General features: G+C 71.6%; 53 protein-coding genes and 1 pseudogene (2 of these 54 running past the window's edge). 31 read left to right on the top strand and 23 right to left on the bottom strand.

Annotated features, from left to right (window positions below; genetic code table 11):
• A protein-coding gene (locus AB0J97_RS08065) for a citrate/2-methylcitrate synthase (protein WP_364086063.1) crosses the window boundary here: on the bottom strand, positions 1-321 show its 5' end (the start). It extends 801 nt beyond the left edge of the window; 321 of the gene's 1,122 nt are visible here — the first part of the coding sequence; it begins with the start codon at positions 319-321; the stop codon falls past the left edge of the window.
• A gap of 181 nt (positions 322-502) precedes the next feature.
• Here AB0J97_RS08065 and AB0J97_RS08060 point away from each other — a divergent pair, with 181 nt between their 5' ends.
• Complete coding sequence (locus AB0J97_RS08060; RefSeq protein WP_125644444.1) at positions 503-1,150, top strand: FHA domain-containing protein; 648 nt, start codon at positions 503-505, stop codon at positions 1,148-1,150.
• Between the two features lie 237 nt (positions 1,151-1,387).
• Here AB0J97_RS08060 and AB0J97_RS08055 read toward each other — a convergent pair whose 3' ends face one another.
• On the bottom strand, positions 1,388-2,917 hold the full coding sequence (locus AB0J97_RS08055; RefSeq protein WP_364086061.1) for a family 10 glycosylhydrolase: 1,530 nt from the start codon (positions 2,915-2,917) through the stop codon (positions 1,388-1,390).
• Between the two features lie 88 nt (positions 2,918-3,005).
• On the opposite strand from AB0J97_RS08055, the gene AB0J97_RS08050 reads away from it, so the two are divergent.
• The gene (locus AB0J97_RS08050) at positions 3,006-4,436 is read left to right on the top strand and encodes a glycoside hydrolase family 3 N-terminal domain-containing protein (protein ID WP_364086057.1); all 1,431 of its coding nucleotides are present in this window, start codon (positions 3,006-3,008) and stop codon (positions 4,434-4,436) included.
• Positions 4,421-5,293 carry a MurR/RpiR family transcriptional regulator gene (locus AB0J97_RS08045; RefSeq protein WP_357707767.1) on the top strand — a complete coding sequence of 291 codons (873 nt, stop codon included), beginning with the start codon at positions 4,421-4,423 and terminating at the stop codon, positions 5,291-5,293. Before AB0J97_RS08050 ends, AB0J97_RS08045 begins: the two co-directional genes overlap by 16 nt.
• 14 nt (positions 5,294-5,307) lie before the next feature.
• Here the strand turns inward: AB0J97_RS08045 and AB0J97_RS08040 are convergent, their stop codons facing one another.
• Positions 5,308-6,078: an IclR family transcriptional regulator C-terminal domain-containing protein gene (locus AB0J97_RS08040; RefSeq protein ID WP_364086053.1), complete on the bottom strand. Its 771-nt coding sequence runs from the start codon at positions 6,076-6,078 to the stop codon at positions 5,308-5,310.
• A gap of 100 nt (positions 6,079-6,178) precedes the next feature.
• Between AB0J97_RS08040 and AB0J97_RS08035 the strand changes: the two genes are divergently transcribed.
• The 4 genes and pseudogenes from AB0J97_RS08035 to AB0J97_RS08020 all read left to right on the top strand — a co-directional run bounded on the left by AB0J97_RS08035 (position 6,179) and on the right by AB0J97_RS08020 (position 9,374).
• Positions 6,179-6,616: an ABC transporter substrate-binding protein gene (locus AB0J97_RS08035; RefSeq protein ID WP_364086050.1), complete on the top strand. Its 438-nt coding sequence runs from the start codon at positions 6,179-6,181 to the stop codon at positions 6,614-6,616.
• 384 nt (positions 6,617-7,000) lie between these two features.
• Positions 7,001-7,306 carry an ABC transporter permease subunit gene (locus AB0J97_RS08030; protein WP_364086047.1) on the top strand — a complete coding sequence of 102 codons (306 nt, stop codon included), beginning with the start codon at positions 7,001-7,003 and terminating at the stop codon, positions 7,304-7,306.
• Positions 7,307-7,362: 56 nt separating this feature from the next.
• Positions 7,363-7,800: pseudogene (locus AB0J97_RS08025) on the top strand (ATP-binding cassette domain-containing protein); the annotation flags it as partial.
• A gap of 5 nt (positions 7,801-7,805) precedes the next feature.
• Entirely contained in the window at positions 7,806-9,374 is a 1,569-nt protein-coding gene (locus tag AB0J97_RS08020; protein ID WP_364086044.1) for a thiamine pyrophosphate-dependent enzyme, read from the top strand.
• 6 nt (positions 9,375-9,380) lie between these two features.
• Here AB0J97_RS08020 and AB0J97_RS08015 read toward each other — a convergent pair whose 3' ends face one another.
• Positions 9,381-10,532, bottom strand: coding sequence for a C45 family peptidase (locus tag AB0J97_RS08015; RefSeq protein WP_357707773.1), 1,152 nt, complete (start codon positions 10,530-10,532; stop codon positions 9,381-9,383).
• 73 nt (positions 10,533-10,605) lie between these two features.
• The gene (locus AB0J97_RS08010) at positions 10,606-11,451 is read right to left on the bottom strand and encodes a bifunctional methylenetetrahydrofolate dehydrogenase/methenyltetrahydrofolate cyclohydrolase (RefSeq protein WP_357707774.1); all 846 of its coding nucleotides are present in this window, start codon (positions 11,449-11,451) and stop codon (positions 10,606-10,608) included.
• Between the two features lie 243 nt (positions 11,452-11,694).
• On the opposite strand from AB0J97_RS08010, the gene AB0J97_RS08005 reads away from it, so the two are divergent.
• The gene (locus tag AB0J97_RS08005) at positions 11,695-12,594 is read left to right on the top strand and encodes an ROK family protein (protein ID WP_364086040.1); all 900 of its coding nucleotides are present in this window, start codon (positions 11,695-11,697) and stop codon (positions 12,592-12,594) included.
• Positions 12,595-12,624: 30 nt separating this feature from the next.
• Here the strand turns inward: AB0J97_RS08005 and AB0J97_RS08000 are convergent, their stop codons facing one another.
• The 3 genes from AB0J97_RS08000 to purN all read right to left on the bottom strand — a co-directional run bounded on the left by AB0J97_RS08000 (position 12,625) and on the right by purN (position 15,119).
• On the bottom strand, positions 12,625-12,801 hold the full coding sequence (locus AB0J97_RS08000) for a hypothetical protein (RefSeq protein WP_357707777.1): 177 nt from the start codon (positions 12,799-12,801) through the stop codon (positions 12,625-12,627).
• Positions 12,802-12,951: 150 nt separating this feature from the next.
• Complete coding sequence (gene purH, locus AB0J97_RS07995) at positions 12,952-14,493, bottom strand: bifunctional phosphoribosylaminoimidazolecarboxamide formyltransferase/IMP cyclohydrolase (protein WP_364086036.1); 1,542 nt, start codon at positions 14,491-14,493, stop codon at positions 12,952-12,954.
• Positions 14,490-15,119 (bottom strand): phosphoribosylglycinamide formyltransferase, encoded by a 630-nt coding sequence (purN, locus tag AB0J97_RS07990; RefSeq protein ID WP_364086033.1) that lies wholly within the window; start codon positions 15,117-15,119, stop codon positions 14,490-14,492. The genes purH and purN overlap by 4 nt, the downstream gene beginning before the upstream one ends.
• A gap of 76 nt (positions 15,120-15,195) precedes the next feature.
• Between purN and AB0J97_RS07985 the strand changes: the two genes are divergently transcribed.
• Entirely contained in the window at positions 15,196-15,615 is a 420-nt protein-coding gene (locus tag AB0J97_RS07985; RefSeq protein WP_357707783.1) for a hypothetical protein, read from the top strand.
• Here AB0J97_RS07985 and AB0J97_RS07980 read toward each other — a convergent pair.
• The 3 genes from AB0J97_RS07980 to sucC form a co-directional block, all read right to left on the bottom strand.
• Positions 15,612-17,261: a DUF6350 family protein gene (locus tag AB0J97_RS07980; protein ID WP_357707785.1), complete on the bottom strand. Its 1,650-nt coding sequence runs from the start codon at positions 17,259-17,261 to the stop codon at positions 15,612-15,614. The two genes, AB0J97_RS07985 and AB0J97_RS07980, sit on opposite strands and share 4 nt — an antisense overlap.
• Positions 17,262-17,451: 190 nt before the next feature.
• Entirely contained in the window at positions 17,452-18,327 is an 876-nt protein-coding gene (sucD, locus tag AB0J97_RS07975) for a succinate--CoA ligase subunit alpha (RefSeq protein WP_125644468.1), read from the bottom strand.
• Positions 18,328-18,330: 3 nt separating this feature from the next.
• The gene (gene sucC, locus AB0J97_RS07970) at positions 18,331-19,512 is read right to left on the bottom strand and encodes an ADP-forming succinate--CoA ligase subunit beta (protein ID WP_364086025.1); all 1,182 of its coding nucleotides are present in this window, start codon (positions 19,510-19,512) and stop codon (positions 18,331-18,333) included.
• Between the two features lie 353 nt (positions 19,513-19,865).
• Between sucC and AB0J97_RS07965 the strand changes: the two genes are divergently transcribed.
• Genes AB0J97_RS07965 through AB0J97_RS07955 form a run of 3 tightly spaced genes read left to right on the top strand, consistent with a single transcriptional unit; the run spans position 19,866 to position 22,434 of the window.
• Complete coding sequence (locus AB0J97_RS07965; protein WP_364086022.1) at positions 19,866-20,681, top strand: hypothetical protein; 816 nt, start codon at positions 19,866-19,868, stop codon at positions 20,679-20,681.
• Positions 20,682-20,712: 31 nt separating this feature from the next.
• Complete coding sequence (locus tag AB0J97_RS07960) at positions 20,713-21,504, top strand: hypothetical protein (protein WP_364086019.1); 792 nt, start codon at positions 20,713-20,715, stop codon at positions 21,502-21,504.
• A 45-nt stretch (positions 21,505-21,549) separates the two neighbouring features.
• Complete coding sequence (locus AB0J97_RS07955; RefSeq protein WP_364086016.1) at positions 21,550-22,434, top strand: hypothetical protein; 885 nt, start codon at positions 21,550-21,552, stop codon at positions 22,432-22,434.
• 80 nt (positions 22,435-22,514) lie between these two features.
• Here AB0J97_RS07955 and galE read toward each other — a convergent pair whose 3' ends face one another.
• Positions 22,515-23,492, bottom strand: coding sequence for a UDP-glucose 4-epimerase GalE (gene galE, locus AB0J97_RS07950; protein ID WP_357707790.1), 978 nt, complete (start codon positions 23,490-23,492; stop codon positions 22,515-22,517).
• A gap of 192 nt (positions 23,493-23,684) precedes the next feature.
• Here galE and AB0J97_RS07945 point away from each other — a divergent pair, with 192 nt between their 5' ends.
• From AB0J97_RS07945 to AB0J97_RS07920, 6 genes are all read left to right on the top strand, one after another.
• Positions 23,685-25,085, top strand: coding sequence for a glutamate--cysteine ligase (locus tag AB0J97_RS07945; RefSeq protein ID WP_364086013.1), 1,401 nt, complete (start codon positions 23,685-23,687; stop codon positions 25,083-25,085).
• Positions 25,082-25,729 carry a neutral zinc metallopeptidase gene (locus AB0J97_RS07940; RefSeq protein ID WP_364086010.1) on the top strand — a complete coding sequence of 216 codons (648 nt, stop codon included), beginning with the start codon at positions 25,082-25,084 and terminating at the stop codon, positions 25,727-25,729. The genes AB0J97_RS07945 and AB0J97_RS07940 overlap by 4 nt, the downstream gene beginning before the upstream one ends.
• An 89-nt stretch (positions 25,730-25,818) precedes the next feature.
• A complete protein-coding gene (locus tag AB0J97_RS07935) occupies positions 25,819-26,076 on the top strand; it encodes a WhiB family transcriptional regulator (RefSeq protein WP_357707793.1) in 258 nt (85 codons plus the stop codon).
• Positions 26,077-26,209: 133 nt separating this feature from the next.
• Positions 26,210-26,890 carry a CPBP family intramembrane glutamic endopeptidase gene (locus AB0J97_RS07930; RefSeq protein ID WP_364086006.1) on the top strand — a complete coding sequence of 227 codons (681 nt, stop codon included), beginning with the start codon at positions 26,210-26,212 and terminating at the stop codon, positions 26,888-26,890.
• 226 nt (positions 26,891-27,116) lie between these two features.
• The gene (locus tag AB0J97_RS07925; protein ID WP_357707796.1) at positions 27,117-27,317 is read left to right on the top strand and encodes a type II toxin-antitoxin system VapB family antitoxin; all 201 of its coding nucleotides are present in this window, start codon (positions 27,117-27,119) and stop codon (positions 27,315-27,317) included.
• On the top strand, positions 27,314-27,742 hold the full coding sequence (locus AB0J97_RS07920; protein WP_364086001.1) for a PIN domain nuclease: 429 nt from the start codon (positions 27,314-27,316) through the stop codon (positions 27,740-27,742). Before AB0J97_RS07925 ends, AB0J97_RS07920 begins: the two co-directional genes overlap by 4 nt.
• A 22-nt stretch (positions 27,743-27,764) precedes the next feature.
• Here the strand turns inward: AB0J97_RS07920 and AB0J97_RS07915 are convergent, their stop codons facing one another.
• Positions 27,765-28,484, bottom strand: a complete 720-nt coding sequence (locus AB0J97_RS07915; protein ID WP_357707799.1) for a PIG-L deacetylase family protein — start codon at positions 28,482-28,484, stop codon at positions 27,765-27,767.
• Positions 28,485-28,609: 125 nt separating this feature from the next.
• Between AB0J97_RS07915 and pcrA the strand changes: the two genes are divergently transcribed.
• Entirely contained in the window at positions 28,610-30,832 is a 2,223-nt protein-coding gene (gene pcrA, locus AB0J97_RS07910) for a DNA helicase PcrA (RefSeq protein WP_364086658.1), read from the top strand.
• Positions 30,833-30,986: 154 nt separating this feature from the next.
• Here pcrA and AB0J97_RS07905 read toward each other — a convergent pair whose 3' ends face one another.
• From AB0J97_RS07905 to AB0J97_RS07895, 3 genes are all read right to left on the bottom strand, one after another.
• Positions 30,987-31,946 (bottom strand): L,D-transpeptidase, encoded by a 960-nt coding sequence (locus AB0J97_RS07905; RefSeq protein ID WP_357707800.1) that lies wholly within the window; start codon positions 31,944-31,946, stop codon positions 30,987-30,989.
• A 107-nt stretch (positions 31,947-32,053) separates the two neighbouring features.
• Positions 32,054-32,686 carry a response regulator transcription factor gene (locus AB0J97_RS07900; protein WP_352323887.1) on the bottom strand — a complete coding sequence of 211 codons (633 nt, stop codon included), beginning with the start codon at positions 32,684-32,686 and terminating at the stop codon, positions 32,054-32,056.
• Entirely contained in the window at positions 32,683-33,891 is a 1,209-nt protein-coding gene (locus AB0J97_RS07895) for a PspC domain-containing protein (RefSeq protein ID WP_357707801.1), read from the bottom strand. The genes AB0J97_RS07900 and AB0J97_RS07895 overlap by 4 nt, the downstream gene beginning before the upstream one ends.
• Before the next feature lie 114 nt (positions 33,892-34,005).
• Between AB0J97_RS07895 and AB0J97_RS07890 the strand changes: the two genes are divergently transcribed.
• The 8 genes from AB0J97_RS07890 to AB0J97_RS07855 all read left to right on the top strand — a co-directional run bounded on the left by AB0J97_RS07890 (position 34,006) and on the right by AB0J97_RS07855 (position 44,335).
• Complete coding sequence (locus AB0J97_RS07890) at positions 34,006-35,781, top strand: PspC domain-containing protein (protein WP_364085995.1); 1,776 nt, start codon at positions 34,006-34,008, stop codon at positions 35,779-35,781.
• Positions 35,771-35,974: a hypothetical protein gene (locus AB0J97_RS07885; RefSeq protein WP_357707804.1), complete on the top strand. Its 204-nt coding sequence runs from the start codon at positions 35,771-35,773 to the stop codon at positions 35,972-35,974. Before AB0J97_RS07890 ends, AB0J97_RS07885 begins: the two co-directional genes overlap by 11 nt.
• A 72-nt stretch (positions 35,975-36,046) precedes the next feature.
• A complete protein-coding gene (locus AB0J97_RS07880) occupies positions 36,047-36,529 on the top strand; it encodes a (2Fe-2S)-binding protein (protein ID WP_357707806.1) in 483 nt (160 codons plus the stop codon).
• The gene (locus tag AB0J97_RS07875) at positions 36,526-38,895 is read left to right on the top strand and encodes a xanthine dehydrogenase family protein molybdopterin-binding subunit (RefSeq protein WP_357707807.1); all 2,370 of its coding nucleotides are present in this window, start codon (positions 36,526-36,528) and stop codon (positions 38,893-38,895) included. Before AB0J97_RS07880 ends, AB0J97_RS07875 begins: the two co-directional genes overlap by 4 nt.
• Positions 38,892-39,746, top strand: coding sequence for a xanthine dehydrogenase family protein subunit M (locus tag AB0J97_RS07870; RefSeq protein WP_357707808.1), 855 nt, complete (start codon positions 38,892-38,894; stop codon positions 39,744-39,746). The genes AB0J97_RS07875 and AB0J97_RS07870 overlap by 4 nt, the downstream gene beginning before the upstream one ends.
• Before the next feature lie 76 nt (positions 39,747-39,822).
• A complete protein-coding gene (locus AB0J97_RS07865; protein WP_357705817.1) occupies positions 39,823-40,557 on the top strand; it encodes an SRPBCC family protein in 735 nt (244 codons plus the stop codon).
• Positions 40,558-40,646: 89 nt separating this feature from the next.
• The gene (locus tag AB0J97_RS07860) at positions 40,647-43,277 is read left to right on the top strand and encodes a CDP-glycerol glycerophosphotransferase family protein (RefSeq protein ID WP_364085987.1); all 2,631 of its coding nucleotides are present in this window, start codon (positions 40,647-40,649) and stop codon (positions 43,275-43,277) included.
• Complete coding sequence (locus AB0J97_RS07855; RefSeq protein WP_364085984.1) at positions 43,274-44,335, top strand: glycosyltransferase; 1,062 nt, start codon at positions 43,274-43,276, stop codon at positions 44,333-44,335. Before AB0J97_RS07860 ends, AB0J97_RS07855 begins: the two co-directional genes overlap by 4 nt.
• Here the strand turns inward: AB0J97_RS07855 and AB0J97_RS07850 are convergent.
• From AB0J97_RS07850 to AB0J97_RS07840, 3 genes are read right to left on the bottom strand one after another with little or no spacing between them, the layout of a single operon-like run.
• Positions 44,332-45,363: a sulfotransferase gene (locus AB0J97_RS07850; RefSeq protein ID WP_357705821.1), complete on the bottom strand. Its 1,032-nt coding sequence runs from the start codon at positions 45,361-45,363 to the stop codon at positions 44,332-44,334. The genes AB0J97_RS07855 and AB0J97_RS07850 overlap by 4 nt on opposite strands.
• Before the next feature lie 21 nt (positions 45,364-45,384).
• Positions 45,385-46,242, bottom strand: coding sequence for a CDP-alcohol phosphatidyltransferase family protein (locus tag AB0J97_RS07845; protein ID WP_357705822.1), 858 nt, complete (start codon positions 46,240-46,242; stop codon positions 45,385-45,387).
• Between the two features lie 48 nt (positions 46,243-46,290).
• A complete protein-coding gene (locus tag AB0J97_RS07840; protein ID WP_364085979.1) occupies positions 46,291-47,748 on the bottom strand; it encodes a glycosyltransferase in 1,458 nt (485 codons plus the stop codon).
• A 124-nt stretch (positions 47,749-47,872) separates the two neighbouring features.
• Here AB0J97_RS07840 and AB0J97_RS07835 point away from each other — a divergent pair, with 124 nt between their 5' ends.
• Together AB0J97_RS07835 and pseI are read left to right on the top strand one after the other, a co-directional pair.
• Complete coding sequence (locus AB0J97_RS07835) at positions 47,873-48,397, top strand: GNAT family N-acetyltransferase (RefSeq protein ID WP_364085976.1); 525 nt, start codon at positions 47,873-47,875, stop codon at positions 48,395-48,397.
• Positions 48,394-49,437 (top strand): pseudaminic acid synthase, encoded by a 1,044-nt coding sequence (gene pseI / locus AB0J97_RS07830; RefSeq protein ID WP_357705825.1) that lies wholly within the window; start codon positions 48,394-48,396, stop codon positions 49,435-49,437. The genes AB0J97_RS07835 and pseI overlap by 4 nt, the downstream gene beginning before the upstream one ends.
• Here the strand turns inward: pseI and AB0J97_RS07825 are convergent.
• Both AB0J97_RS07825 and AB0J97_RS07820 read right to left on the bottom strand, forming a co-directional pair.
• The gene (locus AB0J97_RS07825) at positions 49,430-50,404 is read right to left on the bottom strand and encodes a hypothetical protein (RefSeq protein ID WP_364085972.1); all 975 of its coding nucleotides are present in this window, start codon (positions 50,402-50,404) and stop codon (positions 49,430-49,432) included. The two genes, pseI and AB0J97_RS07825, sit on opposite strands and share 8 nt — an antisense overlap.
• Positions 50,401-51,141 (bottom strand): glycosyltransferase family protein, encoded by a 741-nt coding sequence (locus AB0J97_RS07820; protein ID WP_364085969.1) that lies wholly within the window; start codon positions 51,139-51,141, stop codon positions 50,401-50,403. The genes AB0J97_RS07825 and AB0J97_RS07820 overlap by 4 nt, the downstream gene beginning before the upstream one ends.
• Positions 51,142-51,245: 104 nt before the next feature.
• Here AB0J97_RS07820 and pseB point away from each other — a divergent pair, with 104 nt between their 5' ends.
• Positions 51,246-52,223 carry a UDP-N-acetylglucosamine 4,6-dehydratase (inverting) gene (gene pseB / locus AB0J97_RS07815; RefSeq protein WP_364085966.1) on the top strand — a complete coding sequence of 326 codons (978 nt, stop codon included), beginning with the start codon at positions 51,246-51,248 and terminating at the stop codon, positions 52,221-52,223.
• Positions 52,223-53,347: an aminotransferase class V-fold PLP-dependent enzyme gene (locus AB0J97_RS07810; protein ID WP_364085963.1), complete on the top strand. Its 1,125-nt coding sequence runs from the start codon at positions 52,223-52,225 to the stop codon at positions 53,345-53,347. Before pseB ends, AB0J97_RS07810 begins: the two co-directional genes overlap by 1 nt.
• A gap of 12 nt (positions 53,348-53,359) precedes the next feature.
• On the opposite strand, the gene AB0J97_RS07805 is transcribed toward AB0J97_RS07810, so the two are convergent.
• Together AB0J97_RS07805 and AB0J97_RS07800 are read right to left on the bottom strand one after the other, a co-directional pair.
• A complete protein-coding gene (locus tag AB0J97_RS07805) occupies positions 53,360-55,240 on the bottom strand; it encodes a glycosyltransferase family 2 protein (RefSeq protein ID WP_364085960.1) in 1,881 nt (626 codons plus the stop codon).
• Between the two features lie 29 nt (positions 55,241-55,269).
• Positions 55,270-55,571 carry the end of a hypothetical protein gene (locus AB0J97_RS07800; RefSeq protein WP_364085957.1) on the bottom strand. It continues 1,423 nt past the right edge of the window, so only the last 302 of its 1,725 coding nucleotides appear in the window; its start codon lies beyond the right edge, outside the window — the gene reads right to left on this strand; the stop codon is at positions 55,270-55,272.

Raw genomic sequence — 55,571 nt, 5'->3', positions numbered from 1 at the left:
GTCGGCGCCGGAGAGGGAGACGAGCGAGCGGAGCGCCTCCATGGGTTTCTGCTTCTCGGCGATCTCGGCGACGTTCGCCGCGACCAGCGCGCCGAGCTCCCTGCCCTGCGCCAGGTCGGCCCCGTACGCCTCCAGCTCCGCCCGGCCGGGCAGCTTGCCGTACTGCAGCAGGTACGCGGTCTCCTCGAACGTCGCTCGGCCGGCCAGGTCGTGGATGTCGTATCCACGGTAGAAGAGGCGACCGGCCTTGCCGTCGATGTCGCTCAGCGCTGTGGACGCGGCGACGACATCGGCCAGGCCTTTCGTGGGCTTGTCCGCCATGAGTGATTCCTCCGCTTATCTTCCTCCGAAGTCTACCCGTGAGCAGGTAAAACCGTCCGCAGAGGTCCAGACCAATTTCACGACGGATTCTCCTTTCGGCAAAGGAGATTCCGCATCCCCTCGGTTGGGTAAGCCGGAGCTGTAGTAATAGTTACGGCGGGCTACCTGGGGAGGAACTGCCGTGGAGGGGCCGTTCATACGCATCGAGGACACCGGCGACGTGGTCCCGTTGCGCCCCGAGATCACGACGGTCGGGAGAGGCCGGGGTGTGGACATCCGGCTCACCGACCCCAGTGTGTCTCGACTCCATGCCGAGTTCGTCAGACGAGGACCCTACCTGTACGTCGTTGACCTGGGCCTGTCCCGCAACGGCACACGGGTGAACGGCAGGCCGATCGCCCGGAGGGTCCTCGACGACGGCGACGTCGTCTCGTTCGGCGCGGCGCGGGGTCGCATCGGTGGAGTCCCCCGTGAGGACTTCACCCCCGAGGTCGAGCTGCGCAGGGCGGCGGCGCCCGAGCTGACCAGGCGCGAGGTCGATGTGCTGACCTCGCTCTGCAGGCCGGCGCTGTCCGACGAGGCGTTCGTCGCTCCGGCGACGGCGCGCGAGATCGCCGACGACCTGGTCGTGACCGAAGCCGCGGTCAAGCAACACCTGCTGCGGCTGTACCAGAAGTTCAGGATTCCTGAGGGCACCAACCGCCGCACGCGCCTCGCCAACGAGGTCGTCGCGCTCGGGCTGGTGCGCCCGACCCCTGTGGTGCCACCACAGCGGTCGGCGGGCGCCGCGGCTGAGCAGCCGTCGGCGGCCGGTAGGAGGGCTTCCTAAGAGGGAGCCGGATCGCGACCGGGGCTTCGGCGAGGGGTTCCGGCAGCGTCGGAACCATCGACAGATCACCGTGCCCATCCCTGCTGGGCGCGGAACGGGCGAGGGCGGGTGACCGCGGACCGAAAAGGCCCGCGGCACGCGTGCCGTGCTTGTCGCCGGTCGGGAAACGTCCCGGCGACGCGCGCTGGTCAGCCATGCGCGCGGCGCCGGAGATGAACGTTTCCTTACCGGCGTATTTCAGATCACCCGGAACCCGTGGCTGGCCTGGCTGGTCCTGTTGGCCCGGTCGACGGCGACCGCGTAGTAGTGGTCGCCGCGCTTGCCGTCCGGGTCCGTCCAGCGGATCTGCCGGTCACCGGGCACGACGGCGACCAGGTTGCGGGCGTCGGCGAAGGCGTTCTGGCCGGCCTCGCCCGGGAAGCGGAAGATCGCGAACTGGAACGGCTCGTTCCGGCCGGTGGCGACCACGCGGACCTCGACGCCGCCGTTGCGGCGCAGCGCGTACGCCACCACCGGGCGGCGCGGCGGCTCGCCGTTCGCCAGGCGGGGCAGCACGGGCGCGAGCGCGGGCCGCTGGTAGTGGTCGTTGACGGTGGTCGTGATGGAGGCGAGCCTGTCCACCTTGACGTCGTTGGCGTTGTACCAGATGTCGCCGCCGACCTCGGGGTGGGCGCGGTTGAGCGTCAGGTGCTTCGACAGCTCGGCCGGGTTCTGCCACTCGGCGGCCTGGGCCGGGTCGCCCGCCTTGTACGCGGCCTGCCCGATCCACAGCAGCGTGTTCGTGCCCGCGGCCACGTCGGACCACCACGGGACGAGCTTGGAGTAGTCGGCCGGCGGCTGCCCGATGTACCAGTAGAGCTGCGGCGCGATGTAGTCCAGCCAGCCCTTCTTGACCCAGCCGCGGGTGTCGGCGTGCAGGTTGTCGTAGGACTGGCCGCCGTTGGTCTCGGAGCCGAGCGGGTCGGTGCCCTTGTTGCGCCAGATGCCCGACGGGCTGATGCCCCAGGCGATCTCCGGCTTGGCCTGGAGGACGCGCTGCTGCATCTCGCTGACCATCAGGTCGACGTTGTTGCGCCGCCAGGAGGCCAGGTCGGGGAAGCCGGCACCGTACTTGGCGAACGTGGCGCTGTCGTCGAAAGCAGTGGTGTTGGTCGGGTAGAAGTAGTCGTCGAAGTGCAGGCCGTCGATGTCGTAGCGAGTGATCGCGTCCATCATCGCGTCCTGGCAGAACTTGCGGACCTCGGGCATGCCCGGGTTGTAGTAGAGCTTGCCGCCGAACGGGAGGATCCACTCGGGGTTCTTGCGTCCGGGGTGGTCCGGGTGCAGCTTGCTGGGGTCGGGCTGCATCGACACGCGGTAGGGGTTGAACCAGGCGTGGAAGGCCAGGCCGCGCTTGTGGGTCTCCTCGACGGCGAACCCGAGCGGGTCGTAGCCGGGGTCCTGGCCCTGGGTGCCGGTCAGGTACTGCGACCAGGGCTCGAACGGCGACGGCCAGAACGCGTCGGCGGTCGGCCTGATCTGCACGAACACGGAGTTGAGCTTGCGCTGCACGGCCACGTCGAGCCAGGCGAGGTATTCGGCCTTCTGCTCGTCGGCGCTCAGCCCCGGCTTCGAGGGCCAGTTGATGTTGACCACGGAAGCGATCCACATGCCGCGCATCTGACGCAGCGGGGGGACGTAGTCGGCCTGGGCGAAGGCCGGCAGCGGCACGGCGGACGCTGCGGCGGCGAGAGCGAGACCCTTCAGGAGAGTCCTTCTGCTGGGCATGGGGGGTGGCCTCTCGACAATGGTTGTGTCGAGGGCGACGATGACAGAAAATTACCTTCAGATCAACAACCGTGAAGGAAAATGCCGCATGAGCGCAGAGCTGGTCCGACTTGCGATGACGGTGCTCCAGCCGGGGTTCGAAGGGACGTCGCCTCCCGACTGGCTGCGCCGCGCGCTGGGCGAGGGCCTGGGCGGTGTCATCCTGTTCGCCCGCAACTCCATCGGCGAGGAGCTCGTCCGTTCGGTGCGCGCCGAGAACCCCGGCGCGATCGTCGCGATCGACGAGGAGGGCGGCGCGGTCACCCGGCTCGAAGTGGCCGCGGGCAGCTCCTTCCCCGGCAACCGGGCGCTGGGCGTGGCCGACGACGTCGACCTCACCGAGCGGGTCGGCCGGCAGATCGGCCGGATGCTCGCCGAGCTCGACATCTCCCTCGACTACGCCCCCTCCGCCGACGTGAACGCCAACCCGGAGAACCCGGTCATCGGCGTGCGGTCGTTCGGGCCCGATCCCGAGCTGGTCGCCCGGCACACGGTCGCGTACGTGGCCGGGGTGCAGGGCGCGGGCGTGGCCGCCTGCGCCAAGCACTTCCCGGGGCACGGCGACACGATCACCGACTCCCACCTGGCGCTGCCCACCGTGCACGCCTCGCGGGCGGTGCTGGACGAACGCGACCTGCCGCCGTTCCGGGCCGCCATCGCGCACGGCGTACGCACGATCATGTCCGGCCACCTGCTCGTGCCCTCGCTCGACCCGTCGATGCCGGCCACGCTCAGCCACAGCGCCCTGACCGAGCTGCTCAGGGGCGAGCTCGGCTTCGACGGCGTGGTCGTCACCGACGCGATCGAGATGCAGGCGGTGGCCGCCATGTTCAGCCCCGGCGAGATCGCGGTGCGCGCGCTGGCCGCCGGCGTCGACGTCATCTGCGCCGGCCGGGCCGACGAGCGGAGCCTGCACGAGATGCGCGACGCCGTCGTCGCGGCCGTGCGCTCGGGCACGCTGGCGGAGGAGCGGCTGGCCGAGGCGGCCGAGCGGGTGCTCGCCCTGTCCACCTGGTACGCCGAGCGGTCCGCGCTGCGTGAGAAGGCCCGCGCCGACATCGACGAGGGCGTCGGCCTGGAGGCCGCCAGGGCCGCGCTGACCACGACCGGCTCCGCCGTGCTGGACCGGGCCCCGCTGGTCGTGGAGGTCAACACCCGGCTCAGTCAGGCGGTCGATCCGGCCACGCCGACCGGCATCACGGCGGCGCTGGCCGCCCGGCTGCCGAACACCGACAGGGTGCGCCTCGACCGCGACGGCGCGCTGCCCGCCTTCGACGACCGGCCCGTGGTGCTCGTGGTGCACGACGCCGCCCGGCATCCGTGGGTGCGCGAGGCGCTGGCGCGGGCGCTGGCCGTCCGGCCCGACGCGATCGTGGTGGACACCGGCATCAGCGACGCGCCCGTGGGGGCCGCCCACCTCGCCACGCACGGCATCTCCCGCGTCTCCGCGCAGGCGGCGGCCGAATGGCTGACCCGTTGAGCGCCGAGCCCGTGAACCCGGTCGCCACCGTGCGCGCGGTGCTGCCGTCGCTGACCCCGGCGGCGCAGGCCATCGGGCGCATCATCCTGGACGACCCCGGCCTGGTCGTGCGGAGCACGATCACCGAGTTCAGCGCGGTGTCGGGCACCAGCGAGGCCACGATCGTGCGCACCGCGCGGGCGCTCGGCTTCGCCGGGTACTCGCAGATGCGCTTCGCGCTGGCCGCCGCCGTGGCCAAGCAGCCGGAACGCCTGGTGCCCGGCGACCTGGCCCCCGACGACCCGCTGACCGACGTGATCGCCAAAGTGGCGCGGGCGGAGTCCGACGCGCTGGCGGACACGGCGGCGCAGCTCGACCCCGACCAGCTCGGCGAGGTCGTCCAGGCCATCGCGATGGCCCGGCGGGTGGACGTCTACGGCGTGGCCGCCTCGGGGCTGGTGGCCGCCGACATGTCGCAGAAACTGCTGCGCATCGGCCTGTCCAGCCACCCGTTCAGCGACGCCCATCTGGCCCTGACCAGCGCCGCGCTGCTGCGGGACGGCGACGTGGCGGTGGCCATCAGCTGCAGCGGCGAGACGCCGGACGTGCTGGTCCCGGCCCGTACGGCGGCCGAGGCGGGGGCGCTGATCGTGGCCATCACCAACAACCCGCGCTCGTCGCTGGCCGACCTGGCCAGCCACACGCTGGTGTCGGCCGGCCGGGAGACCGCCTTCCGGCCCGGCGCGCTGGCCAGCCGGATCAGCCAGCTCCTGATCGTGGACTGCATCTTCGTCGGCCTGGCCCAGCGCACCTACGACCGGGCCGAGGCGGCGATCCGCGCCACCCGCGACGCCACCGACCGCTACCGCAACCGGTGAGGGAGGACCGGGCGTCAGGCGCGGGTGACCGAGACCTTCACCAGGTCGGCCTCGATGCGCGCCGCCGTGGCCAGGAGCTCCGGCAGCAGTCCCTGCCTGATCTCGTGCAGGCTGGTACGGCCGGCGTGCGTGGAGACGTTCACGGCGGCGACCGTGCGGCCGGCGTGGTCGCGTACGGGCGCGGCGACGGCCCGCAGGCCCTCCTCCAGTTCCTGGTCCACCATGGCCCAGCCGCGCAGGCGCACCTGCTCCAGCTCGGCCCGCAGCGCGGCGGGCCGCACGACGGTCCTGGAGGTCAGCTCGCGTAACGCGGCGCGTCCCAGGTAGTCCTCCAGGCCGGCGGGCGGCAGGGCGGACAGCAGCACCCGGCCCATCGACGTGCAGTAGGCCGGGAAGCGGGTGCCGATGCTGATCGACACGCTCATGATCCGGGCGGTGGCGACGCGGGCGACGTAGACGACGTCCTCGCCGTCGAGGACCGCGACCGAGGCGGACTCGTGCACCTCGGCCGCCAGGCGTTCCAGGTGGGGTCCGGCGACCTCGGGCAACGACAGGCCGGACAGGTAGGCGTACCCCAGCTCCAGGACGCGGGGGGTGAGCGCGAACAGCCGGCCGTCGCCGCGCACGTAGCCGAGGTCGGCGAGCGTGATGAGGAAGCGCCTGGCGGCGGCGCGGCTGAGGCCGGTCGCCCGCGCTACCTGACTGAGCGTCAGCTCGGGCGCCGCGGCGCTGAACGCGCGGATCACCGCGAGCCCTCTGGCCGGCGACTGCACATGATCGACCATGGTGATCCCTTGACAGGAACCGACAAGGGCGTAGTTTCCGCCATACAGAGCTGTTCGGACAGAGAATACCTGTGCGCATAGCGAACACCGGGGAGCAGCCGTGCGTCGCGCTCTGATCATCCTCGCCGCCCTGCTCGTGACCGCCTGCGGCGGCACGCAGCCGGGTACGCGGACGGAAGGCAAGGACGAGGTCAACGCCGGAGTGATCGCGATCGTGGACACCGCGCCCATCCACCTGGGCAGGTCCAAGGGCTTCTTCGCCGAGCAGGGCATCGACCTGACGATCCCCCCTGTGCAGGGCGGCGCGGCCGGCATCTCCGGGGCGGTCGGCGGGCAGTTCCAGTTCGCCTTCGCCAACACCACCTCGCTACTGACCGCCAAGCAGCAGGGCCTGGACGTCAAGGTGGTGGCCAACGGCGTCTCCTCGACCGGACGGCAGGGCGAGGACTTCAGCGCGGTGCTGGTCGAGCCGGGCAGCCCGATCAGGTCGGCATCGAGTTCGTCGAGCTGCCCTTCCCCGACGCGCCCGCGGCCCTGAAGAGCGGCCGGGTGGACGCCATCTGGGTGGTCGAGCCGTTCGTCAGCCAGGCGATCAGCCAGGGAGCGCGGCCGGTGGCCTGGAACTTCGCCGACGCCGCCCCCGACCTCACCGTCGCCATGTACTTCACCACCGGCCGAACCGACCCCGGCCTGACCAGGCGGTTCACGGCGGCGATGCGCAAGTCGCCGGAGTACGCCGACGGCCACCCCGACGAGGTCCGGCAGATCCTCGGGACGTACACGAAGATCGCGCCCGAGGTGATCGCGAAGATCAACCTGCCGCGGTGGCCGGTCGAGGTGAACAAGGCGTCCGTGCAGACCATCGCCGACCTGGCGCTGGCCGACGGCGTGCTGACGAGGAGGATCGACGCTCGGCGAGACCATGCGCGGCTGGGCGTTGGGGCTGGCCGTGGCGTTCTGCGCGGCGGTCGCGGCGGGCGTGCTGATCGGGCTCAGGCTGGCGGCGGCGGTGGCGTTCATCCTGGCGGTGACGGCCGAGCTGGTGATCGGCAGCCCGGGGCTCGGCGCGGAGATCCAGGTGGCGCAGAGCAGCGGGGCCGTGCCCACCGTGTACGCGCTGATCGTGGTCGCCGGGTGCGTCGGCATCGTGGTCAACGCGGCCGTGCGGCTGCTCGAACGCCGGGTGCTGGCCTGGCATCCGGCCGTGCGCTCGGAGGCGGCGGCGTGAGGGCGCTCCGGCTGGTCGCGCTGCCCGCGGTGCTCGTGCAGGTGTGGTGGGCGGCCGGCGAGCCGGTGACCGGGCCGCCGCCGCGCATGGCCGTGGTCTTCCAGGAGTACGGCCGCAGCCTGTTCCCCTGGATGACCGTGCGGCAGAACGTCGAGCTGCCGTTGAAGGAGAAGCGGGTGCCGCGCGCGCGGCGGGACGAGCTGGTGACCGGGTCGCTGACGGCCGTCGGGCTGGCCGACGTGGCCGACGCGCATCCCTGGCAGCTCTCCGGCGGCATGCAGCAGCGCGTCGCCATCGCGCGGGCCGTGGCGTACGAGCCGCAGGTCCTGCTCATGGACGAGCCGTTCGCCGCCGTGGACGCGCATGTCATGGAGGACCTCACGATCGACCTGCCGCGCGACCGCGACCAGCTCACCACCCGGTCGCTGCCGCGGTTCGGCGAGCTGCGCGGGCAGGTCTACCGGCGGATCCAGCAGGCGAGAGGGGCACAGTGAGCACAGTGAGGGCAGCGGCGTTCGAGGTGCTGCGCCGGTACGGACTGACGACGATCTTCGGCAACCCCGGATCGACCGAGGTGTCGCTGCTGACCGGCCTGCCGGACGACCTCCGCTTCGTGCTCGCGCTGCACGAGGGTTCGGTCGTCGGCCTGGCCACCGGCTGGGCGATCGGGCAGGCCGGGCCCGCGCTGGCCGTGCTGCACACCACGGCCGGGCTGGGCAACGCGGTGGGCGCCCTGGCCACGGCCCGGGTGAACCGGGTGCCCCTGGTCGTCCTGGTGGGGCAGCAGGACCGGCGGCACCTGGCGCTGGAGCCGTTCCTCGCCGGGCGGCTGGCCGGGCTGGCCGGCGACTACCCGGTGTGGACGGATCAGCCGGTACGGGCGCAGGACGTGCCCGGCGCGCTGGCCAGGGCCTTCCACGAGGCGGTCACGCACCGGGGCCCGGCGCTGGTCGTGGTGCCCATGGACGACTGGGACGCGCCCTTCGCCGGCGAGACCCCGGCCGCGCCCGTCCGGGTGCTGCGGCCCGCCGCGGTGCCGGACGCCGGCCTGGCGCCGCTGGCCGAGCTGCTGGCCGGGGCGCGGTCCCCGGCGATCGTCGCGGGCGCGGGGGCGTCGTGGGGGCCGCTGGTGGAGCTGGCCGAGCGGCTGGCGTGCCCGGTGTTCCAGGAGTCGTTCGGGGCGCTGGCGGGGTTCCCGCAGGACCATCCCCAGTACGCCGGGGTGCTGCCGGCCGACCGCGGGCGGCTGCGGGCCGCGCTCGCCCCGCACGACGTCGTGCTGGCCGTGGGGGCGCCGGTGTTCCGGCAGTACCCGTACGCGCCGGGGCCGCTCGTCGAGCCGGGGACGGCGGTCGCCGTGGTCACCGACGACCCGGCCGAGGCGCACCGGAGCGCGGCCGACCTGGCCGTCCTGGCCCCGCCGGGAGCCGTCTGCGAGCGCCTGGCGGTCCTGGTGCCCGCCCGTTCCCCCGCTCCGGTGGACGTGGCCCCGGTTCCCGAGGTGCCCGGCGGGGAGCCGATGCGGGCCGCGTACGTGCTGCGCGAGCTGGCCCGGCGGCTCCCCCGCGACGTCGTGCTGCTGGAGGAGACCCCGTCGTCCCGTCCTGACCTGCACCGGCTGGTCCCGGCCAGGAACCCGCTGGGCTTCGTCTCGGCGGCCATGGGCGGGCTCGGGTTCGCCGTGCCCGCCGCGGTCGGCCTGCGTATGGCGCTGCCCGGACGTCCGGTGGTCGCGGTCGTGAGCGACGGCTCGGCGCTCTACGGCGTGCACGCCCTGTGGAGCGCCGCCCACTACCGGGTGGGCGCGCTGTTCGTCGTGCTCGCCAACGGCCGCTACGCGGTCATGGACCGGCTGGCCGACCGGCAGGGCGGCAAGGCCCCTTGGCCGCCGTTCACCGAGGTGGACATGGGTGCGCTGGCCAGGTCGCTGGGCTGCCCGGCCCGGCGGGTGGACGGCCCCGCCGAGCTGGCAGCCGCGCTCGACGAGGTGATCCCGTCGCTGGCCGGGCGCGAGGAGCCGCTGCTGCTCGACGTCGCCGTGACCGTGGACCTGGGCTTCCAGCCCTGAGCGGGCTCACCAGGCCGAAGGACGCCGCCCGTCGTCGGTCGTGGGGTCGAAGCAGAGCTCGGGGGTGGCGTCCGGCTTGAACACCTCGTCCAGGGACCATCGCTCGTACGGGCGGGCGCACGGCGGCGCGCCGGCGATCGACAGCTCGCGGGCGTCGAGGTCCATCACGACGGAGTAGACCGTGCGGCACTGCTCGGCCAGGGTGGCGTCGGGGTCGAGGTGGCGGCAGACGCCGTCGGGGAAGGAGTAGTGGTCGCGCAGGGCGGCGACGACGTGCTCCAGGCCCACCGCGCGCTCGGCGGCGGTGTCCTCCAGCAGGTGGCGCACGCGTTCGGGGCGCAGCAGGGTCAGGCCGGACCGGGCCGCCTTCATGTCCTCCAACGGCAGCTCGGCCTCGAAGTGGTTGGCGTGGGTGAGCAGGCCGTCGCGCGGCAGCAGCGCGCCGAACGCGCCGGGCGCCACCTCCAGGTCGATGGCCTCGCCTCCGGCGTCGGCGATGAGCAGGTTGCCCGAGGAGACGCGCGGCACGTCGAGCACCTTGCGGTGGGCCCGGCTCATCCGCTCCGACTGCAGCACCCCGCGCAGCAGATAGTGGTACGGCACCCCCGCCCCGGCGTGGTCGCGGTCGGACTGCAGGCGGTTCGCGCACACCCCGAGCCCCGCCGAGTTGAGCCCCGACTTGGCCAGCATGCCCGCCTCGGCCAGCGTGAGCACCGCGAACCCCTCGGTGTCGCGGGTGGCCAGCAGGAAGGTGACCGCGCCCTGTTCGGGATGCCAGTCCCAGTTCTGGGCGAGCAGGGTGTGACCGTCGCGGGTGTACTTGGGCAGGACGGCGACCGAGGTGCAGCCGTCGTCGTGGTAGCCGGTGCCGTCGAGCAGCTCGGTACGGGCGTTGAGCGCCGCGATGTGCTCGACCGGCCGGCCCGCGCCCGCCGCGAGGCCCTCCAGCATGGCGGCGATGCTCGCGTCGTACGCCCTGGCCACGTCGAGGAAGGTCTGGCCCCAGCGCAGCACGTCGGCGGCGGAGAGCCCCGACTTGTCGCGGAAGCGCCGCAGGTAGGTCTCGACGCTCCGCGCGACCAGGTCGGCGGTCTGGTGGCCGATCGCGGCCCCCATCTCCTCGTAGGTGCCCTCGACAGCGATGAGCGGGGTGTCCATGAATCGGCCTTCCGTGATGGGGGTGGGGCTCGCTCTTCTTCCCATTCCCCCCATCAGGGCTTCATCCCACCGCTCAGGAACGCTCGGCGGCCTCCACCACGTTGGACAGCAGCAGCGCGCGGGTCATCGGGCCGACGCCGCCCGGGTTGGGGGTGAGGAAGCCGGCGACCTCCTCCACGTCGGGGGCCACGTCGCCGGCGATCTTGCCGTGGACCCTGGAGACGCCCACGTCGAGGACGGCCGCGCCGGGCTTGACCATGTCACGCGTGATGAGCTCGGGCACGCCGGCCGCGGCCACGACGATGTCGGCGCGGCGCACGTGGGCGGCCAGGTCTTCGGTGCCGGTGTGGCAGAGGGTCACCGTGGCGTTCTCGCTGCGGCGGGTCAGCAGCAGGCCGAGCGAGCGGCCGACGGTGATGCCACGGCCGACCACGACGACGTCGGCGCCCTTGATCGGCACGTCGTACGCCTGGAGCAGCAGCACGATGCCGTGGGGGGTGCACGGGAGCGGCGCGTCGACCATGTGGACGAGGCGGCCGAGGTTGACCGGGTGGAGGCCGTCGGCGTCTTTGGCCGGGTCCATGCGCTCCAGCAGCGCCATCGTGTCGAGGTGCTTCGGCAGCGGGAGCTGGACGATGTAGCCGGTGCAGGCCGGGGAGGCGTTGAGCTCGTCGATGGCCGCCTCGACGTCCTTCTGGGTGGCGGTGGCCGGGAGGTCGACGCGGATGGAGGCGATGCCGACCTCGGCGCAGTCGCGGTGCTTGCCCGCGACGTAGATCTGGCTGCCGGGGTCGTCGCCCACCAGGACGGTGCCCAGGCCGGGCGTGATGCCACGGTCCTTGAGCGCGGCCACCCGGGTCGCGAGGTCTGCCTTGATCCTGGCGGCTGTCGCCTTGCCGTCGAGTTTCACTGCGCTCATGCCGTCAATCCTTCCACGACTCCCCGGCCCGCCGGCACCGGCCGCGCGTTCGTCCACAGTTTTTCCACAGATGGGAGGCAGACGGCCTCCGTTGTCCACAGGGTAACGATGACATCGTTGTCATCGATCAAGGAAAGACATATCGTGGCGCCGACAGCACGCCAGACGGAGGTTCCCCTTGCCTGCCCGCTCCCCCCTGCCACGCCTCGGCGGTCGCCGCCGGCCCGGCCACCCCGTACGCGGATGAGGTGCGTACTCGCCGTCGACATCGGCGGGACCAAACTCGCCGCCGCGCTGGTCGACGAGGCCGGTTCCGTCCTGCGTCCGGCCACCCGGCCCACGCCGCGGGCCGACGTCATGGCCGCCCTGAAGGACCTCGTCGCGGAGGTGACCGGCGGGGGCCCGCCCCCGCACGCCGTCGGGGTCGGCTGCGCGGGCCCGCTCGACCTCACCACCGGCACCGTGAGCCCGGTGAACATGCCGAGCTGGCGCGGCTTCCCGCTGCGCGACGAGCTGCGGCGGCTGACCGGCCTGCCGGTGGTGCTGGCCGGCGACGCCCAGTGCATGGCGCTCGGCGAACACTGGCTGGGCGCCGGGCAGGGCAGCACCTCGCTGCTCGGAGTCGTCGTGTCCACCGGCATCGGCGGCGGCCTGGTGATCGGCGGCGCGCCGCTCCTGGGCCCGGCGGGCAACGCCGGGCACGTCGGCCACATGAGCGTCGATCCGGGCGGCGAGCGCTGCGAGTGCGGCGGCCGGGGCTGCGTCGAGCGCTACTCCAGCGGCCCCAACCTGGCCCGCTGGGCCCTGGAGAACGGCTGGGCGCCCGTCGGCGACCGCGACGCCAGGGCGCTGGCCGCCGACGCGGCCGGCGGGCATCCGGTGGCCGTGGCGGCCTTCGAGCGCGGCGCCAGGGCGCTGGCGGGCATGATCGCCTCCACGGCGGCCGCGGTCGAGCTCGACACCGTGGTCATCGGCGGCGGCGTGTCGGCGGCAGGAGAGGTGCTCTTCGGCCCGCTGGAGCGGGCGCTCGACGACGTGGCGGGGCTGGCGTTCGTCCGGTCGGTCCGGGTGCGGCCGACCACGCTGGGCGTGCGCGCGGGGCTGGCCGGGGCCGCCCGGCTCGCGTGGCGCCTGTCGAGCTAGTCCCGCCCGGCTCGCCTGGCGCCTGTCCGGTCAGTCGCGCTCGGCGAAGCGGGCCTCGCGGCGCTCGATGATCCGCCGGGTGAAGGGGATGAGCTCGACGACGCGGCTGCCGAGGTACGCGCCCACGAAGGCGAAGACCAGGAGGACAAACGGGCTGGTCGAGAAACCGTTCATGGTCACGAAGGCGTGCAGGGTCGCGTCGAGCATGGGGACTCCGGGGGAATGAGCACGGCAGGGCGGCAATCAGGGTAACCGGGCCGGGCCGATGCTCGCCGCCGAAAACGGATAAAGGGCGACAAGTGATCTCTTGTCGCCCTTTATATGATCAACCGGTATCAACCGGCGATCAACCGGTGATCAGTGGAAGAAGTGGCGGGTTCCGGTGAAGTAGAGGGTGACGCCCGCCTGCTCACAGGCGTCGATCACCTCCTGGTCCCGGATCGAGCCACCGGGCTCCACGATCGCCTTGACCCCGGCCTCGATCAGCACCTGCGGCCCGTCGGGGAACGGGAAGAACGCGTCGGAGGCGGCGACCGAGCCCGCGGCCCGCTCCCCCGCCCGGCTGACCGCGAGGCGGCAGGAGTCGACCCGGTTGACCTGGCCCATGCCCACGCCCACCGTGGCGCCGTCGGCGGCCAGCAGGATGGCGTTCGACTTCACCGAGCGCGAGGCGCGCCAGGCGAAGGCCAGGTCGGCCAGCAGCTCCGGCGAGGCCGCCGCGCCGGTCTTGAGCTCCCACGCCGACGGGTCGTCGCCGCCGGCGTCGATCCTGTCGACCGCCTGCAGCAGCAGGCCGCCGTCGATGCGGCGGAACTCCAGCGGCTGGGACGGCCCCTCCGGGCAGCGCAGCAGACGCAGGCTCTTCTTGGCCCGCAGCACCTCCAGCGCCTCCGCGCTGAAGCCGGGGGCCACGACGACCTCGGTGAACACGTCGGCGATCTGCCGGGCCAGCTCGACGGTGACCTCGCGGTTGACCGCGATCACGCCGCCGTAGGCCGAGACGGGGTCGCAGGCGTGGGCCTTGCGGTGGGCCTCGGCCACGTCGGCGCCGACGGCGATGCCGCACGGGTTCTGGTGCTTGATGATCGCCACGCACGGCTCCGCGAAGTCCCAGGCCGCCCGCCAGGCCGCGTCGGAGTCGAGGTAGTTGTTGTAGGACATCTCCTTGCCGTGGAGCTGCTCGGCGTTGGCCAGGCCGCCCGAGCCGGAGGTGTAGAGGGCGGCGCGCTGATGGGGGTTCTCGCCGTAGCGCAGGGTCGCCTTGCGCTCGTACGCGGTGCCGGTGAACTCGGGGAACTCCTCCCCGCCCGCGTACGGCCCGGCGAACCAGTTGGCCACGGCCACGTCGTAGGCGGCGGTGTGGGCGTAGGCGACACCGGCCAGGTGGCGGCGCTCGTGCAGCGTGAACCCGCCCTCGTCCAGCGCGGTGAGCACGTCGCCGTAGGCGGCGGGGTCGACCACGACCGCGCAGGTGGCGTGGTTCTTGGCGGCGCCCCTGATCATCGCGGGCCCGCCGATGTCGATCTGCTCGACGCACTCCTCGTCGGAGGCCCCGGAGGCCACCGTCTGCTGGAACGGGTAGAGGTTGACCACCACGAGCTGGAACGGGTCGATCTCCAGCTCGTCGAGCTGGGCCACGTGGTGCGGCTTGGTGAGGTCGGCCAGCAGGCCGGCGTGCACGCGCGGGTGCAGCGTCTTGACCCGGCCGTCGAGGCACTCGGGGAACCCGGTGAGCTGCTCCACCTTGGTCACCGGGATCCCGTGGGACGCGATCGCGGCGGCCGTGCCGCCGGTCGACACGATCTCCACGCCGGCGCCGTCGAGTGCCCTGGCCAGCTCTTCGAGCCCGGACTTGTCGTAGACAGCGATCAGCGCGCGCCGGATGGCGATGCGAGTCACGTGCTTTCCCCTCCTGATTGGTTGCCGATGCGGACGGTTCGTCCGCTGACCGTCCAGCCCTCGCGGGCCATCCGGCCGACGATGTCGACGAGCAGGCGGCGCTCGACGGTCTTGATGCGCTCGTGCAGGACCGGCTCGTCGTCATCCGGCAGCACGGGCACCGCCTCCTGGGCGACGATCGGCCCGGTGTCGATCCCCGCGTCGGCCAGCATCACCGTGCAGCCGGTCACCTTCACCCCGTGGGCCAGCGCGTCGCGCACGCCGTGGGCGCCCGGGAAGGACGGCAGCAGCGCCGGATGGGTGTTGAGCACGGGGAACGCGTCGAGCGTGGGAGCACCCAAAATTTTCATGAAGCCCGCCGACACCACCAGGTCGGGCTCGTACGATGCGATCTCGGCGGCGAGGGCGGCATCCCAATCCGCCCGGGTCGCATGATCGCTCAGTTTTTCAACAAATGTCGGGACATTTGCCTTGGTGGCCCTGGCCAGGCCTTCTATGCCGTCCCGATCCGCGCCCACAGCCACCACCCGCGCACCGTACGCCGGGTCGGCGGAAGCGTCCAGCAGGGCCTGTAGGTTGGTTCCAGAGCCGGAGACGAGGACGACGAGCCGCCCAGCCTTTGACACGCACACTCCAAAGAATGGAAACAGGGTGGGGCTGACAGGGTATCTGTTCCTCGCCCGGCGACGCAGAGGAGGTCAGGTGTCGACACCGGTGCAGGCACCGGCGGGCCAGCAGCCCGCCGATTCAGCGGGTCGCCGTGCGATCTGGTTGTCCATCGCGGCGCTGGCCATGACGTTCATGCTGCCGCTCGCCGGCCTGGTCATGGCCCTGTTCGCGCTCATGTCCGGGGTCCGCGCGCTGCCACGACTGAGGGGCGCCCACAAGCCCACGGGCACGGCCGTCGGCGGCATCACCATCTCCTCCATCGCGCTGGCCCTGTCGGCGATGGCCACGGGGATGCAGCTCTACCTGATGGACGAGTACTCCGCCTACCAGGAGTGCATGAAGGGCGCGGGCACGGTCTCGGCCCAGGGCGAGTGCTTCACCCAGTTCAGGGACGCCGCGCAGCGCAAGCTGCCGCCCGACGTCCTCCAGCTGCTCGGGGCGATGCAGCCCTAGTCACGGTCCCAGGCGTAGGGGTCGACGTAGATGACGTGACCGCCGCGGTCGTCGGACTCGTCCACGATGTCCTTGCGCGGCGGGCGGGCCGGGTCGCCGGGGCCGCCGGGCGTGGTCCCGGCCGGGCGCGGGCGGGCCTGGGCCAGGGTCTCGGCCTCCGCGGAGGCGTGCTCGTCCTGCCAGTCGTCCCTGATGACCGGGATCTCCTGGGTGTCGGCCTCGGTGGCGTCCATCCAGTGGCCGGGCAGCGGGCGCGGGTCGGACTCGGCCAGGCCCACCTTGCTGGCCGCCTTGGCGATGGCCGCGCCCGCCTTGCGGACCGGCGCGGCGGCCTTGTCGAGCGGCGCGCGGGCCTTCTTGTTGAGCAGCAGCAGGTTGGCCACGCCCGCCGAGATGCCGGCGGCCACGCCGACCTCCAGGGCCACCGACAACGCCACCTCCCACGGGGACGGGCCGATCGCCGACAGCCGGCCGCCGCCGATGGGCCCGCCGGACAGCGCGGCCAGCAGGCCGGCGACCAGGCCGGTGGAGACGCCGGTCAGGAAACCCCACAGGGGGGCGGCCTCGTACGAGTGCGAGGGCGAGATGCGGGCCACGAACACGCCCGCCACCGCCCCCGCCGCGAACGGCAGCGCGATCACCGCCATCATCCACGCGGGCACGGGCCCGCTCTCGGGCAGCGCGCCCAGCATCGGCAGGCTGGGCACCGTGCCGAGCTGGACGCCGGTCGGGGCGACCAGCGTGTCCGCGCCGATGGCGAAGCCGGGGCCGGCGATGTACGAGGAGGCCCAGATCACGGCGTTGAGCAGGTAGAGGAGCTGGAGCAGCAACAGCAGCACGCCGCCGACGAACCCCGGCGCGAGCACGTCCGACAACTCCCTGACCTGCCCGAAGTTCAGGACGACCGCGACCAGCACCAGCCCCAGCCCGGACGCCAGCAGCGCCGTGGTGGCGACCGCCGTGCCGACCGTGACGGCCCGCAGCCGCTCGGGCAGCAGCTTGAGCATGATCCGCCACGGGCCGATCATGCGCGCGGTGGCCAGCGAGCCCGCCAGGAAGGCCAGCACGAAGTGGCTGAGCAGCGCCTCGCCGATGAACGGCTGGGTGATCTCGTTGCTCGCCACCAGCGCGATCAGCCCGGCCAGCAACGCGTAGGGGGCCGCCAGCGAGACGCCGGCCTGGCCGACCAGCACGAGCTGCGCGCGGCGGCGGGCGTTGGCCTGCTCGCGCGGGCTGTTCTTGGGCAGCCGGGCGGGCAGGCGCAGCCGCAGGTCGGCGTCGCGGGCCATCCACCGGCCGGCGCGGTAGAGCAGGAACGCGGGCAGCACCATCAGCCCGAGAGGCAGCAGCCCGACCCGGCCGCCGGGCATCGCGAACCCCGCGTGGTGCGCGGCCAGCCAGAGCTGCGCCGCGGCGCGGAACACCCCCGGCAGGCCCGCGCCGAGCGTGCCGCGCGGCGCGGCGATCCAGCCGACGAGGGTGAGCGTGGTGAGCACGGCCAGGCCGACGCCCAGCGTGCAGGCGGCGGCGAGCATCCCTGACACGGGTAGCGGCCGCCTCGTCTCGTCGTCGTCGGTCGAGACCCCGGGGAGCTTGCCGAGCACCGACTTGGGGGCGGTACGCAACTGGTCGAGAATGGCCGTCACAGATGTGATTTTCTCAATCTTTCCCAACCATCGCTTGGTTGACGCGCCGCAGCGGGTCCACTTTGTCACCGAGACACCCCCGCGAACGCGTCCCACCCCCTTGCCCAGCCCTTTACGCGCCGCCCCGACGGCCCCCGGACATGGAAAAGCCCCGCATGGCGGCGGCCAGGCGGGGCTTTTCCACGCGTGACTAGCGGGACTGCATGATCTCGCGCATCAGGCGGGCCGTCTCGGAGGGGGTCTTGCCGACGCGGACGCCGACCTTCTCCAGGGCCTCCTTCTTGGCCTGGGCGGTGCCGGCCGAGCCGGAGACGATGGCGCCGGCGTGGCCCATCGTCTTGCCCTCGGGGGCGGTGAAGCCCGCGACGTAGGCCACGACCGGCTTGGTGACGTGCTGCTCGATGTAGGCCGCGGCACGCTCCTCGGCGTCGCCGCCGATCTCACCGATCATCACGATCGCGTCGGTGTCCGGGTCGTCCTGGAACGCCTGGAGCGCGTCGATGTGCGTGGTGCCGATGACCGGGTCGCCGCCGATGCCGACCGCGGTCGAGAAACCGAAGTCGCGCAGCTCGTACATGAGCTGGTAGGTCAGCGTGCCGGACTTCGAGACCAGGCCGATGCGGCCGGCGGTGGTGATGTCGGCGGGGATGATGCCGGCGTTGGACGCGCCGGGCGAGGCGATGCCGGGGCAGTTGGGACCGATGATGCGGGTCTTGTTGCCCTTGGCCACCGCGTACGCCCAGAACTCGGTCGAGTCGTGGACCGGGATGCCCTCGGTGATCACGACGCAGAGCGGGATCTCCGCGTCGACGGCCTCCTTGACGGCGGCCTTGGTGTGGGCCGGCGGCACGAAGACGACCGACACGTCGGCGCCGGTCTGCTCCATGGCCTCCTTCACCGTGCCGAACACGGGCAGGCCCTCGTGCGTGATGCCCGCCTTGCGGGCGTTGACGCCGCCGACGACCTTCGCGCCGGAGGCGAGCATGCGGCGGGTGTGCTTGGTGCCCTCACCGCCGGTCATGCCCTGAACAATGATCTTGCTGTTCTCGGTCAGCCAGATAGCCATGACTCACGCACCTACCGCAGCGAGCTCGGCGGCCCGCTTGGCCGCGTCGTCCATCGTGTCAACCAGCTCGACCCGCGGGAGCGCGGCGTCGGCCAGGATCTGCCGCCCGAGCAGGGCGTTGTTGCCGTCGAGGCGGACCACCAGCGGGTGGGTCACGGCCTCGCCGCGGCTCTCCAGCAGCTTGAACGCCGAGACGATGCCGTTGGCGACGGCGTCGCAGGCGGTGATGCCGCCGAAGACGTTCACGAAGATCGACTTGACGCTCGGGTCGGAGAGGATGATCTCCAGGCCCGCGGCCATGACCTCGGCCGAGGCGCCGCCGCCGATGTCGAGGAAGTTCGCCGGGGACGGCTTGCCGGGGTACGCCTCACCGGCGTAGGCGACCACGTCGAGGGTGGACATGACCAGGCCCGCGCCGTTGCCGATGATGCCGACGTTGCCGTCGAGCTTGACGTAGTTGAGGTCCTTCTCCTTGGCCTTGGCCTCCAGAGGGTCCTCGGCGGCCTTGTCGGCCAGCGCCTCGTGGTCGGCCTGGCGGAAGCCGGCGTTCTCGTCGAGGGTGACCTTGCCGTCGAGGGCCTTCACCTGGCCGTCGGCCGACAGGATCATCGGGTTGACCTCGACCAGCGTGGCGTCCTCGTCGACGAAGCAGTGCCACAGCTTCTCGATGAGCTCGGCGGCGCCGTCGAGCGACTTCTCGGGCAGGCCGCCGGCCACCGCGATCTCACGGGCCTTGGCGCGGTCGATGCCGTCGAGGGCCGAGACCGGCACCTTGGCGACCTTCTCGGGCGTGCTGTGGGCGACCTCTTCGATGTCCATGCCGCCGGCGGCGGAGCAGATCGCGAGGAAGGTCCGGTTGGCGCGGTCGAGCAGGAAGGAGAAGTAGTACTCCTCCGCGATCGCGCTGGCCTCCTCCACGAGCACCTTGTGGACCGTGTGGCCCTTGATGTCCATGCCGAGGATGGCGGTGGCCTTCTCGACGGCGTCGGCGGCGTCGTCGGCCACCTTCACGCCGCCGGCCTTGCCGCGACCGCCGGTCTTGACCTGGGCCTTGACGACAACGCGGCCGGTCAGCTCCTCAGCCGCCGCCCGCACCTCCTCCACGGTGTTGGCGACGATGCCGCGTGGCACCGGGATGCCGTAGTCAGCGAAGAGCTCCTTCGCCTGATGTTCGAACAGGTCCACGAGGGTCCGTCCTTGCTTATCCGACTGATGTTCGACGGCCCGGGCAACTGCGCTGACGGTCGCGTCCGCTCGCCGCTCGTGTCGGCTTCGTGCCTCGCTCTCTCACGGCGAGCTCCTACGCTCAGGGGTGCGTGCCGGGCGTTTCCGCCAGTGAAGCCTAGCCCCAAGCTTGACCTGCACAGGTCATCGGGGCACGGTTCTTCCGCTATGTGACGGTGATCTCACTTCACCATGTCCCACTCTGCACCGAAAGTGCACCAATTCGCTGCCTTATGCGGTGTCTCTCGATATATGGTCGTGATCTTCAATTGGCAGGATTCCTGCTCCCCTCATTCTTGATCTGAAGGAATCGGATGAAGCGAATTATCGCGGGCCTGGCCCTGGCCTCCGCGGCGGCGCTGGTCACCGCGACCCCGGCCCAGGCCGCGCCCGTGGACCCGGCGAAGGCGCTGAAGAAGCAGTACGTCGCCGGGCACGGCGTGCGGTTCACCGAGACGTCCCGCTCCTCGCTGGACGGCAAGAGCACCGGCGCCACGAAGACGACCGGCGTTTTCGAGTTCGGCAAGGGCGGAATCGTCGCCTCGGACGTGAGGAATCACAGCGCCGGCAAGAACTCCGACGTGTTCGCGTCGCTGATGCCGTCCCGGATGATCACTGTGGGCAAGCACGTATACGCGCAGGGCGGTCTTTACAGCGAGGGCCTGCCCGAGGGCAAGAAGTGGGTCCGCTACCCCGACACCGGCATCAGGATCAGCAACTCCAACCAGATGCTCGACGTCTTCGAGCCCAAGGTGCTGAAGGCCCTCGTCTCCCACGCCAAGAGCACCAAGGGCGGCATCTACCGCGGCACGCTCACGGTCAAGGAGCTCGGCAAGATCTACGGCCAGCCCGTCGACAAGAAGGTCGCCAAGGTCGAGGTCTCCTACCTGCTCGCCCTGAACTCCCAGGGCCTGGTCACCAGGGTCGTCAGCGACTGGACCCTCGACTACGGCATCCTCGGCGCCAGCCACAGCACGACCGAGACCCGCTTCACCGGCTGGGGCGCCAAGGTCAAGGTCAAGGCCCCGCCGGCCGACGAGGTCGCCGACGTCTCCGAGCTCGGCGACGACAGCACGGTCCCGCAGGACATCCCGGACGGCTCGCTCAACTCGCTGGGCAACGTCAGGTAATCCCGCAGGGTCCCTTTTTCCGAGGAAGTTCATGAAACGAATGCTCGCGGCCGCGGTGACGGCCGCGGCTCTCCTCCCGGCCGTCCCCGCACAGGCGGCCGCGGACCCGGGCACGGCACTGAAGCGGCAGTTCGTCCCCGGCCACGGCGTGACGATCTCCGAGACGATGCGAACGACGTCGGACAGACCCAGCCTTCGGGAGACCACCCGGGTCACCGGGTCCGTGGAGTTCGGCAAGTCGGGCGTTGTCGCCTCCGACCTCATGGTCAGGAACACGGGCAAGGATGCCGCCTCCACCGACTGGATGCGCATCGTCAGCGTCGGCGGACGCTTCTACGTCCAGTCGCCGCTGCTGCTCGACCGGCTGCCCATGGGCAAGACGTGGGCGTTCATGGAGTTCGAGGGCGAGCCCCTCGTCTCGTTGGCGGGCGTCGACGTCTTCAAGCCCAGGGTGCTGCGATCGCTGGTGGCCCATGCCAAGAGCGTCAAGGGCGGGCTGCACCGCGGCTCGCTCACGGCCAAGGAGGCCGGGGCGCCCGGCTCCGGAGGCAGCGGGGCGTTCTCCTACCTGCTCGGCCTCGACTCCGCGGGCCTGCCGACCCGGCTCGACACCGATACCGGAGCCGGCAGTGGCAAGGACTGGACGCGAACCACCGTCGAGACCCGGTTCACCGGCTGGGGCGCGAAGATCACGATCAAGGCGCCCTCGGAGGACGACGTGATCTCCTCCGAAGAAGCCAACGAGGCCACGATGGCGGAGCTCCTCACCGCCTTCGAGGACATCCCCGAAGGTTCCACCAGCTCGCTCGGTCTGAGCAAGTAGACCGCCGAGCTTTCATCCCCCTCAATCCAAGGACGACAACCGCATATGAAGCGAACCCTCACCGGCGTCGCGCTGGCGACGGCCGCCGCCCTGGTGGCCGCGCCCCCCGCGCTGCTGGCCACCCCCGCCCAGGCGGCGGCGCCCAAGAACCCCGTGGCCGCCGTCAAGAAGCAGCTGGTGCCCGGCAAGGGGATGAAGTTCAGCGAGCGCGTCACCGTCACCGACGGTGCGCGCAGCGAGGTCTTCGTCCGCCGCACGGGAACCTTCCAGTTCAGCAAGTCCGGCATCGCCGCCTCGGACATCACGGGCAAGCTGAACATCTCCGTGTCCGACCTGGGCGACGAGGCGCCGGAGGAGCTCAAGGCCCTGGCCAGGCCCGAGCGCACGATCCGGATCGGCACCACGTCGTACCTGTCCGGCGGCCTGTGGAGCACGGTCCTGCCGGAGGGCGAGACCTGGTTCAAGGCCCCGAACGGCCCGACGGGCGGCCTCACCGGCACCTTCGGCCAGCCGGTGAACGTCGCCGAGCAGGCCACGCTCAAGACCCTGCTCAAGACCGCCAAGCCGGTGAGCGGCGGCTACGCGGGCACGATCACCGTCCGCGACCTGCGGAAGGTCTCGCCCTGGTACCGGGCGAGCGCGCTCGACCCGAAGCCCACGGCCAAGGCGCTGAAGAGCGTCATCACCTGGAAGCTCACCCTGAACGCGGCCGGCCTGCCGGTCCGCCTGGTGTCCACGTTCCCGCAGGCCGCGATCACGGGCTCGGGCTCGGCGAGGGACGGCGTGCGGGTCGACACCCGCTTCACCGGCTGGGGCGGCGCCGTGTCGATCAAGGCTCCGACGGCTGAGGACGTCTCCAGCGAGTTCGACAACGGCAAGGACGACATCTCCTCCCTCGACCTGCCGTTCGGCGTCAGCGTCGCCAAGTAGTACCGCGCTCCGCGCCTCTCCCGTCGCCGCTTGGCGGGAGAGGCGCGGAGCCGGCCCTTCCGGGACGACCGGCGGGCAGGTCAGGTCAGGCGGGAGTCGCGCAGGGACGCCCACTCCAGCGAGTGCCTGATGCCCTCCTCGACCGTGAACCGGGCCTCCCAGCCGAGCAGCCGGCGGGCCCGGTCGCTGCGCGTGTACGCCCCCGCCACGTCACCGGGCCGGGCGGGCGCCTCGACCACGTCGATCGGCCGGTCGACCACCCGGTTGAACGCCTCGGCCAGCTCCCGGACCGTCGTGCCGGCGCCGGTGCCGAGATTGATCACGTCTGCGTCCAGGGAGTCGAACCGGCGCAGCGCCTCCACGTGCGCGGCGGCCAGGTCCCAGACGTGGACGTAGTCGCGGATGCCCGTGCCGTCGCTCGTCGGGTAGCCGGTGCCGGTGATCCGGAACGGCACGCCCTCCTCGTACGCCTCGATCATCTTGCCCAGGGCGTGGCTGGGACGGCGCAGTTGCAGGCCCGTGCGCATGGCCGGGTCGGCGCCGATCGGGTTGAAGTAGCGCAGGGACAGGATGCGGATCGGGCGGGTGGCGGCGATGTCGGCGAACATGGCCTCGCAGACCGCCTTGGTCCGCGCGTACGGGCTCTGCGGGGCGAGCGGCGAGTCCTCGTCGACGGTGTGGTCCTCGCCGGCGCGGTAGATCGACGCGGACGAGCTGAAGACCATCCGCTCGCAGCCGTTGCGCAGCAGGTGGTCGGTGAACTCCAGGCTCTTGGCGACGTTCGCGCGGTAGTAGCCGACCGGGTCGGCGACGGAGTCGGGCACGACGATCAGGGCGGCGCAGTGGACGACGGCCTCGATGTCGGGGTGCTCGGCGAAGATCTTGTCGACGAGGGCGCCGTCGCCGACGTCGCCCTCGTAGAAGATGCGTCCGTCGGCGAACTCCCTGCGGCCCGTCACGAGGCTGTCGAGGATCACGGGCTCGATGCCGGCGTCGAGGCACGCCGACCCGATCGTGCTGCCGATGTAGCCCGCCCCACCGGTAATCAATACGCGCATCCCCGCACCCTACGGGCCCCCCGCGAGGGCCGCGCGCCCCGACGATGATCTTCATGACGCCCGGCCCGCGGGGAGGCCGGGCCGGTCTCCCGCTGGTCATGTCGGCCTAGCCGTGCGACATTTCCTGGTATGGGCAGGGACGTACCAGTCGTCGTGTTCAGCCGGGACGATCGCCGGAAATATCGGGAAAAGGTGCGTCGATGTCTCGACGTCTTCGCCCAGATGTTGCGCGAGTCCCGCTTCGAGTTCGAACGCCCCCGCGCGGGCCTGGAGATCGAGCTCAACATCGTGGACGCCCAGGGCGAGGCCGCCATGCGCAACGCCCAGGTGCTGGCCGCGATCGAGCAGCCGGACTGGGCCACCGAGCTGGGCCAGTTCAACATCGAGATCAACGTCGAGCCTCGGGAGCTGACCGGCGACGGCCCGCTGCACCTGGAGGAGGACGTACGGAGGCGGCTCAACCACGCCGAGGAGCGCGCCCGCTCCCAGGACGGGCACCTGATGCTGGTCGGCATCCTGCCCACGCTGCGCGAGCAGGACATCAGCGAGGGCACCCTGTCGGCCAACCCCCGCTACCGCCTGCTCAACGAGCAGATCTTCGCCGCCCGCGGCGAGGACCTGCACCTGTGCATCGAAGGCGTGGAACGCCTCGACACCCACGCCGACAGCGTCGCGCCCGAGGCCGCGTGCACGAGCGTGCAGCTCCACCTCCAGGTCAGTCCGGAGGCGTTCGCGCCGCACTGGAACGCCGCCCAGGTCATCGCGGGCCCCCAGGTCGCGGTCGCGGCCAACTCCCCCTACCTGTTCGGCAAGGAGCTGCACCGTGAGACCAGGATCGCGCTGTTCGAGCAGGCCACCGACACCCGTCCGGCCGAGCTGAAGACGCAGGGTGTGCGACCGCGGGTGTGGTTCGGGGAGCGCTGGATCACCAGCGTCTTCGACCTGTTCGAGGAGAACGTCAGCTACTACCCGGCGCTGCTCCCCCTGTGCGAGGAGGAGGACCCGCGCGCCGAACTGGCGCAGGGACGCATCCCCCACCTGCACGAGCTGACCCTGCACAACGGCACCATTTACCGCTGGAACCGGCCCGTCTACGCGGTCGTGGACGGCGTGCCGCACCTGCGCGTGGAGAACCGCGTCCTGCCTGCCGGCCCCACGGTGGCCGACATCGCCGCGAACGCCGCGTTCTACTACGGGCTGATGCGCGTGCTCCCGTCGGCCGAGCGCCCGATCTGGAGCCAGATGTCCTTCCGCACCGCCGAGGACAACCTCGCCGCCGCGGCCCGGCACGGCCTGGACGCCCGGCTCTACTGGCCGGGGCTGGGCGAGGTGCCGGCGGCCGAGCTGATCCTGCGCCGGCTGCTGCCCATGGCGCGCGCGGGCCTGGCCGAGTGGGGCGTGCACACGCCGGTGGCCGACCGGCTGCTCGGCATCATCGAGGGACGCTGCCTGACCGGCCGTACGGGCGCGACCTGGCAGGTCGAACGGGTGCGCGCGCAGGGCGGCGACCGGCACGAGGCGCTACGCGCGATGACGTTGGACTACATCAACCGCATGCACGCCAACGATCCGGTGCACACTTGGGACGTGTGAACCTCGTGCGCGCCCGTCTCCTCGTCCTGGCCCTCGTCCTGCTGCTCGCCGCCTGCGGCGACACCCGGCCCGTGTCCCGGGACGTCCAGGGGGCCGACACCTTCGAGGACGACCTGCGGACCGCGCGTACGCTCACCGAGTCGTTCTGGGCGGAGTTCTTCGACCAGCAGGGGATGACTTATCGGCCTATCGCCGCCTTCATCCCTTACTCCGGGAGTTCCGGTCCTTCGTGCGGGGGCGAGCCGTCCGTGCCGAACAACGCCTTCTACTGCCCCGAGGGCCACTACATCGCCTTCGACCGGTCGTGGATGGAGTCCCTGTGGAACGACATGGGCGACGGCTCGGTGTACGTGATCATTCCCCACGAGTTCGGGCACGCCGTCCAGGCCCAGCTCAGGACCGGTTTCGAGCTGAACGTCCAGGCCGAGCTCCAGGCCGACTGCTACGCCGGCGGGACGCTGTCGGCCCTGGTCCGCTCGGGCTCTCTGCAGGCCCAGCCCGGTGACGAGGACGAGCTCCTGACCAGCCTGGAGGCCGCCGGCGACCCCACGGACGACTGGCTGAACCCCGCCGCCCACGGCACCGCCGAGCAACGCCAGTCCGCCTTCGCCGACGGCTACGAAGGCGGCGTCGGCGGCTGCTGAGGACGGGCCGGGACGTCTCCTGAGGATGTACCCGTGGGTCAGCCCAGAGGATGATGCGTCTGATCATGACCTGGCTCTACGGTGGAGTCATGCCACTGGAGGAGATCGGCTGGCTGCGTAAAGGCGCGTGCAGGTCCAGCGACCCTGACCTCTTCTTCCCCCTCGCCCCCTCGCCGCTGCAGGAGGCCCGGGCGAAGGCGGTCTGCGCCCGCTGCCCGGTCGTGAACGAGTGCCGCGCCTACGCCTTACGCGAGGGCGAGACGGAAGGCATCTGGGGCGGCCTCACCCCGCAGGAACGCCGCCGCACCCGCTTCCCCGCAGGCTGGCGCAACTCCGCCGCCTCCTGACACCTCCCCCACCGACCGACGCACCCCCGTCGCCGGACGGGTTCCCGCCGGACAGCCCGCCCCGCCATCCCCCGGCGCTTCCCCGCCGGACGGTGCGACGCCGGGGTTCTGTGGCGCGACGTAGCCTGCAAGGGTGCTGTTGCGCTCGATCGCCGTCCTCACCGCCGCCAACGTCCTCAACAACAAGATCGCCCCAAGGCTCGCCCCGCTGACGTCCGTCGCCGCCGCCGCCGCGCTCGTGGCCATGGCACGCCGGAGCGGCGCCTCCTGGCGGGAGCTCGGGTTCGAGCAGGCCCCCAGGGGCGCGGCCGTCGGCGGCGCGCTGGCGACGGCCGTGGCCGCCGTCTACACCGTGGGCATCGCCGTACCCCGCACCCGGCCGCTCTTCCGCGACGAGCGCGCCCTGTCGCTCTCGCGCGCCCGCGCCCTGGAGGAGGCCCTGGTCCAGGTCCCTCTGGGCACGGTCCTGCTGGAGGAGGTCGGGTTCCGCGGCGCGCTGCACGCCATGCTGGCCAGGCGGCACGGCGCGGTCGCCGCCACGGCGGTCTCCTCGGCCCTGTTCGGCCTCTGGCACATCCTCCCGGCGATCGACATGGCCCGCGCGAACCCGGCACTCGGGGCGCTGACCGCGGGCGAGTCGCCCGCCCACCTCGACGTCGCGCGGGTGGTGGCGGGCAGCGTGCTGTCCACGGCGGCGGCGGGGGTGCTCTTCTGCGAGCTCCGGCGCCGCGGCGGACTGCTCGCGCCGTCGATGCTGCATCTGGCGACCAACTCCCTCGGCTACCTCTTCGCGAGGATCTCAGCAAAGCACTGAAACCGGATGATCGGTTCCGGCCGGGTAGAGACTTGTGCCAGGCGGGGATGAGGATTCCACCTCCGAAGCTGAGGATCCTTCCACTTCCCTTGGAACGGTCCACTTGACTCGCCCCGATGGCTCTACCTTCACCCGAGACGCGCATCGCGGGAGCTCCGACGGGCTCCCTGGACGCCGCACATCAGGATCAGAGATTCGTCCGGTGGAGGTACGGAGGTGGTGGTGTATGCGTACTGTGATCGACATCGACAAGAGGCTTCTGGAGCTGGCCCAGCACGAACTGGGGACATCGACCATGAAGGAGACGGTGAACGCCGCCCTGGAGGAGGTCGCCCAGAGGGCCAAGCGACGCGAGGCCTTCGAATACTGGCGTACACGGGACAATACGGATCTCCTGGACCCGGAGCTCCTGAAGCATGCGTGGTGACCACCGGAGTGGTCTACCTCATCGACAAGAGCGCCCTGGCCCGCATGCCGCATCCGGCGGTCCATCAGGCCCTCGAAGCGCTCATGCTCGACAGGACGCTCGCCGTCTGCGAGGTCACGCAACTGGAGGTGCTCCACAGCGCCCGTGACCCCAAGGGCTACGAGAGGGACGCCCGCCACCTGCGGGAGGGCTTCCGCCTCCTGTCCATCACGCACAGAAAGGTCGGCGGCAGGGCCCTGGAGGTGCAGGCGATGCTCGCCGGCAGGTCGCACCACCAGGCGGTCGGGCTGAACGATCTGCTGATCGCCGCCTGCGCCGAGGTGCACCAGGCGACGATCCTGCACTACGACCGGGACTTCGACATCATCTCCGAGGTCACCGGGCAGCCCGCGCTCTGGGTGGCGCCGCCGGGCTCCATCCCCTGAGCCGAGGGAGGAACCGTCCAGGTCAGGCCGTGGGCACGACCTGGAAACCCTCCGCGTAGTGGCCCTCGCCGAAGCCGGCCTGCTCGGCCCAGGCGGCGAAGCGGCCGCGGACGAAATCGGCGAAGCCCTCGACGTGGGCGACCTGACTGACGTGCGACTGCAAGGCCGCGAGCTTGCGGTCCATGACCTCGGTGACGTCGACCCAGTGGTTGGGGGTCTGGCCGCCGTTCAGCCAGACCTCCCTGACCGTCCACGCCTCCAGGCCCTCGTCGCGCAGCAGCTCGGGGAAGGCATAGGGGTTGCGGGCGTCGGGGTAGACCGCGTCGAGGGCCGCGCCGCCCACGGCCCGGTGGTCGGGGTGGCTGGGGGCGACGAACTGGTAGTTGCGGTCGGGGTGGTGGGTGATGACCAGGTCCGGACGTACCTGGCGGATCACCCTGGCGATGTCGCGCCGGAGGTCGAGCGAGGGCACGACCCGGCCGTCGGAGTAGCCGAGGAAGCGTACGTCCGTCACGCCGACCGCCTTGGCGGCGGCGAGCTGCTCGGTCCTGCGGAGCTCGGCCATGCCCGAGTTGTCCAGGGTGCGCTCGTTGCCGCCGGCGTCACCGTCGGTGACCAGCAGGTACGTGACCTCCACGCCCCGATCCACGAACAGCGCCACGCTCCCCGCCGATCCGAAGTCGACGTCGTCGGGATGGGCGGTGACGACAAGTACCCGGTTGATCTCGGATTCCGGCAGCATGGCTCCCCTTCCTGGACCCTGTACGGAGGACAACCGGCACCCCGTCGGAGGCATTCCGGGCGCCGTTTGTCGGTGGCTCGTCTTAACCTAGGTGGGTGCCGACCCAAGTCTCTGTTGACCACCCCTTGCTCGACGGCCTCAACCCCCAGCAGCGCGAGGCCGTGATCCATCATGGCAGCCCGCTGCTCATCGTGGCGGGGGCGGGGTCGGGGAAGACGCGGGTGCTCACCCACCGCATCGCCTACCTGCTGGCCGAGCGCAACGCGCATCCGGGCGAGATCCTGGCCATCACCTTCACCAACAAGGCCGCCCGCGAGATGAAGGAGCGCATCGACAAGCTCGTCGGCCCGCGCTCCAAGGCGATGTGGGTGATGACGTTCCACAGCGCCTGCATGCGCATCCTGCGGCGCGAGGCCAAGCGGCTGGGCTTCCCGTCGAGTTTCTCGATCTACGACCAGGCCGACTCGCAGCGGCTGATGGCGATGGTCTGCAGGGAGATGGAGCTCGACCCGAAGCGCTACCCGCCGCGTTCGTTCTCGGCGCAGGTCAGCAACTTCAAGAACGAGCTGGTCGACTACGAGACCGCGCTGGACAGGGCGGGCTCGCACCTGGAGAAGACGCTCGCGCAGGCGTACAAGGCCTATCAGCTCAAGCTGACCGAGGCCGGCGCGATGGACTTCGACGACATCATCATGAACACGGTGACGCTGTTCCAGCTCTTCCCCGAGGTGGCCGAGCACTACCGGATGCGGTTCAGGCACGTGCTGGTCGACGAGTACCAGGACACCAACCACGCCCAGTACATCCTGATCCGCGAGCTGGTGGGCCATCCCGAGCTGCGCACCGCCGACGGCGACGTGGTGCGCTCGGGCGGCGACATGTCCGAGCTGTGCGTGGTGGGCGACGCCGACCAGTCGATCTACGCCTTCCGCGGCGCGACGATCCGCAACATCCTGGAGTTCGAGCGCGACTACCCCGACGCCCGCACGATCCTGCTGGAGCAGAACTACCGCTCCACCCAGAACATCCTGGCCGCGGCCAACGCGGTGATCGCGCGCAACGAGGGGCGCAAGCCGAAGAACCTCTGGTCCGACCAGGGCGACGGTCCCAAGATCGTGGGCTACGTCGCCGACAACGAGCACGACGAGGCCATGTTCGTGGCCCAGGAGGTCGACCGGCTCAGCGACGAGGAGGGCGTCAAGCCCAGCGAGGTCGCGGTGTTCTACCGGACCAACGCCGCCTCCCGCGTGTTCGAGGAGATCTTCATCCGCACCGGGCTGCCGTACAAGGTGGTCGGGGGCGTGCGCTTCTACGAGCGCAAGGAGGTCAAGGACCTGCTGGCCTACCTGCGGGTGCTGGCCAACCCGGCCGACGTGGTGTCGATGCGGCGCATCCTCAACGTGCCCAAGCGCGGCATCGGCGAGCGGGCCGAGGCGATGATCGAGGCGCTGTCCTCGCGCGAGCGCATCTCGTTCTGGGACGCGCTGCGCCGAGCCGACGAGGCGTACGGAATGGCGACGCGCTCGCTCAACGCGGTGCGCGAGTTCGTGGCGATGCTGGAGGAGCTGATCGCCAAGGCCGAGGGCGTGCCGCCGTCCACGCTGGCCGAGGAGATCCTCGTGGCCACCGGCTACCGCGCCGAGCTGGAGGCGTCCGAAGACCCTCAGGACGAGTCCCGCCTGGAGAACCTCAACGAGCTCGTCTCGGTGGCCTCGGAGTTCGAGGAGGCCAATCCCGAGGGCACGCTGGTGGAGTTCCTGGAGCAGGTGTCGCTGGTGGCCGACGCCGACCAGATCCCCGACGCCGAGGGCGGGCAGGGGGTCGTCACGCTGATGACCCTGCACACGGCCAAGGGGCTGGAGTTCCCGGTCGTCTTCCTGACGGCGATGGAGGACGGCGTGTTCCCGCACGTCCGGTCGCTGGGCGAGCCGAAGGAGCTGGAGGAGGAGCGGCGGCTGGCCTACGTCGGCATCACCCGGGCGCAGAAGCGGCTCTACCTCACGCGGGCGGCGGTGCGAAGCTCGTGGGGGTCGCCGTCGTTCAACCCGGCCTCGCGGTTCGTGAACGAGGTGCCGGGGCAGCTCATCGACTGGCGTACCGACCCGGAGAAGTCGGCCTGGAGCGCGGCGACGCGGCGGGAGCCGACCCCGCGGCCGGCGCCCAAGGGCGGCGGGTCGCGTCAGGTCCCGTCGCTGGCGGTGGGCGATCGGGTGACGCACGACAAGTGGGGGCTCGGCACGGTGGTGGCCGTGGACGGGGTGGCGGAGAAGACCAAGGTCAAGATCGACTTCGGTGGCGACGGGGAGAAGACGCTGCTGCTGGCGTACGCGCCCCTGGAGAAGCTCTGACCCCTGGTCAGCGGGCGCCCGGCCTTCGACAGCCGGGCTCCTGACGACATGCCCCGGGCCGGGGGCCGCAGGGGGGCAGGGCTCCTGGGTGGGAGCCCTGCCGACAAGGTCGTGGTCAGGGCCCTGGGTGGGAGCCCTGCCGACAGGGTCACGGTCAGGGCTTGAGGGCGCTGCCCTGCTTCCACTGGGTCCAGTTGAGCTGCCAGTAGCTCCAGCCGTTGCGCCAGTCGAGCTTGCGCTTGGTTCCGGTGATCTTGACGACGTCACCGCGCTGGGCGATGCCGTAGAACCACTTGGCGCCCTCGGGGGTGGCGCGCACGCAGCCGTGGCTCTGGTTGGAGCGGCCGAGGTACTGGTAGTAGCCGGCGCTCTGGTGGACGTACTCGCCGCTGTCGGAGATGCGCACCGCCCAGGGGATCTCCTCCTTGTAGTAGCGCGGGTCCTTGGGGTCGGTCACCCCCATCCAGGACGACGTCATCGTCTCGACGGACTTCTTGCCCATGGTGAGGTGCACGCCGCTGGTGGTGAGGTAGACGTCCACGCCGTTGCGCAGCAGGCCGCCGCGGCCGGCGCTGATCGCGATCTTCTTGGCGATCTTGCCGTCCCGGTAGACCTTCATCTGGTGCTTGCGGGTGTCCACGACCGAGATGTTCGCGTTGCCGACGGCGAAGCGGCGGGTGACGTCCTCGGCCTTGTTGCCGGGGAGCTGGCTGAGGCGCGCGGTGAACAGCACCTTCTGGTGCGGCTTCCAGTACGTCTTCGTCCGGTAGATGACCTTGCGGGCCGACACCCAGCGCCAGGCGCCGTCGACCGGTTTGTCGGCCTCGACCTCCAGCAGCGCCTCGACGGCGGCCTTGTCCTTCACGTCCCGGTCGAACGTGACGATGATCGGGAAACCGACGCCGACCTTCTCCGACGTCTCCCCCATGGGAGTGATGTCGGCGATGTCGAGCTTGACCTTCTTGGCCGGAGCCGCGACGTGAGCAGCCGCGGCGGCGCCCACGGAGGCGGTCGTCCGGGCCTGCGGGACCTGCGGGGCTGGTACGCCTTCTGCTGAACAGGCCGCAGCCGACAGCAGTGCGACCATGGCAAGCAACCGGGGGACGCGATTCAAGGGGATTACTCCTGGATTATGTGCTTCTCCTTCCATGTGTGACTACTGAGACAGGCGATTCGTCTACGAATGGCCGTAACGACCTTGTAACGGTCCAGAAAGCAGGGTCAGACCAGGCGGCGCGCGGTGGCCCAGCGGGACAGCTCGTGCCGGTTGGAGAGCTGGAGCTTGCGCAGCACGGACGAGACGTGGGTCTCCACCGTCTTGACCGAGATGAACAGCTCCTTGGCGATCTCCTTGTACGCGTAACCGCGGGCGATCAGCCGCAGCACCTCGCGTTCGCGCTGGGTGAGCGAGTCGAGCTCGGGATCGATCGACGGCGCCTCGGACGAGGCGAAGGCGTCGAGGACGAACCCGGCCAGCCGCGGCGAGAAGACCGCGTCGCCGTCGGCCACCCGGCGGATGGCGTCGGTGAGCTCCTTGCCGCTGATGTTCTTGGTCACGTAGCCGCGGGCGCCGCCCCTGATGACGCCGATGACGTCCTCGGCGGCGTCGGAGACCGACAGCGCGAGGAAGCGGACCTGCGAGCCGGTGCTGAGGACGCGGCGCAGCACCTCCTGGCCGCCGCCGCCGGGCATGTGCACGTCGAGCAGGACCACGTCGGGCTGGTGCTCGGCGATGGCCTTGACCGCCGTCTCGACGTCCTCCGCCTCGCCCACGACCTCGATCGAGTCGCCCAGCTCCGCGCGTACGCCGGATCTGAACAGCCGGTGGTCGTCGACGATCAACACGCGTGTCATTGCTTGTCCACCTTCATCGTCAGCATCACTTCCGTGCCCTCGCCGGGCTCGGTGCGGACCCTGGCCGTGCCGCCGTGACGTTCCATTCTCCCGATGATGGACTCCCTGATGCCCATTCTGTCGAGGGGTACCGCCTCAAGGTCGAAGCCCTTTCCGCGGTCCTTCACGAAGATGGTCACCTCCAAGCCCTCCACCTCCGCGTAGACGGAGATGGCCGGGCTCTCAGAATATTTGGCCGCGTTGACCATCGCCTGCCTGGACGCCTTGAGCATCGCCGCCAGCTTGCCCTGCGGGTCGAGGTCGAGGTCGCCGACGCAGACGACCTCGATGGGCACGCCGTGCGAGTCCTCCTCCTCGGCCGCGATCCTGCGTACGGCGGCGGCCACGGTGGCGTCGGCGTCCTGGGCGGGCTGGTAGAGCCAGTTGCGCAGCTCGCGTTCCTGGGAGCGGGCCAGCCTGGTGACCTCGCGGGGGTCGTTCGAGACGCGCTGGATGAGGGTGAGCGTGTGCAGCACCGAGTCGTGCACCATGGCGGCCACCTCGGCGCGTTCCTCCTGACGGATGCGCTCGCGGCGTTCGAGCTGGAGCTCCTTCCACAGGCCGGCCAGCCAGGGCGTCGCGATGACCGCGATGCCGCCGACCACGACGACCGTGAACATCAGGCCGGGCCTGGCCTTGGCCAGTTCGCCCTGGGCGTACAGGAAGCCGGCCGCGCCGATGACGACCAGCGTCACGCCGAGCAGCGTGCGCACGCGGTTGGTACGGATGCTCTTGGTCGCGCCGCTGACCCAGTTCTTGCGGCGTTCGGGGTCGGCCTGCTGCCAGAGGATGAGCGCGCCGATGCCGCCGACGGCGAACGGCAACATGCCGATCCCGCCCTTCGAGGCCCCGGTCAGCCAGCCGAACGCGGCCAGCGCCACGCCGATCGCGCTGAAGGCGGCGAGCTGGCTCCAGTCGCGCTGCGGCGGCTGCCCCTCGTACGGCTCACGCGGAGTGATCATCCACAGCACGGCGTAGGCCACCATGCCGACCCCGTCCACGACGCTGAGCAGCACGAACATCAGCCTGATCACGACGGGATCGAGGGAGAGCTGCGCCGCCAGCCCCTGGGCCACGCCGCCGAGCAGGCGGCCCTCCATGGGGCGGAGCATCCGGCGATAGGGTCGATCGCCGGTGGGCTCGGCAAGTGTCTTCTGGTCTGCCATAACATCGCCATCGTCACATGTCGCGGGCACTTCGGGCATCAGGGAACAACCCCCAGGGTCGAGTCAGGGGTCTCCCGGATGCGGTCACCCCGCCCGACGGTCCACGATGGTTCCATGACAGAAGCTCCGCCCAGGCAACCCGCCGCCCCGCCCCGGGAGCTGCGACGCAGCAGCGAAGGGCGCTTCCTCATGGGCGTCTGCGCCGGTCTCGGGCGGCACACCGGCATCGACCCCGTGGTGTTCCGCGTGGCGTTCGCCGTGCTCCTGCTCGGCTCGGGCATCGGGATCTTCCTGTACATCGCGGCGTTCCTGCTGATGAAGGAGCCCAACGGCGGGCCGGGGATCATCGAGCAGTGGACCCGTCGCGACTTCGACGCCGAGACCGTGATGGCGCTGCTGACGGCGGTGCTCGGGTTCGGTCTCGCGCTCAACCTCGCGACCGTGTGGCTCGACACCGGCACGCTGGTGGTCGGCGTGCTGCTGGCCGTCTCGCTGCTCGCGGCCCACTCCAGCGGCGTCGACCTGCTGGCGCTGGCCCGCTCGATGCCCGAGCGGCTCGGTCGCCGGCGCTCCCCCGACGCGGAGTCGCCCGCGCCGCCCTACGCGCCGCCCGCGACCCCGCCGGTGCGTCCCGCCGAACCCGGTTGGTCCGGCCTGGGCGACACCGCGACGGCCCACCCCGAGTCCCCCGCGCCCGCCCCCACGACGGCAGCCCCCAGGACGACGGCCGCCGCCCACGCCGAGGCCGTGGCCGCGCGACTGCGGGCGATGTCGGCCGGACGGCAGCCCGAGGCTCCCCGTACGGACAAGCCCGAGACGCCCTCCGCCGAGGAAGAGCGGGCCGAGATGTCGAAGATCGAGGCCGCGCAGGCGATGGAGGCCGCCGGGGCCGTGACGGCGGAGCACGAGCTCCCGCAGGACGCCACCCGCCAGGCGGAAACCCCCAAGACGGACGCCCCCCGAGCGGACGCCACCCGCCAGGCTGAGGCCCCCGAAACAGATGCCCCCCGAACGGACGCCCCCCGAGCGGAGTCCCCGAAGACCCGGGTCGAGGCCCCGCAGCCGCAGGCGGCGTCGCGGCAGGAGCCGCCCGGCTACCGCCCCCAGCCCAGAACCGCGATCGACTACAGCGGCTACGGCGAGCCCTTCGCCCCGAAGGGCCCCTACCGCCCGCTCGACCCGGCCAGGCGGCAGGCCGGCTACTCGCCCTACGACCCCGCCCTGTACGGCCGCCCGGCCCCCGGCCAGGCGCACAGCCCGGCGCCACGGCAACGACGCCCCAAGTCGTTCATCGGGGTCATCACCATCTTGCTCGCGATCATAGTGGGAGGGATCGTCGTGGCGGTCCAGGCCAGGTCTGCCGCGGGTGTGAGCCCGACCATCGTCGGCGGCGCCGTGCTCATCACCATCGGCGCCGGGCTGCTCATCGCCGCCTGGTGGGGCCGCGGAGCCGGTCTCGTCGCGGCGGGCACCACGGTCGCGCTGCTGATCGGCGTGGGCCTGATGCTGGGCGGTCTGCCGCGCAACGTCGGCGACTCCACCTGGTACCTGACCAAGCCCTCGGAAGCGGGCAGGGTCTACGACGTCGGCGTCGGCGAGGGACGGCTGGACCTGACGGAGCTGAAGGCGCTGCCGGGCACGAGCCTGACGTTCGACGCCAGGGTCTCCGTGGGCGAGCTGACGGTGATCGTGCCACCGACGGCCAGGGTCGAGGTGCACGCGTCGAACAAGGTCGGCGACATCAAGGTCGACCAGTCGATCAGGGGCGGCGTCGACATCAAGTTCGACAAGGTGCTGGAGCCCGAGATCAGGTCCGCGGACGAGGAGTTCACGATCGTGCTGAACCTGCGTGGCGGCCTCGGCGACATGGAGGTGCGGCGTGGCGCGTGACGTCGAGCGCGTCCGGCGGCTGCACCGGACCGACTGGATGGCCCTGCTGAGCGGCACGTTGTTCGTGGTGCTGGGCATTCTCGTCGTGACCCGCGAGCTCAGGGACGCGCTGATCCTGGTCGGGGTGACGGTCGTGGGGCTGGCGTTCGCGGGGGTGGTGGCGATCATCGCGCGGGTGGTCCGCGGCAAGTAACCCTTGACCGGGAAAAACACCGGCGTAGTTTCGGGTGTGTCCGCCTTTCCCCCTGCTCCTGAGGGAGGACGTATGCCCCGAATCACCGTCACCGTCGACGGGATCAAGTACGAGGAGGACGTCGAGCCGCGGCTCCTCCTCGTCCATCTACTACGTGAGCGGCTCGGCAGGACCGGCACCCCGGTCGGCTGCGACACCAGCAACTGCGGCGCGTGCACGGTCCTGCTCGACGGCAAGAGCGTCAAGAGCTGCTCGGTGCTCGCCGTCCAGGCCGACGGCGGCGACGTCGTCACCATCGAGGGCCTGGGCGCGAACGGGTCGATGCACCCGATGCAGCGGGCCTTCCACGAAGAGCACGCGCTGCAGTGCGGCTACTGCACCCCCGGCATGGTCATGGCCGCGATCGACCTGGTACGGGAGGACCCGGAGCCGTCGGAGGAGTCGATCAGGCACGGGCTGGAGGGCAACCTGTGCCGCTGCACGGGCTACTGCAACATCGTGCGCGCGGTGAAGCGCGGCGCGCAGGAGATGGGGCAGGCGGTGAGGACGCAGTGAGCGAGCCGAGCCCCGAGGCCGTCACCGGGCAGGACGCCGTCCACGAGGTGGGCCGGCCGCGCAGGCGGAAGGAGGACGCCAGGCTGCTGACGGGGCGCACGCGCTGGACGGACAACCTGTCCCGGCCCGGCACGCTGCACGTGATGTTCCTGCGCAGCCCGATGGCCCACGCCCGGATCACCCGGGTGGACGTGTCGGCGGCCCGCGGTCTGCCCGGCGTGGTGGCCGCGTTCAGCGGCCAGGACTTCGCCGGCGAGCAGGGCAGCCTGCCGTGCGCGTGGCCGGTGACCGACGACGTCGTCATCCCCGACCATCCGCCGATGGCGACCTCCGAGGTCCGGTACGTCGGCGAGGCCGTGGCCTGCGTGGTCGCGACCGACCGGTACCGGGCGGCCGACGCGCTGGAGGCCATCGAGGTCGACTACGAGCCGCTGCCCGCGGTGCTCGATATGACCGAGGCGCTGTCGCCGGACAGCCCGAAGGTGCACGAGGCGGGCAACCAGGCGTTCTCCATGAAGATCACCTCGGGTGACGTCGAGGCGGCGTTCGACGGCGCCGCGGTCGTCGTCGACCGGACGTACGTGCAGCAGCGGCTCATCCCGACGGCGATGGAACCGCGCGCGGTGCTCGTGGACACCGACGGCGACTCGTTCACGATGTGGACCTCCACCCAGATCCCGCACATCCTGCGGGTGATGCTGGCCGTCGTGACCGGCATCCCCGAGCACGACCTGCGGGTGGTCGCGCCCGACGTGGGCGGCGGGTTCGGCTCGAAGTTGCAGGTCACCGCAGAGGAGGTGCTCTGCCTGCTGATGGCGCGCAGGCTGGGCAGGCCGGTCAAGTGGACGGAGTCCCGCTCCGAGGGCAACCTGACCGTGCACCACGGCCGCGACCAGCTCCAGCGCATCCGGCTCGCCGCCGACGCCGACGGGCGCATCCGGGGGCTCCGGGTGGAGCTGCTGGCGGACATGGGCGCGTACCTGATGCTGGTGACGCCGGGGGTGCCGCTGCTCGGGGCGTCCATGTTCAACGCGATCTACAAGATGGACGCGTACGAGTTCGGTTGCCGGGGCGTGTTCACCACCAAGATGCCCACGGACGCCTACCGGGGCGCGGGCCGCCCGGAGGCCACGTTCGGCATCGAGCGGACGATGGACGAGCTCGCCGCCGAGCTGGGCCTGGACCCGCTGGAGGTGCGCAGGCGCAACTGGATCAGGCACGAGGAGTTCCCGTACACGACGATCTCGGGGCTGACCTACGACTCGGGCAACTACGAGGCGGCCACGGAGAAGGCGCTGTCGCTGTTCGGCTACGACAAGCTGCGGGCCGAACAGGCCGACCGGCGGGACCGGGGCGATCCGGTGCAGCTCGGGATCGGGGTCAGCACGTACACGGAGATGTGCGGGCTGGCGCCGTCGAGGCTGCTCGGGGCGGCGAGGTTCGGGGCGGGCGGCTGGGAGCACGGCTCGGTGCGCATGCTGCCGACCGGCAAGGTCGAGGTCATCACCGGCACGTCCCCGCACGGCCAGGGGCACGTGACGGCGTGGAGCCAGATCGTGGCCGACGCGCTGGGCGTGCCGTTCGAGGACGTGCGCGTGCTGCACGGCGACACGGCCGTCGCGCACAAGGGCATGGACACCTACGGCTCGCGCTCGCTGGTCGTGGGCGGCATCGCCGTGCTGCAGGCGTGCGAGAAGGTCAGGGAGAAGGCCAGGAAGCTGGCCGCCCACATGCTCGAATGCTCGCCGGACGACCTGGAGTTCGGCGGCGGCGCGTTCAAGGTGCGCGGCACCGGGTCGAGCAGGACGATCCAGGAGCTGGCCTACGCCGCCTTCCAGGCGCACGACCTGCCCGACGGCGTGGAGGCGCGGCTCGACTCCGACGCCACGTTCGACCCGGACAACTACTCCTTCCCGCACGGCACGCACCTGTGCGCGATGGAGGTGGACACCGAGACGGGCATGAGCCGCATCCGCTCGTACGTGGCCGTGGACGACGTCGGCAAGGTGGTCAACCCGCTGATCGTCGAGGGCCAGGTGCACGGCGGCATCGCGCAGGGCGTGGCGCAGGCGCTGTACGAGGAGGCCGTCTACGACCCCGACGGCAACCTGCTGACCACGACCATGGCCGACTACCTGCTGCCGTCGGCGGCGGACCTGCCCTCGTTCACGACGGACCGGACCGAGACCCCGGCGACCGGCAACCCGCTGGGCGTCAAGGGCGTCGGCGAGGCCGGCACGATCGCCTCGACCCCGGCGGTGGTGAACGCGATCGTGGACGCGCTGCGGCCGTACGGCATCGACGACGTCCGGATGCCGTGCACGCCCGAGCGTGTCTGGCGAGCGCTGGAAGGAGCGCGGCGATGATCCCCGCACCGTTCGACTACGTGCGTCCCGACTCGCTGGCGGCGGCCTGCGCGGAGCTCGCCTCCGACGAGGACGCCAAGGTCCTGGCCGGCGGGCAGTCGTTGCTCCCGCTGCTGCGGCTGCGGCTGGCCTACCCGTCCAAGCTGGTGGACATCGGCCGCCTGCCCGGCCTGAACGGCGTGCACGACCGGGGCGACCACGTCTTCATCGGCGCGCTGGCCACGCACGACGAGGTGATGCGCTCCCCGGTGGTGAACGACGGCGTCCCGCTGGTGGCGCTGGCCACGGCCAGGGTGGCCGACCCGGCGATCAGGCACCGGGGGACGTTCGGCGGCTCGCTGGCCCACGCCGATCCGGCGGGTGACCTGCCCGCCGTGGTGCTGGCGCTGGACGGCGTGATCGTGGCCGGGTCGGCGGAGGGCGAGCGGGAGATCCCGGCCGCCGAGTTCTTCGTCGACTACCTGGAGACGTCGCTGCGGGCCGGGGAGATCCTGGTCGGGGTGAAGCTGCCGAAGCTGGGCGCGGGCTGGGGCTTCCACTACGAGAAGTTCCACCGGACCGCGCAGTCGTGGGCGATCGTCGGCGTGGCGGCCGCGGTCCGACGTTCCGACGGCGCGATCGCCGAGGCCAGGGTCGCGCTGACGAACATGGGCCCGACGCCGGTGCGCGCCCGCGCGACGGAGGCCGCGTTGCCGGGCGTCGAGCTCGGCGACCAGGTGCGGCAGGCGTGCGAGCAGGCCGCAGACGGCACCTCCCCGCCCGCCGACCTGCACGCCCAGCCCGACTACCGCCGCCACCTGGCCCGCGTCCTGACCCACCGGGCGGTGCGCACGGCCGCCGGGTCCCCCTGAGTGAGGCGGGGGCGCCCCTTCCGGGGCGCCCCCGCCCCGACGTAGTGTCGCAACCAACCTCGGAAGGAGCGGATCGATGGCGATGCGGTTCGAGCACGAGTTCACTGTCCCGGTTCCGATCGAGCAGGCATGGGCGGTGCTGCTCGACGTCGAACGGGTCGCGCCCTGCCTGCCCGGGGCGACGCTCGACATCTTCGAGGGCGACGAGTTCACCGGCCGGCTGAAGGTCAAGGTCGGCCCGATCACCGTCACCTACCGGGGCTCGGCCAGTTTCGAGGACGTCGACAAAGACGCCCACACGCTCACGATCCAGGCGTCGGGCAAGGAGGCCAGGGGCTCCGGCACGGCGTCGGCCACGGTCAGGGCACGCCTGACGCCGGCCGAGGGGCGCACGTCGGTGGCCGTGGAGACGACGTTCAACGTGACCGGGCGGCCGGCGCAGTTCGGACGCGGGGTCATGGCCGAGGTCGGGGCCAAGCTGATCGACCGGTTCGCCGGCAACCTCGCCCAGCTGCTCTCCGAGCCCGTGGTGGAGCCGGTCGCGCCCCAGGAGCCGGTCGTGCCGCAGGTGCCGGTCGCGCCCGTGGAGTCGCAGGTGGAGGAAGAGGAGCGGCACCTGAGCCCGGTGCCCGCCCCCGAGCCGGACGTGCGGCCTTCGGGCACGCTGCGCACCTCGCGCACCCCTGACGAGGAGGCGCTCGACCTGCTGGAGATCGCCGGGCAGCCGCTGCTCAAACGGATCGCGCCGATCGCGGGCGGCCTGGTGGCGCTCACGATCCTCATCTGGGTGATTCGTCGCCTTATACGCTGATTTTCAGCAAAAACCACATAAAGTCCGGTCACTTCACGCCGTCCCGGGGAAGTGCCATTCCCGCAGGTCATTACTGGGGGGACGTCGGGATGCCGGACTGCAGCGTGGTCGTGATCTCGTACAACGACGCTGCTCGCCTGCCCAGGGCCGTGCGGTCCGTGCTGCGACAGACGTTGCGCGACCTCGAAGTGATCATCTCCGACGACGCGAGCACGGACGGCACGCCCGAGGTCGCCGCGCGGCTCATGGCCGAGGACCCGCGGGTGCGCTACCTGCGCAGGGAGAGCAACAGCGGCGGCTGCGGAGCCCCGCGCAACGACGGGATCGACGCCGCCAGGGCGCCGTACGCCATGTTCCTCGACAGCGACGACGAGCTGCCCAGGCACGCGTGCAAGAGCCTGCTCACCGAGATCGAGCGCACCGGGGCCGACTTCGTGTCGGGGCAGATCTCCCGCCTGTTCGAGCGGGACGGGCGGCTGCGCCCGTACTATCCGTCGCTGTTCGCCCGGCGGCGGGTGGTCGAGGGCATCCGCGCGGAGCCCGAGCTGTTCCTCGACTCCTTCAGCACCAACAAGCTCTACAACGTCGCCTGGCTGCGCGACAACGTGCTGCGCTTCCCCGAGGACATCCACTACGAGGACCACGTCTTCGCCACCGAGCTGTACGCCGTGGCCCGCCGGTTCGCGATCGTCCCGTGGGTGGTCTACCACTGGCACCGGGCGCCCTCGAACGAGTCGATCTCGCTCAGCATCGACGAGATGGACAACGTGCGGCAGCGGGTGATCGCGGCCCGGCTGAGCGACGACATCCTGCGCGGCTACGGCGCCGAGGATCTGGTCCCGCACCGGCAGTACCGGTTCCTGCGGCAGGACCTGCGGGTCTACCTCAACCCGCTGCCCGCGCGCGACCTGGTGTGGGTGAAGGAGTTCGCCTCGGTCGTTCGGCCGTACCTGGAGGAGATCCCCGGCGAGGTGTTCGACCGGATCGAGCCGATGGACCGGGTCTGCTGCCGGCTCATCCTGGACGACAGGATCGACGACCTGCGCGTGGCGGCCGGCTCGCTGACCGGCCCCCGGGCCGCGCCGCGGGCGGCCGTGCAGGTGGACGGGCGCACGTACTGGGGCACGACGGCCGCGCCGTGGCTGGACATCACCCCGCTGCGCCTGGCCGAGCTGCCCTACACCGACTCCCGGCTGCGGCACGAGGTGACCGGCCTGGCCACGAACGGCGAGCGGGTGCGGATGATCGTGCGCACCTACGACCCGTTCGGCGTGCTGCCGGCCGAGTGGGAGGCGTTCCTGGAGGCGGGCGGGGAACGCGTGCCGATCCGGCCGGTCCCCTCCGGCGACGGCGGGTACGTCAGCGAGGTCGTCTTCTCCCCCTGTGGCAGGAGCGACCCGCGCATCGGCTTCAGACGCCGCTCCGACGGCCACGTCACCACCGACCGGCTGATCGTCGACCCCAACCTGGAGCCGATCGAGCTGCCCGGCTGCACGGTGAAGGCCGAGGGCTACGCCGCCTACCTGTGCGTGCGCACGCACTCGCGGGTCCGCTCGGCGCTGCGGCGGGCCCGCCGGCTGCTGCTGAAGCTCAACACGCCGCGCGCCAAGCTGCGCGCGTACAAGCTGCTGATCAAGGTGGTGCCGCGGCGCGACGACCTCGCCCTGTTCGAGTCGGACGTCGGCAAGGGCTACAACGGCAGCCCCCGGGCCATCTACGAGGAGGTGCGGCGGCGCGGCCTGCCGATCGAGGCGGTCTGGTCGGTCGCCAAGGGCCGCAAGAACTTCCCCGCCGACGCGCGGCTGGTCCGCCGGGGAAGCTGGCGCTACCTGTGGACGATGGCCCGCGCCGGGATCTGGGTGGACAGCCACGGCTTCCCGCTGGACTACCCGAAGCCGCCCGGCACCCGCTACCTGCAGACCTGGCACGGGCAGGGCATCAAGTCGATCGGCTTCGACGCGCCCGACCTGCGCGGCGACTTCGACCGGCCGCGCGAGCAGTGGCGGGCCGCCGTCGCCCGGTGGGACGCGCTGGTCTCGCCGAGCGCGGAGTTCTCCCGGGTGTTCCTGCCCTCCAACGGCTACGACGGCAAGGTCTACCGGTGCGGCACGCCGCGCTGCGACGCGCTGGTGCGGGCGGAGGCGGCCGGCGACGTGCGGGCCCGGCTGGAGATCCCGCCGGGGCGCAAGGTCCTGCTCTACGCGCCCACCTACCGCGACCGGGACAAGATGAGCGGCCGCTCGGTACGCGCCGACCTGGACCTCATGGCCAGGGAACTGGCCGGCGAGTGGGTGGTCGTCCTGCGCACGCATCCGGTCGAGAAGTACGACCCGCCCGAACGGCTCAGGCACTTCGTCCGGCCGGCCGCGTCCTATCCGGAGATCAACGACCTGATGCTGGCCTCGGACGCGCTGCTGACCGACTACTCGTCCGTGATGTGCGACTACGCGGTGACCGGCAGGCCGATGGTGTTCCTCATCGACGACTGGGACGACTACCGGCTCTCCGAACGCGGCGTCTACCACGACCTGCCCGCCATCGCGCCCGGCCCGTGCGTGACGACCACGGCGGAGCTGGTGGACGTGCTGCGGAACCTGCCCGAGGTGCACGCCGCCTTCGCCGCCAAGTACGCCGCCTTCCGCGCCCTGTGGTGCGCCGACGAGCACGGGGACGCCTCCGCCCGCATCGTGGACGACTTCTTCGAGGGGCGCAGGCGATGACCGTCGTCTTCGCCTGCCTGGACGCCGACACGCTCGGCGGCATCCAGCAGGTCACCCACACCCTGGCCCAGGGCCTGGCCGGCCGCGGCCACGAGGTGCACGTCGTCGGCCTGCACCGGGCCGCCGCGCCCTTCCGCTACGTGGACCGCCCGCGTTACCGGCAGCACGTGGTCGGCGGCCCGACCGGCACGCAGGGCCCGCTGGCCCGGCGGCTGGCCGACCGCAGGGTGAAGGAGCTGCTGCGCGACGTCCGCCCCGGGTACGCGGTGCTGACCTCGCCGTCGGTGGTGACCAGGCTGGCGGGGCTGCTGCCCGCCGGGTTCCGCTCGATCGGGCAGTACCACGGCTCGTACGGCCACGCCCGCGACTGCTGGCACCTGGCCTCGATCAGGAAGCACTATCCCGACCTCGACCAGGCGCTCTTCCTCAGCGAGGACGACGCCTGGGCCTTCTCCGAGCACGCGCTGCTGCCCAACACCTGGACGCTGCCCAACCCGCTGGGCGCCTGGCCCGAGGAGACGTCGGCGCTCGACGTGCCGCGGGTGCTGGGCGTGGGCCGGCTGGAGGGCGTCAAGCGGTTCGACCGGCTGATCAGCGCGTTCGCCCGCGCCGAGCCGCCGCGGCCCTGGGAGCTGCACCTGATCGGCGACGGCGCCGAACGCGAGCGGCTACGGGCGCACGCGGCCGGGGAGGGCGTCGCGGACCGGGTCGTCTTCCGCGGCCTGGTGCCCGCTCATCGCATGCGCGAGGAGTACCTGAACGCCTCGCTGGTGGCGCTGACCAGCGAGCACGAGGGCCTGCCGGTGGTGCTGCTGGAGGCGTGCGCCCACGGTGTGCCGTCGGTGGCCTTCGACGTGTCGGGCGGCGTCCGCTCGGCCGGCCCGGTACGGGTGCCGCCGGGGGACGTGGACGCGTTCGCCGCCGAGCTGGCCGCGTTGATGGGGTCGGCGCGGGAGCGGCGGCGGCTGGGGGCCGCCGCCCGGGCACGGGCCGAGGCGTTCCGCCTCGACCACGTGCTGGACCGCTGGGAGTCCCTGTTCGCGCACATCGAGCGCTAGACGGTCACCTCGGGACGCTGCTGCGGGATGCCGGCCAGCGTCTGCTGCGTGGATGTGAGCAGCGCGCCGACCGGGCTGGGCTCGCGCAGCCGGTTGAAGCGGTCGCGCATGGCCTTGCGCGAACGGCTGGCCTTGCGCTTCTGCATGGTCTTCTGGCAGGCCGTCACGTGCTCCTTGGCCGGCCTGGGCGCGTCGGTCAGCTCGTAGCCGTTGGCCCGGAGCCGCTCGCCGAGCACGTGCTCGCACAGCGCGATCTCCCAGTCGTCCAGGCGGTTGGCCCAGCTTCCGACGCGGCTGCGGGTGACCTCGCGGTGGGTGTTGCTGTGCCAGACCTTGTGCTGCGGGACCGCCTGCACGGCCGCCTCGCGGGGGGAGATCATCGACGGTGCGAAGTCCTCCTCCAGGAAGTGGCAGAGCTTCTTCATCTCGGTCATCGGGTCGTCGGTGAGGTCTTCGTAGCGCAGCTCGTAGTAGGTGTCGTCGGGCAGCGTGCGGCGCAGCCGCTCACCGGCGTCGATGGCCTCGGCCCAGGTGGAGATGGCGTGGAAGGAGTCCAGCGTGTACCAGGGCATCTCCTTCAGCGAGGCCACGCAGTCGCGGCCGTCCCTGATCAGGTGGATGAACTGGGCGTCGGGGAAGAGGCGCAGCAGCAGGTCGGTCTGCTTGACGTAGCTGGGCCTCTTGTCGCCCCAGCGGGCCTTGTCGAAGCGGTCGGCGTACATGCGGAAGGCCGTGCCGATGACCGAGCCGAGCGAGCCCGGCCCCTCCACGGCCTGCCGGATGAACTCGTCCTTGTCGATCTTGAGCTCGCGGAACTTCGTGCTGCGGTCGGTCGCGATCCACTGCGCCAGTGCCTTGCGCCGCTGGGGGACCCGCAGGTCGCCCCATGTGCGGCGCCGGTAATAAGCGGGAACGAGGAAGCGCGTCTCCGGCGGCACCGCCATGCGCGGGTGCGAGTGGAGCATGAGCTGGAGCATCGTGGTGCCGGACCGCGGGCATCCAATGACGAAGACTGGCCGGTCGGACATTTCGTATTAACCCCCGAAAACTTAGACGAGAACGTGCTCTCGGCTCTCCTGGGAGGGCACGCTGTGCCTGCGCGTGAAGAGCCACATCCGGTAGACAAGGAAGATCTCGTTGGCCAGGAGCAGGACTCCGGCGGCCGCCGCGAGCGGGATCAGCGCCCACACGCCGGCGAGCGGCGCGATGACGAAGACCGCCGCATGGAACTCGATGCCGCTGATCAGGTGCGAACGCACGCGGTGCCTGGCCAGGAACCTGTTGAGGCGCCTGAAGAAGGAAGGCAGCCGGCGCCTGCGACCACCGGGGCGCGTGCCGCGCTCGACGAGCATGCGCAGGTCGAGGTCCGCGGGCGCCCGGTCCAGGGGGACGGTGTCCTCGCCGGGCAGCTCCGGCTCCCCCCGCTCCTCCCTGACCGCCTCGCGCACCCGCTTCATCTGCGGGGCGTTGACGTACCTGAACAGGTCGAGCACGGCCACCGCCGCGCCGAGCACCACGTACCGGACATCCTCCGTCAGGACGTACTGCCCGTACGCCAGCCCCCCGGCGCACAGGACGACCCTGACCCGGTCCCCCACGTAGTCCAGCCAGAGCCCGAAGGGCGTCCCCGTGCCCTTGAGCCGGGCGATCTTGCCGTCCACGCAGTCGATCGTGAAGCTCAGGTAGAACATCAGGGCACCGGCGACGAGCTGGTCCAGCGCGAAGCAGGCCGCTGACACCATGCCGAGGACCAGCGAGAAAACCGTGAGCCCATTGGGCGTGATCCGGGTGCGGTTGGCGACGGGAAGGGCGACCCGGCAGGCGACCGGGTCCACGAAATACACGGTCCACCAGGAGTCTCTCCGCTTGCGTGTCTCGTAGACGTCATCCAGCGAATAGGTCCTCATGGATCCCAGCATGGCTACGGTCCGCCGTCTGACGATTACTGTCTGGAACTACTGGGGCATGTCCATGCCGCTTCTTGACCAACCTTGCAGGGAAAACCGCCACGCACCGTGCGCGTCTCCGTCGCGGAACCAGCCCTTGAGCACGAGGCCACGGGTCTCCGCCTTGACCATGAGCCGCCAGGTCGCGCCGCCGCCTTCGAGCACCCTGGGGTCGATGCCGACACTCACGCCGTACCGGCCGGCACGCCGGACCTCCAGGGGTACTCTGCGGCGGCCGTCGCTCAGCCACACGCTCACCTTGCCGACCTTGCGATCGACCCGGTGGAAGGACACCTCGCCGCGCACCCGGTACTCGGTGCCCGTCCAGGCGCAGTCGTCCACCCGGGCGATCAGCTTGAGCTCGTCGCGGGCGTCATAGACGTCGTCGGGGATGCCGAGCCGGCGGCGTTGCCGGAAGAAGGGGTAGTCGCCGTACCAGTTGACGGTGCGGAAGCCGCGCGGGCGCACCCGTGTGCCGTCCAGCCGGCTGCGGCGGAAGTCGCGTACCGCGCGGAGCTGGTCGATCAGGCCGCGTCTGGTCAGGTGCAGCTCCAGGCGGCGCAGCGAGGGCGCGGTGGCCAGGGCCCGGGGGCTCAGCTCGTCCAGCCAGGCGTCGGCCAGCCCCAGCAGCGGCACCAGGTCGTGGCCCGCCTCCCGCGCCGCCTCCAGCGCCTGGAACAGGAAGACGATGTCCTTCTCCAGCACCAGCGCGTCGAACTCGGGCAGCAGCTCCGGCGCGCCGTCCTCCAGGAAGGCGCGCACCGAGCGGATGGCGGTCAGGCGCTCGTGCAGGTTGGGCAGTTGCGAGCGGCGTTGCGTGATCGAGGTCTCCCCCTCGTCGCGCCTGCGCCAGTGGTAGACGACGTCGTCCACCATGTCCACGCTGGTGGCCAGGACGTGGGCCTGCATGGCGACCGGCACGTCCTCGTAGATGCCGGCGGGGAAGCGCAGCCCGTGCCGCCGCCAGAAGTCGGCGCGGTAGACCTTGTTCCACACCGTACGGTCCCTGATCAGGACCTTCTTGTCGGTGATGTGGGTGCACAGCACGGGCCGCCGGAAGACCCGCTCGTGCAGGATCGACTCCTCCAGAACGCCGTCCACCATGCGCCTGACCGCGCCGCAGGCCAGGTCGGAGCCGGTCTCGCCGAGCTTGGCGATCAGCACCTCGTACGCGTGCGGCGGAACGACGTCGTCGCTGTCGGCGAAGGCGAGATAGGTGCCCCTGGCCCGGCCGATCCCCTCGTTGCGCGCCGGCCCCGGCCCCAGGTTCTGCTGCTCGACCAGCGTGAAGCGGGAGTCGCGGGCCACGAAGTCGTCGGCCAGCCGCCGGCTGCCGTCGACCGAGCCGTCGTCGACCATGATGACCTCGAAGTCCTCCATGGTCTGCGCGGCCAGCGATTTCAGGCACTCCGTCAGGTACGGCTCCACATTGTGGACCGGGACGATGACACTGAGCAGGGGGATCATGACGCTCCTTGGCTTTCGTGGAAGGCGGTCGAGGGCAGCATGCCGTGGCCGCCTCGCCGATTCCGCGCCTGATGCCCGTCCCTGATGAGCTCTTTACCCGACACGGAATCCGCTACGTTGTGCAATGAGTCGAGCACGAATGGTAGGGGGAACGGTGCTGAGATGCGTCCGGGACGATGATCTGCCCGTGATGCGCCACTGGCGCAACCATCCGAGAGTGCGCGCCACCAGCTTCACCGGCCACGAGATCTCCGCCGACGAGCACGCCCGCTGGTGGGCCGCCGTCCGTGCGGACGCGACCAGGCAGGTGCTGATCTACGACCACGCCGGGGCCCGCGCCGGGGTGGTGACGTACTCGGACCTCGGCGGCGACAGCGCCTCCTGGGGCTTCTACCTCGACCTCGACGGCCTCGAACGGTCCGGCGCGGTGCTGAGGGCGTGGGTGGGCCTGGAGCGGGCCGCCATCGAGCACGCGTTCGGCCCGCTCGGGCTGACGACCCTGCGCGGCGAGGTGCTGGCCGACAACGAATCGGTGCGGCGGCTGCACAGGCGCTTCGGGTTCACCGAGGTCGCGACCTACCGGAGACCGGTCGACGGGGTGTCGCGCGAGGTCGTCGCCGTCCAGCTGACCAAGGAGGAGCAAGGATGATGTCCATCGGAGGGCGGACGATCGGGGCCGACCGGCCGCCGTTCGTGATCGCCGAGATGTCCGGCAACCACAACGGGAGCCTGGAGCGGGCCCTGGCCATCGTCGACGCGGCGGCGGCCGGCGGGGCGCACGCGCTGAAGCTGCAGACCTACCGGCCCGACACGATCACCGTCGACGCCGACGGCCCCGCCTTCCGCGTGGGCGACGGGCACGCGCTGTGGGGCGGCGAGAGCCTCTACCGCCTGTACGAACGCGCCCACACCCCCTGGGAGTGGCACGAGCCGATCTTCGAGCGGGCCCGTGAGCACGGCCTCGCGGCCTTCTCCGCGCCCTTCGACCCCACCGCCGTGGAGCTGCTGGAGAAGCTCGACGCGCCCGCGTACAAGATCGCCTCGTCGGAGATCGTGGACCTGCCGCTGATCAGGCTGGCCGCGTCCACCGGCAAGCCGCTGATCATCTCCACCGGCATGGCCACGGCGGGCGAGATCGAGGCCGCGGCCACGGCGGCCCGCCAGGCGGGCTGCACGCAGCTCGCCGTGCTGTCCTGCACCGCCTCCTACCCCGCCTCCCCGGCCGAGAGCAACCTGCGCTCGCTGCCGCTGCTGGCCGCGCTCACCGGCGCCGAGGTCGGCGTCTCCGACCACACCCCCGGCATCGGGGCGGCGCTGGCGGCGGTCGCGCTGGGCGCCTGCCTGATCGAGAAGCACGTGACGTTGTCGCGGGCCGACGGCGGCGTGGACGCCGCCTTCTCGCTGGAGCCGCCCGAGCTGGCGGCGCTGGTGGAGGAGAGCGAGCGGGCCTGGCAGTCGCTGGGCCGCCCGGTACTCGGGCCGCGCGAGTCCGAGCGCGAGGGGCTGCGCTTCCGCCGATCGCTTCACGTGGTCCGCGACGTACGCGCGGGCGAGCCGGTGACGGGGGAGAACGTCCGGTCGATCCGCCCGGCCGGCGGCCTGCACCCCGATGCCGCCGACGAGGTGATGGGCCGCAGGTTCACCCGCGACGCGCCCCTCGGCACGCCGTTGACCTGGGACCTCATCTGATCCACAGGTCGAGGAAGGCGTCGGCGACGCGTTCCCTGCCCTTGCCGTCGACCAGCCCGCCGCCCCGCCTGCCGTGCTCCTCGCGCAGCGCGGGGTCGGCGAGCAGCCGGGCGAGCACGCCGACCGCCTCGGCGTCGGCCACCCGGCCCAGCCCGGCGGCCACCCCCCGGCCCACCAGCGCCCGGTAGCCGACGAGCTGGTTGTCGGCCACCCAGCTCAGCGCCGTGGGCACGCCGAGGTGGAGCAGCTCCCAGATGGCCGAGCCCGCGGCGGTGACCACGAGGTCGGCGGCGGCCATCAGCTCGGGCAGGCGGTCGGTGGGCGGGATGACGGTGATGCCCTCCCCCGCCTCGAACGGCTCCGGGCTGACCAGCGTGGCCTGGAACGGCACGCCCGTGCACGCCAGCGCCTCGGCCCAGGCGGGGGCCACGCCCGCGCTGTCGGTGCCGCCGAAGAAGCAGAGCACCCGCGGCACCGGCCCGGCCTCCCGCACCCTGCGCCGGCCCCGGACGCTGTCACGCAGCAGCGCGTACCGGGTGCCCGCCAGCCGCCAGGAGTCGCGGGGCAGCGGGAAGGGCCGGTCCTCGGCGCCGAGGTTCTGGTCGAGGTAGAGGTCGGCCTCCTGGCCCAGCGGGTCGCCGTCGACGATCGCCAGCACCGGGAAGCCCGCCGCCCTCAGCGCCGCGCCGGTGCCCTCCGGCAGCTCGTACGAGTCCAGCACCACGGCGTCGAGCCGCAGCTCGCAGGCCAGCGCGGCCAGCCGGTCGGGCGGCGCGGGGGCGGCCACCAGCGGCAGGCCCCGGCTCCTGAGTTGATCCATCGCCCATTCCGAACCGGAGACCGTGCCGAGGAAGACCACCTCGACGCCCCGCGCGCACAGCTCCTCGGCCAGCGCCACGCACCGCACCAGATGTCCGGCCCCACTCCCCGCCGCGGCGTCGCAGCGCACGCCCACCCGCCCGCTCATGCGTCCTGCAGCTCCTTCTGGCGTACGTGGGCGTTGAGCTCGCAGACCTCCGGCCGCGCCCGCAGCCAGCCCACCAGCGTGCGGACGGGGACGCAGGCGTCGCCCAGCTCCTCGACCACGCGGGCGATGAGCCGCCAGTCGTCGTCGGTGTCGAGCGTGACCCGCAGGTCGTCGGCCGGGGGCTGGTAGGCGAGGCCGAGCAGCCGCGACTCGCCCGGGTGCGCGTAGACGTAGGAGGTGACATGGGCGCGGTGGAAACCGGTGGCCTCGGCGTCGGCGCGCTCCAGGGCCGCCCTGCCGACGATCTCCACGTCGAGCCCGCGCGGCAGCGTCCTGGCCAGGCTCGTGCTGAGGTAGTCGAGGCCCGGGACCGCGCGGAAGACGAGCGCCGCCTCCCGGATCACGACGGGGTCGAGCAGCGGGCAGTCGGCCGTGAAGCGCATCACCGCCCCCGCTTCCGTTTCGGCCTCCCGCCCGGCCAGCGCGTCCATGAACCGGGTCAGCACGTCGTCGACGGGCCCCCGGTGGCAGGCCACGCCGAGCCGGTCGCACTCGGCCGCCACCGCGTCGTCGGCGGCCTGCGTCGTCGTGGCCACCACGAGGTCGTCGAGCGCCCGCGACTCGCGCGCGGCGCGCACCACCCACCCCAGGACCGAACGTCCGCCGAGGTCGCGCAGCACCTTTCCGGGCAGCCGCGTGGAGCCCATCCGAGCCTGGATGATTCCGACAATACGCATCAAAACCACATTCCCCTGTGTGACCATACGTGGTTGACCGATCGCGCTATGCTACCGGCCAGCTCGAACGACCACAGTTCGTCAGCGCGATTTCAGGGGGCCGCGTGAGCATTCTCAGTGGATCGTCCATTCTGATCACGGGAGGAACGGGGTCCTTCGGCAAGGCGTTCATCCGCCACGCGCTCGACTCGCTCGGGGTGCGCCGCCTGGTGGTCTTCTCCCGCGACGAGCTCAAGCAGTACGAGCTCAAGCAGCTCTTCCGCGACGACGAACGCCTGCGCTGGTTCATCGGCGACGTACGCGACCGCGACCGCCTCACCCGCGCCATGCACGGCGTCGACCACGTCGTCCACGCCGCCGCGCTCAAGCAGGTCGACACCGCCGAGTACAACCCGTTCGAGTACGTCCGCACCAACGTCGCCGGGTCCCAGAACGTGGTCGAGGCGGCCATCGACTGCGGCGTACGCAAGGTCGTCGCGCTGTCCACGGACAAGGCCTCCAGCCCGATCAACCTCTACGGCGCCACCAAGCTGGTCGCCGACAAGCTGTTCGTCTCGGCCAACCACTACGCCGCCGCCCACAAGACCCGCTTCGCCGTCGTCCGCTACGGCAACGTCGTCGGCAGCAGGGGCTCGGTGGTGCCGTTCTTCCTGCGCCTGGCCGAGCAGGGCGGCAGCCTGCCGATCACCGACAAGCGCATGACCCGGTTCTGGATCACCCTCGACCAGGCCGTGCGGTTCGTGGTCGACTCCTTCGACCTCATGCAGGGCGGCGAGCTCTACGTGCCGCGCATCCCCAGCATGCGCATCACCGACCTGGCCGAGGCGCTGGCCCCCGACAGCCCGGTCTACGAGATCGGCATCAGGCCGGGCGAGAAGCTGCACGAGGAGATGATCGGCGCCGACGACGGCCGCCGGACCCTGCGCCTGGCCGACCGCTACGTCGTCCAGCCCACGATCGCGACCTGGGGCTACCAGGCGCCGCAGACCGGCGAGCTGCTGCCCGAGGGGTTCTCCTACCGCTCCGACACCAACGACCGGTGGCTGTCCGTGCGCGACCTGCGCGACATGGTGGCCGGCTGATGCTGCCCTACGGACGACAGTCCATCATCGAGTCCGACATCGAGGCGGTGGCTGAGGTGCTGCGCGGCGACTGGCTGACCACAGGTCCGGCGGTCAGGCTGTTCGAGAGCGAGCTGGCGCGGTGGACCGGCGGCGTGCCCTGCGTGTCGGTCACGTCCGGCACGGCCGCGCTGCACGTCGCGTACGCGGCGGCCGGCGTCGGTCAGGGTGACGAGGTGATCACCTCGCCGCTCACCTTCGTCGCCACGGCGGCCACGGCCGCGCTGCGCGGCGCGCGGGTGGCCTTCGCCGACGTCCAGCCCGACACCGGCAACATCGACCCCGACTCGGTCGACGCGTTGGTCACGCACCGGACGCGGGCGATCACGGGCGTCGACTACGCGGGCCATCCCGCCGACTACGACGAGCTGCGTACGCTCGCCGAACGGGCCGGCGCCGTGCTGGTGGCCGACGCGGCGCACTCGATCGGGGCGTCCTACAAGGACCGGCCGGTGGGGTCGGTGGCCGACCTGACGACGTTCTCGTTCTTCCCGACCAAGACCGTGACGACGGCCGAGGGCGGCGCGGTGGCCGTGGCCGACCCCGGCCGGTTCGAGCGGGCCGCCCGCTTCCGCGACCACGGCCTGGTCCGCGACCCAGCCGGGCAGCGCGACCCCGGCCACGGCGGCTGGCACCAGGAGGTGCACGAGTTCGGGCTCAACTACCGGCTGCCCGACGTGCTGTGCGCGCTGGGCGTCAGCCAGCTGCGCCGCCTCGAACGCTTCCGCGCCCGCCGCGCCGAGCTGGTCGCCCGGTACAACACGCTGCTGCGCGACGTGCCCGGCCTCACGCTGCCCGCCCGGCGGGCCTACGTCACGCCGAGCTGGCACCTCTACCCGGTCAGGGTGCGCGACGGCCGCCGGCGCGAGGTCTACGAACGTATGCGGGCCGCGGGCATCGGCGTGCAGGTCAACTACATCCCGGCGTACTGGCACCCGGTGTTCGAGGACCTCGGCTACCGGCGTGGGCTGTGCCCGCGCGCGGAGGCGTACTACGCCGAGGAGCTGTCGCTGCCGCTGTTCGCCGACCTGACCGACGGCGAGCAGGACCTCGTCGTCGAGACCCTCGCCGAGATCCTCGCCTGATAGCCCGGGCGGTCAGCGTTCGGCCAGCAGCAGGCAGCCGTCCTCGCTGCGGTCGATGAGGAAGCGCCGGTCGTCCACGGTGGCGACCTGGCGCCCGGGCCGCCGTACGAGCGGGCGGATGGGCCGGCCCTGGTCGATGACCACCTCCCACCACGACTCGCGGCCCACGCACTCGTCGATGCCGGCCAGCGGCACCCGCGCGGAGAAGTCCTGGCCGGCCAGCGCGACGGGGAAGTACATCTCCTCGCCGTCGCTCTTGCGCCGCAGCCGCACCACGGGCTCGCCGTCGCCGAGGTCGTTGATCCGGCCCGAGAACACCAGGTCGCCGTCGTCGACGCGGCACTCGCCGATGAGCGCCTGGGCGTGCCGCAGCCGCAGCCCCCAGGCGCCCTTGGCGCTGCGCGCCGGCACCAGCCACACGCCCGACCTGCGGCGCGGCGCGGGCACCGGCGGCGGCAGCCAGCGCGGCCCGGCCACCTTGGCGTCGAGCTTCAGCCCGTGGCCCTTGAGCATCACGCGCAGCTCCCAGTGGCCGCGCCGGGCGAGCTGGGCGGGCGTGAACACGGCGGGGTCGACGGCGAAGGCGAACGGGAAGGCGTGCTCGGGCGCCGCGACGCCCTCCTCCAGCTCGACGGTCTCCCAGACGGGGGCGCTGTCCTCCTCCGACAGGTGGATGACCTCGCCGGTCGCGCGTTCGGCCAGCCAGGCGCGCAGGCGCACCCGGCGCAGCGCCCCGGCGTCGAAGCGGCCGAGCGCGGCCCGGCCCGCGCCGGTCAGCACGCCGTCGCGCCACTCCAGCGACACCAGGCGGGCGGTCAGGGTCAGCGCCTCGGAGATCTCCGACAGGTGCGCGGGGATCGCCGGGTGGCGGCCGTACCAGCGCCTGCGCAGCAGGCCCGCCGGTCTGACGCGCGGTTGCAGCAGGCCCGCGCGGGCCTGCTCGTACACCTCGGCCAGCTCCTCCAGCCGGCGCCGGTGCAGCAGGTGCACCTGGATCCGATGCTCGAACGGGACGCTCCGCCAGCACTCGCGGGACACGCCGTCGAGGTAGCGGACCATCAGGTCCAGCAGCTCGGGCCGGACGCCCGTCGTGGCGGCCGCCTCGACCGCCACCGTCATGTCGATGTCGAGCGTGTCGCGGTCGAAGTCGGGCTTGAGCTTCGGCGCCTCGCGGGCCAGTAGGTCGGCGGTCTGCAGCACCGACAGCAGCCGGTCGCGCAGGTTCCCCGCCTCCAGGCGGCGCTGGGTGATCGAGGAGCCGGGCTCGTCGCGCTGCCGCCAGTGGTAGACGACCTTGGACAGCACGTCCACCGAGCGGGCGCCCACGTGGGCGGCCATGGCGACGGGCTGGTCCTCGTACATGCGCTCGGGGAAGCTCAGGCCCAGCCGGTCCCAGAAGGACCGGCGGTAGACCTTGTTCCACAACATGCGGTCGCGGATCAGCAGCGGGTGGCGGGTGATGTGGGTACGCCTCACCGGCGTCGCGAACGCCTCCCGATGGGCCCAGGAGGGGATGAGCAGGTTGCGGTAGAGCCGCATGACGTTCCCGCAGGCCAGGTCGGAGCCCGTGGACTCCAGCGAGGACACCAGCCGCTTGAACGCCTCCCGCGGCACGGTGTCGTCCCCGTCCACGAAGGCCAGGTAGCGGCCGGTGGCCTGGGTCAGGCCGACGTTGCGGGCCCGTCCGACGCCCTGGTTGGGCTGCCTGAGGAGACGGATCCGGGGATCGGCCGCCTGCCTGGACTCGACCTCGGCGCAGCCGTCGTCGCGACTGCCGTCGTCGACGCAGATGACCTCCAGGTCGGACATCGTCTGCGCGGAGATGGAGTCCAGGCAGGGACCGATGTACTTCTCGACATTGTGGAACGGGACGATCACCGAAAGAACCGGCACATGCACTCCTCAGCGTTGTCGTCGGCTCGTCAGCCGGACAGCAGTCGGATGACCCTGCGGGCGACCTTTCGCGGGCGGGCCAGACGGCGGGAGAGGCGGTACCCGAGCGTGCGCCGGTAGGCGGCGGTCTTGCGCTGGGTCCTTCTCAGCTTGGACCTGGCCCTGACCAGCTCCCGCTCACGGTAGGAGAGCTTGGTCTCCAGACGGGAGACCCTGGCCAGGGCTGCGGTGAGCTGGTCGGCCAGACGGTCTCGGGCGCCGAGCAGGTCACGGTAGGTGGGCGGGTCGGCCTGCTCGGCCGGGTGGCCCAGCTCGGCGTCGAACTTGCGGG

Source organism: Nonomuraea sp. NPDC049607 (assembly GCF_040675375.1).
Classification (GTDB): domain Bacteria; phylum Actinomycetota; class Actinomycetes; order Streptosporangiales; family Streptosporangiaceae; genus Nonomuraea.
Note: the sequence above shows the minus strand (reverse complement) of the source record. Positions and strands in the feature narration are given on the sequence as shown.

Bases quoted from the DNA above. Each gene is read 5' to 3' on its own strand.
- AB0J97_RS08055 (WP_364086061.1), bottom strand. From the start codon at position 2,917: ATGCCCAGCAGAAGGACTCTCCTGAAGGGTCTCGCTCTCGCCGCCGCA.
- AB0J97_RS08050 (WP_364086057.1), top strand. From the start codon at position 3,006: ATGAGCGCAGAGCTGGTCCGACTTGCGATGACGGTGCTCCAGCCGGGG.
- AB0J97_RS08045 (WP_357707767.1), top strand. From the start codon at position 4,421: ATGGCTGACCCGTTGAGCGCCGAGCCCGTGAACCCGGTCGCCACCGTG.
- AB0J97_RS08040 (WP_364086053.1), bottom strand. From the start codon at position 6,078: ATGGTCGATCATGTGCAGTCGCCGGCCAGAGGGCTCGCGGTGATCCGC.
- AB0J97_RS08030 (WP_364086047.1), top strand. From the start codon at position 7,001: ATGCGCGGCTGGGCGTTGGGGCTGGCCGTGGCGTTCTGCGCGGCGGTC.
- AB0J97_RS08015 (WP_357707773.1), bottom strand. From the start codon at position 10,532: ATGGACACCCCGCTCATCGCTGTCGAGGGCACCTACGAGGAGATGGGG.
- AB0J97_RS08010 (WP_357707774.1), bottom strand. From the start codon at position 11,451: ATGAGCGCAGTGAAACTCGACGGCAAGGCGACAGCCGCCAGGATCAAG.
- AB0J97_RS08005 (WP_364086040.1), top strand. From the start codon at position 11,695: ATGAGGTGCGTACTCGCCGTCGACATCGGCGGGACCAAACTCGCCGCC.
- AB0J97_RS08000 (WP_357707777.1), bottom strand. From the start codon at position 12,801: ATGCTCGACGCGACCCTGCACGCCTTCGTGACCATGAACGGTTTCTCG.
- sucD (WP_125644468.1), bottom strand. From the start codon at position 18,327: ATGGCTATCTGGCTGACCGAGAACAGCAAGATCATTGTTCAGGGCATG.
- AB0J97_RS07965 (WP_364086022.1), top strand. From the start codon at position 19,866: ATGAAGCGAATTATCGCGGGCCTGGCCCTGGCCTCCGCGGCGGCGCTG.
- AB0J97_RS07960 (WP_364086019.1), top strand. From the start codon at position 20,713: ATGAAACGAATGCTCGCGGCCGCGGTGACGGCCGCGGCTCTCCTCCCG.
- AB0J97_RS07955 (WP_364086016.1), top strand. From the start codon at position 21,550: ATGAAGCGAACCCTCACCGGCGTCGCGCTGGCGACGGCCGCCGCCCTG.
- galE (WP_357707790.1), bottom strand. From the start codon at position 23,492: ATGCGCGTATTGATTACCGGTGGGGCGGGCTACATCGGCAGCACGATC.
- AB0J97_RS07935 (WP_357707793.1), top strand. From the start codon at position 25,819: ATGCCACTGGAGGAGATCGGCTGGCTGCGTAAAGGCGCGTGCAGGTCC.
- AB0J97_RS07925 (WP_357707796.1), top strand. From the start codon at position 27,117: ATGCGTACTGTGATCGACATCGACAAGAGGCTTCTGGAGCTGGCCCAG.
- AB0J97_RS07915 (WP_357707799.1), bottom strand. From the start codon at position 28,484: ATGCTGCCGGAATCCGAGATCAACCGGGTACTTGTCGTCACCGCCCAT.
- AB0J97_RS07900 (WP_352323887.1), bottom strand. From the start codon at position 32,686: ATGACACGCGTGTTGATCGTCGACGACCACCGGCTGTTCAGATCCGGC.
- AB0J97_RS07895 (WP_357707801.1), bottom strand. From the start codon at position 33,891: ATGGCAGACCAGAAGACACTTGCCGAGCCCACCGGCGATCGACCCTAT.
- AB0J97_RS07890 (WP_364085995.1), top strand. From the start codon at position 34,006: ATGACAGAAGCTCCGCCCAGGCAACCCGCCGCCCCGCCCCGGGAGCTG.
- AB0J97_RS07880 (WP_357707806.1), top strand. From the start codon at position 36,047: ATGCCCCGAATCACCGTCACCGTCGACGGGATCAAGTACGAGGAGGAC.
- AB0J97_RS07870 (WP_357707808.1), top strand. From the start codon at position 38,892: ATGATCCCCGCACCGTTCGACTACGTGCGTCCCGACTCGCTGGCGGCG.
- AB0J97_RS07865 (WP_357705817.1), top strand. From the start codon at position 39,823: ATGGCGATGCGGTTCGAGCACGAGTTCACTGTCCCGGTTCCGATCGAG.
- AB0J97_RS07860 (WP_364085987.1), top strand. From the start codon at position 40,647: ATGCCGGACTGCAGCGTGGTCGTGATCTCGTACAACGACGCTGCTCGC.
- AB0J97_RS07855 (WP_364085984.1), top strand. From the start codon at position 43,274: ATGACCGTCGTCTTCGCCTGCCTGGACGCCGACACGCTCGGCGGCATC.
- AB0J97_RS07850 (WP_357705821.1), bottom strand. From the start codon at position 45,363: ATGTCCGACCGGCCAGTCTTCGTCATTGGATGCCCGCGGTCCGGCACC.
- AB0J97_RS07845 (WP_357705822.1), bottom strand. From the start codon at position 46,242: ATGAGGACCTATTCGCTGGATGACGTCTACGAGACACGCAAGCGGAGA.
- AB0J97_RS07840 (WP_364085979.1), bottom strand. From the start codon at position 47,748: ATGATCCCCCTGCTCAGTGTCATCGTCCCGGTCCACAATGTGGAGCCG.
- AB0J97_RS07835 (WP_364085976.1), top strand. From the start codon at position 47,873: ATGAGTCGAGCACGAATGGTAGGGGGAACGGTGCTGAGATGCGTCCGG.
- pseI (WP_357705825.1), top strand. From the start codon at position 48,394: ATGATGTCCATCGGAGGGCGGACGATCGGGGCCGACCGGCCGCCGTTC.
- AB0J97_RS07825 (WP_364085972.1), bottom strand. From the start codon at position 50,404: ATGAGCGGGCGGGTGGGCGTGCGCTGCGACGCCGCGGCGGGGAGTGGG.
- AB0J97_RS07820 (WP_364085969.1), bottom strand. From the start codon at position 51,141: ATGCGTATTGTCGGAATCATCCAGGCTCGGATGGGCTCCACGCGGCTG.
- AB0J97_RS07810 (WP_364085963.1), top strand. From the start codon at position 52,223: ATGCTGCCCTACGGACGACAGTCCATCATCGAGTCCGACATCGAGGCG.